The sequence below is a fragment of the Pseudoalteromonas sp. SR44-8 genome (genome assembly GCF_014163635.1).
Taxonomy (GTDB): Bacteria; Pseudomonadota; Gammaproteobacteria; order Enterobacterales; family Alteromonadaceae; genus Pseudoalteromonas; species Pseudoalteromonas rhizosphaerae.
In genome coordinates this window covers 58,931-101,595 of sequence record NZ_JACJDS010000019.1, presented here as the reverse complement: position 1 = coordinate 101,595, position 42,665 = coordinate 58,931, and the positions used below count along the sequence as shown (strand labels likewise).

Annotated in this window: 46 protein-coding genes (1 of these 46 cut by a window edge); 10 read left to right on the top strand and 36 right to left on the bottom strand. The window is 41.0% G+C overall.

All coding sequences use genetic code 11. The annotated features are described in order from the left end of the window. Positions 1 to 736: 736 nt before the first annotated feature. Genes rpsQ through rpsJ form a run of 11 tightly spaced genes read right to left on the bottom strand, consistent with a single transcriptional unit; the run spans position 737 to position 5,703 of the window. The gene (gene rpsQ, locus H5183_RS11515) at positions 737 to 994 is read right to left on the bottom strand and encodes a 30S ribosomal protein S17 (protein WP_016709053.1); all 258 of its coding nucleotides are present in this window, start codon (positions 992 to 994) and stop codon (positions 737 to 739) included. Continuing rightward, positions 994 to 1,185: a 50S ribosomal protein L29 gene (gene rpmC / locus H5183_RS11510; RefSeq protein WP_054552371.1), complete on the bottom strand. Its 192-nt coding sequence runs from the start codon at positions 1,183 to 1,185 to the stop codon at positions 994 to 996. Before rpmC ends, rpsQ begins: the two co-directional genes overlap by 1 nt. Beyond that, a complete protein-coding gene (rplP, locus tag H5183_RS11505) occupies positions 1,185 to 1,598 on the bottom strand; it encodes a 50S ribosomal protein L16 (RefSeq protein WP_002957890.1) in 414 nt (137 codons plus the stop codon). The genes rpmC and rplP overlap by 1 nt, the downstream gene beginning before the upstream one ends. Before the next feature lie 12 nt (positions 1,599 to 1,610). Then, the gene (gene rpsC / locus H5183_RS11500) at positions 1,611 to 2,312 is read right to left on the bottom strand and encodes a 30S ribosomal protein S3 (RefSeq protein WP_054206128.1); all 702 of its coding nucleotides are present in this window, start codon (positions 2,310 to 2,312) and stop codon (positions 1,611 to 1,613) included. A gap of 11 nt (positions 2,313 to 2,323) precedes the next feature. Next, the gene (rplV, locus tag H5183_RS11495; protein ID WP_004588690.1) at positions 2,324 to 2,656 is read right to left on the bottom strand and encodes a 50S ribosomal protein L22; all 333 of its coding nucleotides are present in this window, start codon (positions 2,654 to 2,656) and stop codon (positions 2,324 to 2,326) included. Between the two features lie 14 nt (positions 2,657 to 2,670). Continuing rightward, complete coding sequence (gene rpsS / locus H5183_RS11490) at positions 2,671 to 2,949, bottom strand: 30S ribosomal protein S19 (RefSeq protein WP_010561269.1); 279 nt, start codon at positions 2,947 to 2,949, stop codon at positions 2,671 to 2,673. Positions 2,950 to 2,964: 15 nt separating this feature from the next. Then, on the bottom strand, positions 2,965 to 3,789 hold the full coding sequence (gene rplB / locus H5183_RS11485; RefSeq protein ID WP_007376192.1) for a 50S ribosomal protein L2: 825 nt from the start codon (positions 3,787 to 3,789) through the stop codon (positions 2,965 to 2,967). Between the two features lie 17 nt (positions 3,790 to 3,806). Further along, entirely contained in the window at positions 3,807 to 4,109 is a 303-nt protein-coding gene (gene rplW / locus H5183_RS11480; protein ID WP_054206127.1) for a 50S ribosomal protein L23, read from the bottom strand. Then, positions 4,106 to 4,711 (bottom strand): 50S ribosomal protein L4, encoded by a 606-nt coding sequence (rplD, locus tag H5183_RS11475; RefSeq protein ID WP_054206126.1) that lies wholly within the window; start codon positions 4,709 to 4,711, stop codon positions 4,106 to 4,108. The genes rplW and rplD overlap by 4 nt, the downstream gene beginning before the upstream one ends. 17 nt (positions 4,712 to 4,728) lie before the next feature. Next, a complete protein-coding gene (gene rplC, locus H5183_RS11470; protein ID WP_054206125.1) occupies positions 4,729 to 5,364 on the bottom strand; it encodes a 50S ribosomal protein L3 in 636 nt (211 codons plus the stop codon). Between the two features lie 27 nt (positions 5,365 to 5,391). Continuing rightward, positions 5,392 to 5,703: a 30S ribosomal protein S10 gene (gene rpsJ, locus H5183_RS11465; RefSeq protein WP_002957900.1), complete on the bottom strand. Its 312-nt coding sequence runs from the start codon at positions 5,701 to 5,703 to the stop codon at positions 5,392 to 5,394. Positions 5,704 to 6,122: 419 nt separating this feature from the next. Between rpsJ and plsB the strand changes: the two genes are divergently transcribed. Then, complete coding sequence (gene plsB / locus H5183_RS11460) at positions 6,123 to 8,567, top strand: glycerol-3-phosphate 1-O-acyltransferase PlsB (protein WP_182731740.1); 2,445 nt, start codon at positions 6,123 to 6,125, stop codon at positions 8,565 to 8,567. Positions 8,568 to 8,581: 14 nt separating this feature from the next. Here plsB and tesB read toward each other — a convergent pair whose 3' ends face one another. After that, positions 8,582 to 9,439 (bottom strand): acyl-CoA thioesterase II, encoded by an 858-nt coding sequence (tesB, locus tag H5183_RS11455; RefSeq protein WP_145237887.1) that lies wholly within the window; start codon positions 9,437 to 9,439, stop codon positions 8,582 to 8,584. Between the two features lie 76 nt (positions 9,440 to 9,515). Between tesB and H5183_RS11450 the strand changes: the two genes are divergently transcribed. Together H5183_RS11450 and H5183_RS11445 are read left to right on the top strand one after the other, a co-directional pair. Next, complete coding sequence (locus tag H5183_RS11450) at positions 9,516 to 9,974, top strand: EVE domain-containing protein (protein ID WP_182731739.1); 459 nt, start codon at positions 9,516 to 9,518, stop codon at positions 9,972 to 9,974. Positions 9,975 to 10,061: 87 nt separating this feature from the next. Continuing rightward, entirely contained in the window at positions 10,062 to 11,093 is a 1,032-nt protein-coding gene (locus tag H5183_RS11445; protein ID WP_182731738.1) for a cytosolic protein, read from the top strand. Between the two features lie 62 nt (positions 11,094 to 11,155). Here H5183_RS11445 and H5183_RS21800 read toward each other — a convergent pair whose 3' ends face one another. Next, a complete protein-coding gene (locus tag H5183_RS21800) occupies positions 11,156 to 11,365 on the bottom strand; it encodes a PLDc N-terminal domain-containing protein (RefSeq protein WP_145237876.1) in 210 nt (69 codons plus the stop codon). Next, positions 11,365 to 12,432, bottom strand: a complete 1,068-nt coding sequence (locus H5183_RS11440) for a potassium channel family protein (protein ID WP_145237873.1) — start codon at positions 12,430 to 12,432, stop codon at positions 11,365 to 11,367. The genes H5183_RS21800 and H5183_RS11440 overlap by 1 nt, the downstream gene beginning before the upstream one ends. 168 nt (positions 12,433 to 12,600) lie before the next feature. On the opposite strand from H5183_RS11440, the gene H5183_RS11435 reads away from it, so the two are divergent. Both H5183_RS11435 and H5183_RS11430 read left to right on the top strand, forming a co-directional pair. Continuing rightward, the gene (locus H5183_RS11435) at positions 12,601 to 13,551 is read left to right on the top strand and encodes a chemotaxis protein CheV (RefSeq protein WP_145237870.1); all 951 of its coding nucleotides are present in this window, start codon (positions 12,601 to 12,603) and stop codon (positions 13,549 to 13,551) included. Between the two features lie 165 nt (positions 13,552 to 13,716). Further along, positions 13,717 to 15,030, top strand: a complete 1,314-nt coding sequence (locus tag H5183_RS11430; RefSeq protein WP_182731737.1) for a short-chain fatty acid transporter — start codon at positions 13,717 to 13,719, stop codon at positions 15,028 to 15,030. 51 nt (positions 15,031 to 15,081) lie between these two features. On the opposite strand, the gene H5183_RS11425 is transcribed toward H5183_RS11430, so the two are convergent. Further along, a complete protein-coding gene (locus tag H5183_RS11425) occupies positions 15,082 to 16,098 on the bottom strand; it encodes a metalloprotease (protein WP_145237859.1) in 1,017 nt (338 codons plus the stop codon). 144 nt (positions 16,099 to 16,242) lie between these two features. Here H5183_RS11425 and H5183_RS11420 point away from each other — a divergent pair, with 144 nt between their 5' ends. Continuing rightward, positions 16,243 to 17,463: an EAL domain-containing protein gene (locus H5183_RS11420; RefSeq protein WP_182731736.1), complete on the top strand. Its 1,221-nt coding sequence runs from the start codon at positions 16,243 to 16,245 to the stop codon at positions 17,461 to 17,463. Here the strand turns inward: H5183_RS11420 and H5183_RS11415 are convergent. Next, positions 17,460 to 18,536 (bottom strand): CNNM domain-containing protein, encoded by a 1,077-nt coding sequence (locus tag H5183_RS11415; protein WP_145237853.1) that lies wholly within the window; start codon positions 18,534 to 18,536, stop codon positions 17,460 to 17,462. The two genes, H5183_RS11420 and H5183_RS11415, sit on opposite strands and share 4 nt — an antisense overlap. Positions 18,537 to 18,707: 171 nt before the next feature. On the opposite strand from H5183_RS11415, the gene H5183_RS11410 reads away from it, so the two are divergent. Then, positions 18,708 to 21,203, top strand: coding sequence for a S9 family peptidase (locus H5183_RS11410; RefSeq protein WP_182731735.1), 2,496 nt, complete (start codon positions 18,708 to 18,710; stop codon positions 21,201 to 21,203). 154 nt (positions 21,204 to 21,357) lie between these two features. Next, positions 21,358 to 22,065 carry a response regulator transcription factor gene (locus H5183_RS11405; RefSeq protein WP_182731734.1) on the top strand — a complete coding sequence of 236 codons (708 nt, stop codon included), beginning with the start codon at positions 21,358 to 21,360 and terminating at the stop codon, positions 22,063 to 22,065. 13 nt (positions 22,066 to 22,078) lie between these two features. Here H5183_RS11405 and H5183_RS11400 read toward each other — a convergent pair whose 3' ends face one another. The 3 genes from H5183_RS11400 to dinF form a co-directional block, all read right to left on the bottom strand. After that, positions 22,079 to 23,593 (bottom strand): YifB family Mg chelatase-like AAA ATPase, encoded by a 1,515-nt coding sequence (locus H5183_RS11400; RefSeq protein WP_182731733.1) that lies wholly within the window; start codon positions 23,591 to 23,593, stop codon positions 22,079 to 22,081. A gap of 33 nt (positions 23,594 to 23,626) precedes the next feature. Next, positions 23,627 to 24,241, bottom strand: coding sequence for a trimeric intracellular cation channel family protein (locus H5183_RS11395; protein ID WP_145237840.1), 615 nt, complete (start codon positions 24,239 to 24,241; stop codon positions 23,627 to 23,629). Between the two features lie 116 nt (positions 24,242 to 24,357). Further along, complete coding sequence (gene dinF, locus H5183_RS11390) at positions 24,358 to 25,692, bottom strand: MATE family efflux transporter DinF (protein WP_182731732.1); 1,335 nt, start codon at positions 25,690 to 25,692, stop codon at positions 24,358 to 24,360. Here dinF and H5183_RS11385 point away from each other — a divergent pair. Beyond that, on the top strand, positions 25,669 to 26,700 hold the full coding sequence (locus tag H5183_RS11385) for a polysaccharide deacetylase family protein (RefSeq protein ID WP_145237834.1): 1,032 nt from the start codon (positions 25,669 to 25,671) through the stop codon (positions 26,698 to 26,700). The genes dinF and H5183_RS11385 overlap by 24 nt on opposite strands. 64 nt (positions 26,701 to 26,764) lie before the next feature. Here the strand turns inward: H5183_RS11385 and H5183_RS11380 are convergent, their stop codons facing one another. The 13 genes from H5183_RS11380 to H5183_RS11320 form a co-directional block, all read right to left on the bottom strand. Continuing rightward, positions 26,765 to 27,796: a chemotaxis response regulator protein-glutamate methylesterase gene (locus tag H5183_RS11380; protein WP_182731731.1), complete on the bottom strand. Its 1,032-nt coding sequence runs from the start codon at positions 27,794 to 27,796 to the stop codon at positions 26,765 to 26,767. Positions 27,797 to 27,806: 10 nt separating this feature from the next. Next, positions 27,807 to 28,424, bottom strand: coding sequence for a chemoreceptor glutamine deamidase CheD (cheD, locus tag H5183_RS11375; protein ID WP_149980431.1), 618 nt, complete (start codon positions 28,422 to 28,424; stop codon positions 27,807 to 27,809). Beyond that, positions 28,417 to 29,238 (bottom strand): protein-glutamate O-methyltransferase CheR, encoded by an 822-nt coding sequence (locus H5183_RS11370; protein ID WP_145237825.1) that lies wholly within the window; start codon positions 29,236 to 29,238, stop codon positions 28,417 to 28,419. The genes cheD and H5183_RS11370 overlap by 8 nt, the downstream gene beginning before the upstream one ends. Positions 29,239 to 29,359: 121 nt before the next feature. After that, positions 29,360 to 32,047 carry a methyl-accepting chemotaxis protein gene (locus tag H5183_RS11365; protein ID WP_182731730.1) on the bottom strand — a complete coding sequence of 896 codons (2,688 nt, stop codon included), beginning with the start codon at positions 32,045 to 32,047 and terminating at the stop codon, positions 29,360 to 29,362. A 47-nt stretch (positions 32,048 to 32,094) separates the two neighbouring features. Next, entirely contained in the window at positions 32,095 to 32,580 is a 486-nt protein-coding gene (locus H5183_RS11360) for a chemotaxis protein CheW (RefSeq protein ID WP_145237819.1), read from the bottom strand. Further along, positions 32,577 to 34,667 (bottom strand): chemotaxis protein CheA, encoded by a 2,091-nt coding sequence (locus H5183_RS11355; RefSeq protein ID WP_182731729.1) that lies wholly within the window; start codon positions 34,665 to 34,667, stop codon positions 32,577 to 32,579. Before H5183_RS11355 ends, H5183_RS11360 begins: the two co-directional genes overlap by 4 nt. 15 nt (positions 34,668 to 34,682) lie before the next feature. Further along, the gene (locus tag H5183_RS11350; RefSeq protein ID WP_145237813.1) at positions 34,683 to 35,045 is read right to left on the bottom strand and encodes a response regulator; all 363 of its coding nucleotides are present in this window, start codon (positions 35,043 to 35,045) and stop codon (positions 34,683 to 34,685) included. 9 nt (positions 35,046 to 35,054) lie between these two features. Next, entirely contained in the window at positions 35,055 to 35,327 is a 273-nt protein-coding gene (locus H5183_RS11345) for a lipid asymmetry maintenance protein MlaB (RefSeq protein ID WP_145238313.1), read from the bottom strand. Between the two features lie 170 nt (positions 35,328 to 35,497). Continuing rightward, positions 35,498 to 36,121: an SCO family protein gene (locus tag H5183_RS11340; protein ID WP_182731728.1), complete on the bottom strand. Its 624-nt coding sequence runs from the start codon at positions 36,119 to 36,121 to the stop codon at positions 35,498 to 35,500. Then, entirely contained in the window at positions 36,118 to 37,026 is a 909-nt protein-coding gene (gene cyoE, locus H5183_RS11335; protein ID WP_179959138.1) for a heme o synthase, read from the bottom strand. The genes H5183_RS11340 and cyoE overlap by 4 nt, the downstream gene beginning before the upstream one ends. A gap of 8 nt (positions 37,027 to 37,034) precedes the next feature. Then, the gene (locus H5183_RS11330) at positions 37,035 to 38,024 is read right to left on the bottom strand and encodes a heme A synthase (RefSeq protein WP_145237805.1); all 990 of its coding nucleotides are present in this window, start codon (positions 38,022 to 38,024) and stop codon (positions 37,035 to 37,037) included. 17 nt (positions 38,025 to 38,041) lie between these two features. Beyond that, the gene (locus H5183_RS11325; protein WP_182731727.1) at positions 38,042 to 38,536 is read right to left on the bottom strand and encodes a transmembrane cytochrome oxidase associated protein; all 495 of its coding nucleotides are present in this window, start codon (positions 38,534 to 38,536) and stop codon (positions 38,042 to 38,044) included. Next, positions 38,533 to 39,273, bottom strand: coding sequence for an SURF1 family protein (locus tag H5183_RS11320; protein WP_182731726.1), 741 nt, complete (start codon positions 39,271 to 39,273; stop codon positions 38,533 to 38,535). Before H5183_RS11320 ends, H5183_RS11325 begins: the two co-directional genes overlap by 4 nt. A gap of 12 nt (positions 39,274 to 39,285) precedes the next feature. Between H5183_RS11320 and H5183_RS21955 the strand changes: the two genes are divergently transcribed. Then, positions 39,286 to 39,600 (top strand): DUF2909 family protein, encoded by a 315-nt coding sequence (locus H5183_RS21955; RefSeq protein ID WP_145237795.1) that lies wholly within the window; start codon positions 39,286 to 39,288, stop codon positions 39,598 to 39,600. Here the strand turns inward: H5183_RS21955 and H5183_RS11310 are convergent. The 4 genes in view from H5183_RS11310 to coxB are tightly spaced (at most 35 nt apart) and all read right to left on the bottom strand, a layout consistent with a single transcriptional unit that may run on beyond the window. Beyond that, on the bottom strand, positions 39,500 to 40,375 hold the full coding sequence (locus tag H5183_RS11310; protein ID WP_182718544.1) for a cytochrome c oxidase subunit 3: 876 nt from the start codon (positions 40,373 to 40,375) through the stop codon (positions 39,500 to 39,502). The genes H5183_RS21955 and H5183_RS11310 overlap by 101 nt on opposite strands. Before the next feature lie 35 nt (positions 40,376 to 40,410). Further along, a complete protein-coding gene (locus H5183_RS11305; RefSeq protein ID WP_149980422.1) occupies positions 40,411 to 40,938 on the bottom strand; it encodes a cytochrome c oxidase assembly protein in 528 nt (175 codons plus the stop codon). Then, on the bottom strand, positions 40,938 to 42,536 hold the full coding sequence (ctaD, locus tag H5183_RS11300) for a cytochrome c oxidase subunit I (RefSeq protein WP_145237784.1): 1,599 nt from the start codon (positions 42,534 to 42,536) through the stop codon (positions 40,938 to 40,940). The genes H5183_RS11305 and ctaD overlap by 1 nt, the downstream gene beginning before the upstream one ends. Continuing rightward, positions 42,536 to 42,665: the 3' portion of a cytochrome c oxidase subunit II gene (coxB, locus tag H5183_RS11295; protein ID WP_145237781.1), read on the bottom strand. It continues 1,013 nt past the right edge of the window; the window shows 130 of its 1,143 coding nt (coding positions 1,014-1,143); the start codon falls outside the window, past its right edge; the stop codon is at positions 42,536 to 42,538. The genes ctaD and coxB overlap by 1 nt, the downstream gene beginning before the upstream one ends.

Genomic DNA, 42,665 nt, shown 5'->3' with positions numbered 1-42,665 from the left:
CGGTCAGCGGTCAGCGCAGAAAAACATCAGCCTTTGCAGTTGCAAAGGCTGTTTTGCTCTCTAATTTTATAACCCAATTTATGCAGTAAGAATATAATTAATGCTCTTTTGTTTGTCATTGTTGGGCATCTTTTTTGTTGCTCAACCCATGCTAACGCAGCAGTTGCAAATTCACTGTTATTTGCAATTGAGTGATCCACCGCTTCTGCAAGCTTCACAATTTGCAAAATAGATTGTCTATATTCGGTAAGGCCTAGGCTTAAAAGGTAATTTTGAATCGGACACATAGCATTTAATCAGAGTGAAAAAATACAGCATAAAAGCTGGAGCTAGGTTAAGGTCAAGTAGTTTTTATGAGGGAAATTTATCGACGTGCTTTTTCTATGGTATGAATTTTTATACCTGCATATTCTTATACCAATCGTGTTAAGTTACTGACCATTTATAGCGACAGATAAATACAGTGATAACAAGGCGTAAATTTTGACATGCAGTTGTTCTACTTGAAAAAATTATAACGCAGTTAGCGCTTTATTTAGCTCGCTAGAATGGTTAAATATTTAAGTCGATTGGTATTACTGTTCTCTTCTTCCCGGCCCTCAATAGACTCAACCCAAGCTACGGTGGGAAAATTTACTCCGCGCTGACGGCTGAAAGCTTACCGCTAAAAGCTGCTCCAAACGCAAAAAGCCCCAGCTAATGCCGGGGCTTTTTATAAAACAGACTTAATTAAAAATTAAGCTTGTTTTGGACTAGAAATAACGTCTACTAATGTCCAAGACTTAGTCTTAGAGATTGGAGCGCATTCACGGATAGTAACAACGTCACCCGCTTTTGCTGTGTTATTTTCGTCATGTACGTGTAATTTAGTCGTACGTTTGATGAATTTCCCATAGATTGGGTGCTTCACGTAACGTGCGATAGCGATAGTGAAAGATTTTTCCATCTTGTCGCTGATTACAGTGCCTTGAAGAGTACGAATTTTATCACTCATTATTGACCTGCCTTCTGGTTAATAACTGTTTTTACACGCGCGATATCGCGACGTACTGTTCTTAGCGTGTGAGTTTGAGCTAACTGACCAGTGCTTGCTTGCATGCGCAGGTTAAACTGCTCACGAAGAAGACCTAGAAGTTCAGCATTAAGCTCTTCTACGCTTTTATCTTTTAGTTCGCTTGCTTTCATCACATTACCGTCCGAGTTACGAAAGTTGTTTTGAATGGCAGTTTACGAGCAGCAAGGTCGAATGCTTCACGAGCAAGCTCTTCAGAAACACCTTCCATTTCGTAAAGTACTTTACCAGGCTGAATTTCAGCAACCCAATATTCAACAGAACCTTTACCTTTACCCATACGAACTTCAAGAGGCTTTTCTGTGATCGGTTTGTCAGGGAAGACACGGATCCAGATTTTACCTTGACGTTTCACGTGACGTGTCATGGCACGACGAGCTGCTTCGATTTGACGAGCAGTCATGCGGCCACGGCCAGTAGCTTTCAAACCGAAAGTACCGAAGCTTACTTTGTTACCGTTTTGCGCTAAACCACGGTTGCGGCCTTTGTGCATTTTACGGAATTTTGTACGTTTTGGCTGTAACATTACTCGCTACCTCTACTTAGCACTTTTTTTGGCTTTCTTTGGTGCGCGTTTAGCTGGCTTCTCTTGCTCTTGTACTAGTGGTAAACCACCAATAACTTCGCCTTTGAAGATCCAAACTTTAACACCAATGATACCATAAGTGGTTAAGGCTTCAGAAGTTGCGTAGTCGATATCAGCACGAAGAGTATGTAGAGGTACACGACCTTCACGATACCATTCTGAACGTGCGATTTCTGCGCCGCCAAGACGACCGCTAACTTCAACTTTGATCCCTTTAGAACCGATGCGCATTGCATTTTGTACCGAACGCTTCATAGCGCGACGGAACATAACACGACGCTCTAGTTGAGAGGCAATGCCGTCTGCTACTAGTTGTGCATCTAGTTCTGGTTTACGTACTTCAGAAATATTGATCTGAGCAGGTACACCAGCAATCTTAGTTACCGCTTGACGTAATTTTTCTACGTCTTCGCCTTTTTTACCGATAACAACACCCGGACGAGCCGTGTGAATTGTTACGCGGATTGATTTTGCTGGACGCTCAATAACGATTTTAGACACAGAAGCCGCTTTCAATTCCTTAGTAAGGAATGTACGTACTTTGTGATCGCCAAAAAGCTGTGCAGAGAAATCTTTTGAACTCGCGTACCAGGTAGAAACCCAAGGTTTAGATATACCTAGGCGAATACCAGTAGGATGAACTTTTTGTCCCATTACTTATACTCCTAGCTATCTGAAACCACAACAGTGATGTGGCTTGTACGCTTAAGGATGCGGTCTGCGCGTCCTTTAGCACGTGGCATAATACGTTTCATTGTTGGACCATCGTCCACAAAGATCGTTGTTACACGTAGCTCATCAATGTCAGCACCTTCGTTATGCTCTGCGTTAGCAATAGCAGACTCAAGTACTTTCTTAACTAATACAGCCGCTTTCTTAGGGCTGTACGCCAGGATTTCTAGTGCGCGATCGACAGGTAACCCGCGGATCTGATCTGCAACTAGACGTGCTTTTTGCGCCGAACCAGAGGCGAATTTATGTTTAGCTAATGCTTGCATTTATCATTCCCCTCTTAACGTTTCTTCGCTTTCTTATCCGCAGCGTGGCCACGGTAAGTGCGAGTTGGTGCAAATTCACCTAGTTTGTGACCGATCATTTCGTCAGAAACGAAAACTGGTACATGCTGGCGACCATTATGGACAGCAATGGTCAATCCGATCATGTTAGGTATGATCATTGAACGACGGCTCCAAGTTTTAATTGGCTTCTTGTCACCGCTTTCCAAAGCTTTCTCTACCTTCTTCAGCAAGTGTAGGTCTATAAAAGGACCCTTCTTGAGAGAGCGTGGCATGGCTATTCCTCAATATTACTTAGTACGACGACGTACTATAAATTTATCCGTACGCTTGTTCTTACGCGTCTTAGCACCTTTAGTCGGCTTACCCCATGGAGACACAGGATGACGACCACCAGATGTACGACCTTCACCACCACCGTGTGGGTGATCAACCGGGTTCATGGCAACACCACGAACTGTCGGACGAATACCACGCCAGCGATTTGCACCTGCTTTACCAAGTGAACGAAGCATATGCTCAGCATTGCCTACTTCACCTAGCGTCGCACGACAATCTGATTCAACTTTACGAACTTCGCCTGAACGAAGACGTAATGTTACATACTGACCATCACGAGCAAGGATTTGAACGTATGCACCAGCAGAACGTGCGATTTGAGCACCTTTACCTGGTTTTAATTCTACGTTGTGAACAGTCGAACCTACAGGCATATTGCGCATAGGTAATGCATTACCAGGCTTGATTGGTGCATCAACACCAGACTGGATTGCATCACCAGCTTTTAAGCCTTTTGGTGCGATAATGTAACGACGCTCACCGTCTGCATATAATACAAGTGCGATGTTTGCGCTACGATTTGGATCATATTCTAAACGCTCAACAGTGGCTGGAATGCCATCTTTAGTTCGTTTAAAATCGATTAAACGGTAATGCTGCTTATGACCACCACCGATATGACGAACCGTAATACGACCATTGTTATTACGACCACCTGATTTAGAGTTTTTCTCTAATAGTGGTGCGTATGGCTTGCCCTTATGTAGATCTGGGTTTACCACTTTAACTAGGTGACGACGACCCGCAGAAGTTGGCTTACACTTTTGAAGTGCCATAATTCTAACTCCCCTTATTACTCGGCGCCGCCGACAAAGTCTAGTTCGCTGCCTTCTTTAAGAGTAACGTAAGCTTTTTTCCAGTCGCTACGACGACCGAAACGTGCGCCAGTACGTTTTGTTTTACCCTTAACATTAAGTGTGCGAACACCAGTTACTTCCACTTCAAAAAGCTTCTCTACAGCTGCTTTAACTTCAGCTTTAGTTGCGTCATTTACTACTTTGAAAACGATAGTGTTGTTTTCTTCAGCAGCAATAGTGCTTTTTTCAGAGATATGTGGAGCAAGGATCACTTTTAAAAGACGTTCTTCACGAATCATGCTAGCGTCTCCTCAAGTTGCTTAACAGCAGCTGCTGTAATAAGTACCTTATCGAAAGCGATTAAGCTTACAGGGTCGATACCAGCTACATCACGCGTGTCAACCTTGTACAGGTTACGTGCCGATAAAAATAGATTCTCATCTACTTCTTCAGTTACGATTAGAACATCTTTAAGCTCAAGTTCTTTAAGCTTAGCAACTAGTTCTTTAGTTTTTGGTGCTGCTAGAGCAAAACTTTCAACAACGATTAAACGCTCTTGACGAACTAATTCAGATAAAATGCTTTTGATCGCACCGCGGTACATTTTACGGTTTACTTTTTGGCTGTGGTCTTGTGGTTTAGCTGCGAAGCTAACGCCACCTGAACGCCAAATTGGACTACGGATTGTACCAGCACGTGCACGGCCAGTACCTTTTTGAGCCCATGGTTTTTTACCACCACCGCTTACTTCAGAACGTGTCTTCTGAGCACGAGTACCTTGACGAGCACCTGCTGCGTATGCAACAACTACTTGATGTACTAATGCTTCGTTAAACTCACGTCCAAAAGTAGCTTCAGAAACTTCAAGACCGCCAGAAGCGTCTTTAATTGCTAATTCCATCACTAAATCTCCAGGACTTATGCTTTAACAGCAGGTTTAACGATAACGTCACCGCCGATAGCGCCAGGTACTGCACCTTTAACTAAAAGCAAGTTACGCTCAGCGTCAACGCGTACTAGTTCTAAGTTTTGAGTCGTTACACGCTCAGCACCCATATGACCGGCCATTTTCTTACCTTTAAACACCTTACCAGGTGATTGGTTTTGACCGATTGAACCAGGAGCACGGTGAGATAGAGAGTTACCATGTGTAGCGTCTTGCATGCTGAAATTCCAGCGCTTAACACCACCTTGGAAACCTTTACCTTTAGAAGTACCGGTTACGTCAACTTTGTTGATTTCGTTGAATAATTCAACAGTAAGCTCAGCGCCTACTTCAAAATCGCCTTCACCACCATTTAGGCGGAATTCCCACAGACCGCGACCCGCTTCAACACCAGCTTTAGCGAAGTGACCCGCTGTTGCTTTGTTTACACGGCTTGCTTTTTTAGTGCCTGCGGTTACTTGAAGCGCGTTATAACCGTCTGTTGCGTCAGATTTGATCTGAGCAATGCGGTTAGGTGTCGCTTCAATAACTGTCACAGGGATAGATACACCATCTTCAGTGAAGATACGTGTCATACCCACTTTACGACCGACTAGACCTAATGCCATTTTCCTAAAACCTCTCTAATCTTTCGATTAACCCAGGCTGATTTGAACATCAACACCAGCAGCAAGATCTAAACGCATAAGTGCGTCAACAGTCTTGTCAGTTGGTTCTACGATGTCGATCAGACGTTTATGGGTGCGGATCTCGTACTGATCACGCGCATCTTTATTAACGTGCGGTGATGTAAGTACAGTAAAACGTTCAAAGCGTGTAGGTAGTGGAATTGGACCACGTACTTGTGCGCCAGTGCGTTTCGCAGTTTCCACGATTTCCGCCGTTGATTGGTCAATCAAACGGTGGTCAAAAGCTTTTAGGCGAATACGAATGCGTTGATTTGACATTCTTAAACCTCAATATAAAGAGCATTTAAAAGAGCATAAAAAAACGACCGAAACAATCTTAAAAACATAAGATGCCGGTTGTTGATTTATATCTACGTTGAGTTCCAAATCGGAACTCCTGTTTTATTAGCTTGAAATCCAAGCTTAATGTTCCTTCCAAGTTCCCGGGGGAATTTTGAAAGCCTGCGTATTATAGTGATATTGGTGATAAATGCAACAACTATTTCAAACTACCAGAATGAGGATTATTTATACTGTAAAAAAGGGTTGTCACTATGTCGTCATTACTGGGAATTTACTATAGTTAGGAAGCCATGCAATCGTACTTGGCACTAATGATAATGGTCAGTCCAGTTTTTAATTGTTATTATTCATCCTTATTTTGCTTTTATCTCTTAATCCTTAACCTTGGTGAGTTGATGCGTATTTTTAATTATTGCTTGAATTTTGTGTCTATGGTGATGAATCGCCTATTTGTGAAAAGCAAAGTACTGCCAGAGAACCCAATTGAACAATACGGTCTTAATCCCGCCTACCCTACTTTTTATATAGTTAAACTTAATGCTCGCTCAGATTTAGCGGCTCTTGACCGAGTTTGTAAAAAGTACAACCTGCCCAGACCAACTGAACAACAGCTGTTGGGTAATGCAGAGTTAGACCGCTTTATTGGCCTACAAAATCCACCACCACTGTTTGGCAGCCAAGCGAAGCCAACTGACGCGCTAAACCAGGGTAAACAAATAATTGCTCAACTATTTACCAGTGGCGAAAAAAACGTGCAAGTCATTCCGGTCACTATTTTATGGGGTCGTAATCCAGGTAAAGAAAAACCAGGTTTAGGTACGCTGGTTTCGCACTCACTTACACCTAGCTGGTTTCGTAAGTTTTTTGTATTACTGTTTTCAGGGCGTGATAACTTTATACGCTTTAGTCAACCGTTGGATTTATCGTTATTAGTAAATGAAAAAGCCGATGTTGATGAGTTACCTCATAAATTACTTCGCGTCGCTAGGGTGCATTTTCGTCGTCAAAAATTGGCGGCAACGGGCCCTAAAATGCCCTCACGCGAGCAACTATTTAATTCATTGTTAGCATCACCGACTATAAAAAAAGCAATTAACGATGAAGCAAAAAGCAAAAAAATCAGCCATGAGCAAGCACGGCAAAATGCGTTAAAGCTATTAGATGAGATTGCTGCTAACTACAGTGATGCCACCATACGTGTTGCAGATCGTGTATTAACCTGGCTATGGAACAAGCTCTATAACGGCATTGATATAAAATACACCGAACAAATCCATGATCTAACCAATAAAGGTCATGAAATTATTTATATGCCGTGTCATCGCAGCCACATGGATTACTTATTACTTACCTACTCGATTTATCATCTTGGTTTAGTACCACCACATATTGCTGCTGGTATTAACTTAAACTTCTTCCCAGCAGGCGGCATATTCCGCCGCAGTGGCGCATTTTTTATTCGCCGCTCATTTGCTGGCAACAAGCTTTACTCTGCTGTATTTAAAGAGTATTTAAGTCAGTTGTTTATCAAAGGTTACTCAGTTAAGTTTTATACTGAGGGCGGACGTAGCCGTACCGGGCGTTTACTACCACCAAAAACAGGTATGTTGGCGATGACACTACAAGCTATGTTACGTGGTATTGATCGCCCTATTTCGATTGTGCCGGTGTACATTGGTTATGAACACGTCATGGAAATAAATACTTATCTGAAAGAACTCGCAGGTGATGATAAAAAAGGCGAGTCGATTTTCGGTATTTTCAAAGCCATTAAAAATCTCAAAAACTATGGCCGCGGCTATTTGAATTTTGGCGATCCGATTTCGGTTAATCAATATTTAAATGAGCATCAACCTGATTGGCGTGAATCTATTCACCCAACTGATGTTCAAAAACCACAATGGCTTGGTCCGCAAGTGGCGACTTTAGCGGATAAAGTGATGGTTAATATTAATAGTGCCGCCGCGCTTAACGCAGTTAATTTACTGGCAATGATCTTACTGGTAAATGATAAGCAAGCATTGAGCAAGCCTAAATTGTTAGCACAACTAGACTTTTACTTACATTTACAACGTAGCGCTAGTTACAGTGAAAAAATCACCACCCCAGATGAAACTTCATCACAGTTACTCGAACATGCTTTAAAGCTGAATAAATTTGACGTTATAAGCGATGAGTTTGGCGAGATTATCGCGATTAACGATAAAGAGAAAATCCTCTTTAACTACTACCGTAATAATATTCTCCATGTGTTTGCCGTACCAAGCTTACTGGCACTGCATATATTTAAAAGCCATAAAACGACAGTATCGCAGTGCCAAAAATTGGTTAACTGTTTTTACCCGATGTTTGCTAAAGAATGGTTTTTACACGAACTTGATGAAAATTATATCACCCGCATACTGGCCAGCTTTGTAGATCAAGATTTAATAGAAATAGATGGTGATAACATAAAAATCACCAACAGTAATGATTGCTTAGCCAAGCTGGAAATTCTAGGTCGTGCGCTTAGCTTAACCCTGCAACGCTACGCCATTGTGATTGGCTTTATTCAAACCAGTAAAGAAATTGAACGCGAAGAGCTTGAACGCGAAAGCCAAGTATTAGCGCAGCGCTTAGGTACCTTGCATGGTATTAAGACCCCTGAGTTTTTTGACAAAAAAGTATTGGTAGGCTTTATTAGCAACTTGCGCGAACAAAGTTTAATTAGCGAAACCGAGAATGGCTTACAGGGCAGTACTGAACTTTGTGAAGTGTATATTCACCTTAAAGCCTTGCTGCCAGCGCGAGTCTGGCAGTCAATTAGTGATATTGTGCAAGGACAATGTAAGCAAAAATAACTGCAAGCGGCATATTAACGCTGACGCATTACACCTTCTTGGATCGTTGAGGCAACTAAATTGCCTTGACGGTCAAAGAACTGACCACGCACCAACCCCCGCCCTGAGCTCGCACTTGGGCTATCAATGGTATATAAAATCCAATCATCCATTCGAAACGGACGATGAAACCACATCGCATGGTCAATTGTTGCTACTTGCATGTTTGGCTGCATAAACGAGACACCATGGGGCTGTAGAGCCGTTGGTAAAAACTCAAAGTCAGACGCATATGCCAATAAATAGTTATGAATACGTTGATCATCTGGCATCTCGCCATTGGCTTTGAACCAAATATGTTTAACCGGCTCCATTACCTCTGGCTTAAATGGGTTATGAAAGGTGACCGGACGCATTTCAATCGGCATTTCGCGAATAAACTTATTGCGGATCACCTCAGGTATATGAGATGCGTGCTCTTGATAAAACTCCAGTGATGAGCGCAGCTCCTCAGGAGCAGGTACATCCGGCATAGTAGCTTGATGCGACAAGCCATCTTCAGCACCTTGAAATGATGCCGTCATATAAAAAATAGGTTTTCCATATTGAATAGCACTAACTCGGCGAGTACTAAAGCTTTTACCATCACGGATCGTTTCAACATCGTACACAATTGGCTTTGCAGCATCACCAGGGCGTAAAAAATAAGAATGCAGTGAATGAACAATACGGCCTTCCGGTAAGGTTTCTTTAGCTGCAGACAGTGCTTGGCCCATGACTTGACCACCAAATACCGCACGAAAACCCAAATCTTGGCTTTGCCCTCGATACAAGCCCTGCTCTATTTCTTCTAACGTTAATAACGACAATAAATCATCTAAAACTTGGCTCATAGTTGCTCCTCAATCCCATTTAGATTTTAATGATACTATAGACAAGTATGATGTAAATATTTCAAGGATCCTAGTTATGGCGTATTGGTTATTTAAAACTGAACCCGATGCATTTTCAATCGACGATTTAAAAAGCGCCCCTGCACAAACCACTGCATGGGAAGGTGTGCGCAACTACCAAGCCCGTAATTTTATGCGCGATGGCGTAAAGCTCGGCGATTTAGTAATGATTTACCATTCTAGCTGTAAACACGTCGGCGTTGCAGGTATCGCAATAGTGACTGCTGAAGCCTACCCAGATCCTTGCCAGTTTGATTTAAGCAGTGATTATTACGATCCTAAATCAACCTGTGATAAACCGAGATGGGTTGTGGTTGATGTAACCTATCAGCAGCATTTAAATAAATTAGTCAGCTTAAAAGCGATTAAAGAAAACGACGCCATCACCGAAATAGCTCTAAAAAAAGGTGGTCGATTATCGGTAATGCCAGTGACTAAAGCGGATTGGCAAGCAATTATAAAAATGGCAGAGTAACAACAATAATTTGCTGCTAATACATCACGTTTTCCTTCTTTTTCCAAATTTGCTAAAATAGGTGGCTTGTTTTAGTTAGGGGGTTAGATGAAATTACTGTATTGGTTAGATGAGTGGTTAACTCTACCTCAAGATGAACAGCAAACCAGATTACCTATCTCTGGAGGCGATTTACTTGGCGATGTTTTTGTTAAGTATCACTTTATTGATATAAATAAGCCTTTATTGTTCACCTTTTCTCCTGCAGGTACTAATTACCAAGAGCATGATCTCAATGATGATTTTAGCCCTTGGGGATTTCAACTAGCGCAAAAACAACATGTGAATGTTATTTCTTTTCAGCACTTAGGAATAAGTAATTGGTTTAGACACCGTAATTTACTGTTTTTCCTCGAGCAACTCGCTCCCTTGCTAACACCCTTTACCCAGCGATTAGGCTACGGCTTAAGCCGAGGTGGCTTTGCTGTGGGTGCATTTGCTAATTTACTAAAGCTAGATAAGGTACTGTTATTTCACCCTGTTAGCACCAAAAATAAAGCACTTGCTCCTTGGGATGACCGCTCAAGTACGGATATAGCACAACAATTCGATTGGGAGCAAGATTACCACGATCTCGATTTAGGCAATGCTAAAGGCTATATAATTTACGACCCGACCAATCGTATTGACCGTGGCCATGCTAAGCGCTATTCGCAACTAACCCACTTACGCGTGTTTGGTATGGGTCATAGTACCCATGCCACCTACCTAAATAAATTTGGCTTTTATAAACAAGTGGCCGTCGACTTTATTAGCCATCAACAAGTCGATATTGCGCAATTTCGCCTACAAACCAAAACCCTGCGCTTTAAAGAAGACTATTATAGAAGGCTCAACAAGGCGAATGCTAAATCGGCACACCGCCAAGTATTATTAAGTAAAGCACACAACATACTGATTGATGAAAAAGCATCGCATGTGCAAGAGCATCAAGCCAAAATTGATATTCAACCATTGATTGATGTCGCGCTAAAGCACCAAGATGAACACCCTAAGGATGCTATTCAGCTGCTGGAAGTTGCTCAGCAACTTGCCCCTGATGATCCTTTAGTGGAGCACAAACTAAAACAGTTAAAATAAAAAACCGTGCTTGTTTAATCAAGCACGGTTGGCAAATTTATATGTAAACTGACAACTCAATTTTAACCTTTCTTTTTCTTGGTAGTTTTCTTTTTGTGCCCGTGCTTGGGCACTATCGCAAAGTACATTATCAGTGCGAGCCATGAAAAGAAAATGATGCCGATTAACCAGCCATTTTTTTCGTGGCCTTGCGTACGTTTACTATTGAGCACAATCACTACTGGGAGTATATATGCGCTCAAAAGTAGAATTAAAAACGCCACTTCATTCATTACTTAGCAAGCCCCTGCCAATCAACTTCGCTGCTTAAAACACGATCAACCGCAATGTAATGTAAAATATCACCACTGTTAACCGGATAATCCAGTGGTGGATTTAAATCCATATTTTGCGCACTCAGGTTGTGAGCAACACCAAGTAAAATAGCATCATGGTCGTGTTTAAAATGATGAAATAATTTACCAAATTCCATTACCGCTAAATCAGCAGGAATAGCTAAACTAAACTGGGTATCACCATGCAAAGTAGATAATAATTCCTCTTGTACACGACTTGAGCCAGGGTCTTGCATTGAACGTACTAGAATTTCGGCTGACTTAGCCGTTGAACATTCCACGTTGTAACAATGTTCTAGTAGCATTTCGACTTTACTCTCATCGTTAAAGTGCGCACTAATATGGCAGTCATCTTTCACTAATTTACTAATGCGCAGGGCGGTCGTAAAAGTTTCGTCGTCGTCTTGCCCGTCAATAATAATTTTATCTGCCAGTTTAATTGCGACCCTTTCCAGCTCGCTTAAATCTGTAAAACTAGTTAAGCGCACAAAATCAACATGGGCATTAGCTAAAAACGGATGCTCCATTGACTCTGTGACCGCAAGCAAAATTCGTCGATCCAAACGCTTTTGGTCAGCGAGAATATAATCAATCATTTTTTTAGTACGAATTTGATGCCAGCCAAAAATAATAATGTGATTGTGAAAATGTGCAAAACTTTTATCACCCGTCATAGCGCGCCTAATTAAATAAGTAACTGTTTGCCCTGTTTTACCTAACAGGACACCAAATAAAGCTAAACCAAATGGAATTTGCAGTATCGCCACAATCCATCTACCCAGATCTGTAGTTGCACTAAAATCACCATATCCTACCGTTGAGGTAGTAACGATATAGTAATAAACAAAAGTGCTAATTGGCCTCAGTGCGGCTTCTTCAGCGAAGATTAACAACAACCAGATCAAGACCATATGTAATAATGTCGCAATAGCGACAGCTTGCCAACTAACCTGATCAATATGGTTTCTGACTAGTAAAAATAATCGTTTAAATATAAAAGGCATGCCCACACTTGGTTATTCAGCTATCAATTATCGATAAGTTACTGTAATGCTTAAATGAAGGCAATGGTTGAAATACTTTTGAGGATCAAGATTATTATCTAGACTGCTTTTTTAAAGTAGAACAGTGTAAGCTATACTTGAATTATTAATTATAAAGTCGAGCGTGTTATGTCAGGTGTATTAGCTTCTGTTGATCAACGAACTCAACTCGTTGGTGAAAATCGCTTAGAGTTATTATTGTTTTATTTGCACAGTCGCCACTTGTTTGCTCTTAATGTCTTTAAAGTTAAAGAAGTAGTGAAACTGCCGCATCTTAGTATCATTCCACATGCCCATCCTAAAATATCAGGCGTGGCCAATATTCGTGGTGAATCAATCCCTGTTATTGATTTACGCCAAGCGATTTGCATGTCTGCGGCTAAGAACACTGAAGATAGTAACTTAGTGATCACTGAATACAATCGCACAGTACAAGGGTTTCTAATTGGTAAGGTTGATCAAATCGTTAATATGACATGGTCAGATATAATGCCACCGCCTTCCTCTATCGGTAAAAATCATTATCTAACTGCGCTCACTAAAATTCAACGTGATGGCCAAGAGCAGTTAGTAGAGATCATTGATGTAGAAAAAGTACTAGCAGAAATTGTTGAGTACGAAGTACAAATTTCTGATGAGGTGCTTGATCAAAGTATCGTAAACGAATTTGTTGGCCGAAAAATACTCCATGCTGACGACTCACCTACAGCACGAAAACAAGTGAGCGATACATTAACGCAGTTGGGTATTGAGATTATCCCAGCCAGTAATGGTCTTGAAGCACTCAATATGCTTAAAGCCTGGGCTGATAAAGGCATGGACGTAGAAAAAGAGTTACTGATGGTGATCACCGATGCAGAAATGCCAGCAATGGATGGTTATCGCTTAACGCACGAGATCCGTAACGATAACCGCTTAAAAAATCTGCATGTGGTACTTAACACATCCCTCAGTGGCAGCTTTAACCAAGCCATGGTCGAGAAAGTGGGTTGCAATGCGTTTTTATCTAAATTTCAACCAGACTTACTCGTAGAAGAAGTACAAACACGTTTAAAAGCGGTCCTCGCACCACAGAAATAGCACTGTATCTAAGCGTGGCTTATGCCACGCTAGTGCTTGAATTAACGTTTGTTATAATGACGAAGAAATACGCGATTTAACACCACGACTACAACTCTATTTGCCAATTAAACACTTTCGTGATTAATTGGCAATATGTAGCAATAATCAAAACACACAATCATTATGCTAAATCATGTTGCCAAACCGTTCACTAAATTAGTGGAACGTTACCTACCCGATCCATTTATTTTTGTTATTTTACTCACACTACTTACCTTTATAATTGCGTGTGTAGTGACACCTTCAAACCCACAACAAGTGCTGAGCGCGTGGGGCAGTGGTTTTTGGAACTTACTGAGTTTTGCCATGCAGATGCTGTTGGTATTACTCACCGGATATATGCTGGCAAGTACACCGATGATGAGCCGACTGCTCACGCAATTAGCAAAACTTGCCAATACTGCGCCAAAAGCTATTTTATTAGTGACTTTTGTATCATTACTTGCCAGTTGGATTAACTGGGGATTTGGCTTAGTTATTGGCGCTTTATTTGCCAAAGCCATTGCCCGCCACACACTAGTTGATTATCGCTTACTGGTTGCCAGTGCGTATTCTGGCTTTATTGTTTGGCATGGTGGCTTGGCAGGCTCAATTCCTTTAACTATCGCAACGTCAGGGCATTTTTCACAGCAAAGCATTGGTGTGATAAACACCAGCGAAACACTTTTTTCAGGATTTAATATAGCCATAGTTATTGGCTTATTTATCATTATGCCACTGGTTAATCGTTATATGTTACCCAGCGCCAAAGACAGCATTTATGTTGATAAAACGCTATTAGCAGAACCGATACCTAAGCCCAACAATGTTACTCGCCCTGCCGATAAAATTGAACACAGTAAGTTATTAGGACTAGGCATTGGAGTGCTTGGGCTAGTTTATTTAGCTAATTATTTTGTGTTTAGTGGCGGCTCACTTAATTTAAACAGTGTGATTGCACTGTTTTTATTTTCTGCGATTTTACTGCATCAAACGCCGTATAATTTACTTAATAGCCTGCAGCAAGCAGTCCCCAGCGGCGCAGGGATTATTATCCAGTTTCCATTTTATGCTGGGATCATGGCAATCATGGTACAAACAGGTTTGGCGCAGCAAATATCACAAGGATTTATCGCCATCGCCAGTGCACAATCACTGCCGTTTTGGAGCTTTTTAAGCGCGGGATTAGTCAATATATTTGTGCCATCTGGCAGTGGACAATGGGCGGTACAAGCACCGATAGTGATACCCGCAGCACAAGCTCTGGGTGCAGATATGCCACGCGTGGCTATGGCGGTAGCTTGGGGTGATGCGTGGACTAACCTGATTCAACCATTTTGGGCCTTGCCAGTGCTAGCAATTGCCGGCCTAAAAGCCAAAGACATTATGGGCTTTTGTTTAGTGCAGCTAATTATAACCGGCGTGTTTATATCCTTGGTGTTGAGTTTTTATCCGTAACGCTTGCTGCAAAAATATAGCGTGAGTAACACCTCACGCTATTTAAATTTGTTAACTCGACAATATCTTCATCGGCAGGCTTAAAATTGCATTTTCAGAGTCAGCAAAATGCATCATCACAGCCACATGGCCTGCAACTACTAAAGCGTACATCACGGCCGAAAAACCTTGCCCATATTTATCTAGTGGCAGTAAATGTGAATAGTGGCGGCCGCGCCATTCAAAGGCTATTTCCAGTGCACCGATAAATAAGAAAAACACTAATAGCATTAAGCCAAAGGTGTAGCTTAGCCATAAGCCAAATAACACGCCTAAAATACAAATACTCAATCCAACCCATGAACGCATTGAGAAGCTAATACTTTTTAATACATGCCCGCCATCAAGCGGCAAGATAGGTAACAAGTTAAATAAATTCAATAATGCGCTGAGTACTGCGACCCCGGCGAATATTTCCATCTCGGTGGCGTAATAAAGCACCACCCCCATTACGGAGGTGATCAAACCAAATGCGGGCCCCATTAAAGAAATCACCACATCTTGCCAGCGGGTGGTAATTTTATCGTCGCTCACCGCAAGACCACCGACGAACGGGATCAAGTAAATGCCTTTGGTTTTAATCCCAAAATATTGCATTGCTCTGACATGGCCGTATTCGTGGATCACTAAACAGGCAATCAGCATCAAGGCAAATTCAAAGGTGAACAGCCACGCATAACCAGCCACTGAGGCGCCAGCTAACGCCACTTTAACAACTTTGGCACTTTTAAAGATCTTAAAACCAAGCGCAAATAATCCAAGCAGCCCCTGCTTAGGTTTGGTTTTTTCAATTGGTGGCAAGGTGAGCTGTTGTACAAATTGATTATTAATATGAAGTGATAAACTTTGTTCAACTACAGCACTGGTGTCTAAGCCAATTACTTGATCGTCAAGTTTAAATTCAAAATAATTTTCGCGCGGATTATCAAACCCAATCGCTTGTTGTTGCTGAAAAATTTTTACAATTTGTTGCCCTGCGAGCACTAAACTAAATTGTTGATCAGCAAGGGTCAGCTGTATTTGCATGATGTCACTTTAAACCTTAAAAATTATATCGTTAGTATACCCATTTTTTTAACGAGATTATGGAATATATTTGCAACTATAAAGCTGACACCTTCGCTATTCTCGACTACTTTTAGTTAACAAGTAAATTTTATTTCAGGGAAGAAAATGACAAAATTAGCACGCAGCATTCTGGTCGTTGATGATTCAAAAGCTATTTTAGTAGTGATGCAGGCTATCTTAAATGAGCTTAATGTGCCCAATGTAACTACGTGCTTGAATGCTCAAGACGCTCTTAATAAAGTAAAAACGAATCTATATACTTTTGACGCCGTGTTTACTGACCTGAATATGCCAGACATGGATGGCATGGAGCTTATTCGCAACCTTGGCGATATCCAATATCCAGGCGCAATTGTCATTATTTCGGAAATGAATTCAAAAATCATTGATTTGGCGGCTGATTTAGCCCGAAAAAATAATGTACATTTAATTGGTAACATCGCCAAACCAGTGCAACTCAACCAAGTTTATACACTGCTACAAAAACTAGAGTATTTAGCTTGTCATACTGAAAAACCCACAGAACCAATTTCTGAAACGCAATTGCTGCATGCAATAAGTCATAATGAGATAACGCCGTTTTATCAACCAAAAGTAAACCGTAATAGTAATAAAGTTGAAAGCATAGAAGTATTAGCCAGAATAGTGACCGCGGAACAAGGCGCAGTACTTTTACCGGAGCGATTTATTTGTGTCGCTGAAGATCTAGATTTAATTAACCTAATCACATTTCAGTTGTTTGAAAAGGCAACAGGCGATTTCTCAGAAATAAAAACTCGTTTAGGCTACAAACTTAAACTGGCTTTTAATTTGTCTCCCTGCCAGCTAGAAGATTTAAGCTGCCCAGATAAGCTGGCTTTAATTTTACATCTTAATCAATTGACCCCAAGTGAAATTATTTTAGAGATCACAGAACAGCATGCTTTATCCAGTTCAGCACAGCTAGAAACTCTAAACCGTTTGCGAATGCGTGGTTTTGGTATTTCTCTTGATGATTTTGGCACTGGGTTTACCAATGTACAACAATTAAAAACACTGCCTTTTACTGAGGTGAAAATAGATCGTACCTTGATCAGTAATATTGAAAGTGATTTATTTTCTCAGGTCATTGTTAGTAGCTTAGTGAATATAGCTATTCAAGATGACTTAACAATTGTCGCTGAAGGCATTGAGCGCGTTGAGGAGCTTGAATACTTGGAGCGTTTTAAAGAGCACATTTTAATGCAGGGCTTTTTGATCAGTCGCCCAAAAGGCAAAACTGAATTTATTCGCTGGGCGCAATCATGGCTACATATGGTTTCATTAAATAGTCATAGCCGACGTTAATTTTTTCGTTTCGCCATGGTATTCTCAGCGCTTAACAATTTATTGCTACTTTCCAAGCGCTGACGCCACATTTGCTTAGCAACTGCTTGCATATTAGCTGATTGATCATGCTCGTCTACAATTTCAAAGCCCATTAACGCTTCAATCATATCTTCGAGCGTCACAATCCCCTGCACATCACCATATTCATCTACCACTAAGCAAATATGAGTGCGCTCAGCTAACAAAGTATGTAATAAAGTAGGTACATATAAGGTCTCTGGCACAGTATAAATAGGTTTTATCAACTTGCTGATTTTATAGTTCTCGCCCAATCGATGATACGCCAACATAATATCGTTTTTATGTACAAAACCGATAATATCATCACCATTTTTATCATATACCAACACTCGAGAAAACGATGCTGAACCATGCTCAGCTAAATACTGATTTACAGTTAAATCTTTATGCACTTTAAACAAGACGGTACGCGGGGTAAGTAATGAATCTAATTTAGCGTGGCGAAAATGCAATAAACTACGGATGATTTCAGACTCTTCCTGATGCAAAGCACCTGATTGCGACCCCATATCAGCCATAGCTTCAATTTCTTGACGAATATAATACTCTTCGTTGTAATTACGGCCCAATATACCGGTGAGTTTTTCAGCAAGCCACACAAAAGGCTTTAGTGCGATGACTAAATACTGTAATGCTTGGGTCACCATAGGTGCAAGCGTTCGCCAATGCTTTGCGCCCAGAGTTTTTGGAATAATTTCTGACAGCACCAATACTAACAATGTCATTATCGCCGAAGCAATTCCCACCGCCGCATCAGAAAAAACCACCGCGGCTTGTGCCCCTACACCGGCAGCACCTGCAGTATGGGCAACCGTATTTAAGGTTAAAATAGCAGCTAAAGGCTGATCTACATTGGTTTTTAATTGCTCAAAACGTTTGGCTAGCTTAGGCTTTTTTTTACGCAATACTGCGACATAGCTTGGCGTAATACTCAATAGTACGGCTTCCATAATCGAACATAAAAAAGAAATCGTAATCGCCGCAACCATGTAAACGATTAATAATGTCACTGTTACCCCTTAGCCAGTCAGTCAATTATACCCCCTTAGGTATACACCTTACCAAGTGTAGCCCCTAACCTCAAACCTTACGCTGCTGAGCAATGAAATCCATCGCAGAGCACTTTTTGGCACCACAACCACATGCTATATTAAATTAAATTCCCTACATCAGGCTCAATAATGAATTTTAGTTCACTATGGCGCGGTAAAGCACCTCGCCTAACAACCACATTCGCGGTGTTAACTTTAAGCACATTAAGTAGCGCTTTAGTCGCTGCACCATTAGATAAAGCAGATATTAAGTTTATTGGCCCAATTGCAGCCGACATGCAGCTAAAGCCATATCAAACTGAGCATCAAGATGCGATTATTAACGCACTATTACCTAGCATTCAACAACCAACAACAAGTATTACGGTATTTGGCGAAAAATTAAAGTGGCAAACCTTAGACAAAGTAAATGCGTTAACTCTTGGTGGTCTACAAGCATTAAAGTTTACCGCTCATGCAGAGCGCTTTAGCCAAGGCACATTGACACTTAAAGGTATCGAAAAAGCGCAGTTGTTTATCGATGGTGAAAAACAATCAGTCACAAAAGAAAGCTATGAACTTGCATTACCGCAAGGCGATCACCAAATAGTGATTATTGCTGAACAAGTTGCTAATTGGCACGATGTTGACGTTGATTTCAACCCTAAAGCAGCAATTGATAGATTAACTTTTAGCAATAAAGAGCAACACGGTTTATCTGCTAAACAACTGTTTGATGCCACAACGGTTAGTTCACTATCTTTAGCACCTGATGCCAAACACTATTTAGTGGCAAAACGTCATTATCAGGATAGCACTGGCAATCAAGCAAATGTGATCACAGAGCTAAAAAATTATGATAATCAAACAGTTTACCGTTTTGAGTCGGGTCAACCGAGTAACATTATTTGGAGCCCCGATAATAATTATTTAGTCTATCTATTAGATGGAAAGTTAAAGCAATTAAATCGAAAAACCCTTAATCTTAAAGTGATTGCCAGCAACCTAGAGGGCGCGGGTGACTTTGCATATTACGATAACAACAGCTTAATCTTCAGCTGGTCCAAATCACCAGCAGCTGATAACAGCCTAACTAAACACTACCAAGGTTTACAAGATCGTTGGTCATATGCCCGCACAACCTCGCAAGCTTACTTATTAGATATAAGTACAGGCCTGAGTAAAACAATAAGCCAAGGACCACTTAGTCACAGTATTGAAGATTTTAATAGCAAACGTGGTACGGTATTACTGAGTCGTGGTGTGCAAGTAATGCAAGCGTCGACTCACCCCACCACTGAGTTAGTGGAATTGAATATTGCCAATGCGAGCAACACAGTTATTGGTCAGTTTGCTACGTTTAATCAAGCTAAATACACAGGTGATGACATTTATGTCACTGCGGGTCCTGATTTTAAAGATGGTTTAGGCAGAAACCTACCTGAGAATATGCTTGCTAACAACTATGATGGACAGCTTTACCTATTAACTGATCATGGTAAAAATGCAGCACCATTAAGTCGTGAATTTGATCCTGCCATTGGTCAACTTGAAGTGCTCGCTAATGGCGATGCCCTCATTAAAGTCACTGAGCAAGATACGATTGCTTTGTACTTGTACGATAAAAGCAAACAACGCTTTAGCAAACTCAAAACAGGTTTTGATGTAGTTGAACAATTCAGTTTTTCAAACAACCGCAGCCCAGCTATTTTAGTTAGCGGCTCTAATGCATCATCTCCACAGCAATTAAAACAGTTAAGTATTAATAAAAACACCGCAACCACATTGTGGGATTCTAAACCACAAGCGTATGCAAATACCGATATAGCCAGCTTAGATGAATTTAACTTCATCAATACCGCAGGTGTTGAAATTAAAGGTCGTGTTTACTTTCCAAGCAATCTTGATAAGAACAAACACTACCCAGCATTAGTATATTACTATGGCGGTACATCACCGGTTACTCGTGGTTTTACTGGGCGTTATCCTTTCAATTTATGGGCAGAGCATGGCTATGTGGTTTATGTAGTGCAACCGACCGGTGCAACTGGATTTGGCCAACAGTTCTCTGCTAAGCATGTGAATGCGTGGGGTCAATATACTGCTGACGATATTATGCAAGGTACCCAAGCACTATTAAAACAGTATCCATTTATTGATAAAAATCGTTTAGGTAATTTAGGCGCATCATACGGTGGCTTTATGACTATGTTACTGACCACTAAAACAGACATGTTTAGTGCCTCAATCGCACACGCGGGGATTTCTAATATTACCTCGTATTGGGGTCACGGTTGGTGGGGCTATTTATATTCTGGCGAAGCCTCTAAAAACAGCTATCCTTGGAATAATAGTGAACTATACAGCCAACATAGTCCGGTTTTCCATGCAGACAAAGTAACCACACCGCTACTGCTATTACATGGTGATGCTGATACCAATGTACCTGTAGGCGAAAGTCACACTATGTATACTGCGCTGAAACTACTAGGCAAAGATGTTGACCTTATTGAATATAAAGGGGCAGACCATCAAATTTTTGCTCGCGATCAACGCTTTGATTGGTGGGATACTATGCTTGCCTACTTCGATAAGCATTTAAAAGAGCAACCACAGTGGTGGCAGTACTTATACCCTGAAAAGTAGCTTTTATTCTGTTCAACAGGTAAACCTAGTATGTTTACCTGTTGATAATAATTAAATAATCACCTAAATAGTGCATAAATACTAAAAATCGCCCTTCTCACCTTTTACGAATGAGTGATAACATAGAGGCATCATTAAAGGTAATTAAGATACTATGACTATTCATGTTTTATTGGTTGAAGATGACGAACTATTAGTAAAACGTATATTCAATCATTTTGCAGAGACTGAATTTTGCATTGAAAATGATGCGACTGGCGCTGATGCCTTAGCAATAGTGCAATCTCGCGCTAATAATCATGATGCCATATCATTAGCAATTATTGACATAGTATTACCTAAACGTGATGGCTTACATTTAGCAAAAGAACTCAACACCCTCACAGACATTGGTGTGATCATGCTTTCAAGCAGAGATTCTCAAGCCGATCGTATTGCCGGACTTGCCCAAGGCGCTGATGACTATATTTGTAAACCAGTTGATTTATTAGAGCTTGAACTACGTATAAGAGCACTTTATAAGCGCTTGAAAAGCAATAATAACAGTAGCGATGAAAGCGAAGAATTCATTGAATATGCTGACTTCAAACTGCATCCAGACAACCGCACTTTAATCACTGCTAATGGCATTGAATCTAGGCTCACTGAAGCGGAACATAAAGTGTTAATTTGTTTGATCTCAAACGCAGGAAAAGCCACGTCTCGTGAAAAAATATCAGAAGAAATTGGCCAGCCAGATTGGAGTCCAAATGACAGAACTGTTGATGTTTTAATTGGCCGCTTACGTAAAAAACTGAGCGATGAAAAAGACCAAAAACGCATCGTTACGGTACGCGGTAAAGGCTACATGCTGTCAATTTAATGCAATCTAACCACTAATACTGGGTCAATTGTGATAACAAACGTTCAAATGCACGATAATTGAGTGCCTCTTTTAGTTCATCTAAACTAATATTATCTTGCCCTTTTAGATCACTAATTGTTCGCGCTACTTTGATCACTCGATGATAAGAGCGTGGCGATAATGATAGCTTTTCACTGGCTTTAGCTAAAAACTGTAACTCCGGCGCTGCAAGCGCACAATGCACACTCATTTCTTTATTATTAAGTCGCGCATTGACTTTACCTTGGCGACGCAATTGCAGATTATATGCCGCCTCGACCCGCGTGCGCACAGTCGCACTACTTTGTTCTTCTTGAGTGCTTTGCAATTGCGCACTGCTTAAACGTGGTAGCTCTATTTGTAAATCAATACGGTCAATAAATGGTCCTGATACCCGCGATAAATAACGCATAACTTGATCCGGAGTTGCGCGCTTATCATTATGACAACCCGTAGGACTTGGATTAAGAGCCGCAATTAATTGAAACTGTGCAGGAAACTCCATTTGCCTTGCCGCTCTTGAAATCGTTACAGTGCCTGTCTCCATTGGCTCGCGTAATGAGTCAAGCACCTTACGTTCAAACTCAGGTAGTTCGTCAAGAAATAATACGCCATTATGTGCCAGTGAAATCTCCCCTGGTTTTGGGTTTGAAGAGCCTCCGACTAGCGCCACAGCGGAGCATGTGTGATGAGGATTACGAAATGGTCGCTTGCGCCAGTTAGTTAGATCGACACTTTGACCAATAATTGAATACAACGCTGCAGTGGAAAGTGCCTCATCATCGGACATGCCCGGCATAATAGTCGGCATACGTTGCGCGAGCATTGACTTACCCGTACCAGGTGGCCCCAAAAAAAGTAAATTATGGCCACCCGCCGCAGCGATTTCTAACACTCTTTTTGCGCCGGGCTGGCCTTTTACATCACTTAAATCAATTAAGAACTCAACACCGCTATGTTGCTGTTCTGGGTAGCTAATATTAAGAGGTAAAGGCTGCTGATTAAGTAAATCACTCCATACTTCTTGGATAGAAGAGACCGCTTTGCGCTCAACGCCATTTACTAAACTCGCTAAACTGTCATTTACTAAAGGTAAAAAACAACAACGCCCTTGTGCTTTAGCAGCTAAAACTGATGGGAGTATTGCATTCACGCCACGCACTTCGCCATTCAGTGCCAGCTCACCATAAAATTCATAGCGTTCAATATCAGTGCAAACAATTTGCTCTGAAGCGATGAGAATACCAACCGCAATCGCTAAATCAAAACGCCCCCCCTCTTTGGGTAAATCAGCAGGTGCTAAATTGACTGTAATGCGTTGGTCTGGAAAACCAAATTTAGAGTTTTCTAATGCGCTGCGTACACGATCTTTGGCTTCTTTTACTGAGGCTTCGGGCAAACCTACAATATGAAATGCTGGTAAACCATTACCTAGATGCACCTCAACGATCACTTCAGGTGCTTGAATACCCACTTGGGCACGAGAATAAATTCGAGCTAATGACATCCTTTGTCCCTGTAACGTTCTGTTCTTTACAGTCTAGTCAGGATATTTAAAAATATGTAGTGTTAGTTGCCATTTCATTGCTGCAAGGCGTAACAGCAAGGTAGTTAACATCGCTAACACCATCGCTATCTCTGTCTCAATGTTCAATACAATTGCTTGGGTATAAACAATACCACCAGCAATACAAGTAATTGCATATAGCTCACCTTTTAATAGCATAGGAATATTGCCTGCCAACACATCTCGCGTTACCCCGCCAAAGCAACCGGTGATCACCCCCATAATAATTGCGGTTGTAGCTGGCATCCCCGCGAGCAATGCTTTTTGCGCCCCCATTACAGCAAAGAACGCTAAACCAAACGCATCTGCAACTTGTAAATGATATAAAGGAATTGATTTTTGCTTATTGATCAATCGCGTGGTAACAAAGACAGATGCAAATATCGCGATAAAATAACTTTGGTCGTGTAACCAAAATACCGGAACATCTAAAATCAAATCTCGAATTGTGCCACCACCTATCGCGGTGACCGTCGCCAGTACCACGACTCCAAAGCCATCCATTTTTTTATCATAGGCAATTAAAGTGCCTGACATGGCAAATACGGCGATGCCAATTAAATCAAACCAATGATAAAGTTCAGTCATATATCCAAGCCATCCCAAGATGCGAATCGAAGTTAAAATAAACAGTGCTTAACGACGCCGTTTTAGCACAATAAATCCAAAGTTATAAGTGAACTTTAGATTTATTGCTATTTCTATTAATTCAGTAACTGCTGCGCTGTTTGCAACTGCTTATAACGTACGACCAATGTAATGCCACGCAGTAGCATAAAGCAGGTCATTGCTAACCAAAGCGCATGATTTTGCCAAGCATTAAACACCCAAAACACGCCAAAGAATCCAACTAATGCTGAAATTAGCATGGTATTTCGCATATCTTGAGCTCTGGTTAGGCCAACAAAAATACCATCAAACAAAAAGCAACTCATTGCCGCTAATGGCATAAAAATCAACCATGGTAAGTATTCATTGGCGGCTTTGATCACTTCAGGAATATCTGTTAATAAGGTAATAATTTGCGAACCAAACAATGCAAAAAACACGCTATAACAAAAAGCAAATAGCATTCCCCAAAATACGCTTATTTTTACCCATAAGTTTATACGCCGTACGCTATGTTGACCTTTTGCTTGGCCAACTTTTGCTTCACTTGCATAGGCAATACCATCAAGAGCAAAGCTCACTAGCATTAAAAAGTTCAGTAATACAGCATTTACCGCAAGCGTTACCTCGCCAATGCGTGCACCATAGAAGGTCATAAAGCTAAAACACAGTTGTAAAATTAAGGAGCGAATAAAAATATCACGGTTAAGACTTAATAACGCCCACATTTTATCTCGGCTAAACCACCCACCTAAAAATAGCGGCACAGTCATTTTTTTCGCCAACCTAAAAACCAAGAATAATGCAAATAATAGCGCGGTATAATCGGCAATCAACGATGCCCAAGCAGCTCCGGCGACTTGCCAATCTAAGTACACAACAAAATAAATATCTAAAACAATGTTGGTGATATTAGTAACTAGTAATAAATAAAAAGGCCCTTTACCGTAATGAATCCCTAACATCCAAGCTAATAATACCAAGTTACATAATGCCGCTGGTGCACTAAAAATACGAATTTCAAAATAACTATAAGCTTGTGCGAGCACCTGCGCACTGGAACCAGAAAGGTAAGCTATGGCATTTTTAATAAGTGGCGATAAAGCAATTAAAGAAAATGCCACGATAAGCGCTAATACTAAACTGCGCTTTAATAATCCGGCTAATTGAGGATAATCTTTCTTGCCATAAGCTTGCGCAACCAGCCCTGTGGTACTCATGCGTAAAAAGCCCGCCAACCAAAATAGCAATGAAATTACCGTGGCGCCCAAGGCAATTCCGGCAAGAAAATGAGCACTACCAAGATGCCCTATTACTGCAGTATCAACTATTCCTAACAGTGGCACGGTTATATTTGATAATATCATTGGACCAGCTAACAACAGCAAGCTTTTATGGTGTGCTTTATGACGATTAAGAAATTTTTTCACAGTCTGCTATCGATCCTCTTTTGTCTATCTTTACCTGCTCACAGCGCAGTTATTTTACAGTATCACCATGTCAGTGAGACCCTGCCAGCAGTCACCAGTGTCAGTGCAGAAACCTTCACTGAGCATTTAAACTATCTAAAACAGCATGACTTTAACGTAGTGCCACTGAATGAATTACTATCTGCTTTACAACAAGGCCAAAGTTTACCAGATAAAACCGTCGCTATTACCTTTGATGATGGTTACAACAATAATTATGAACAAGCAGCGCCGATATTAGAAAAGTTTGCTTACCCCTATACGATTTTCGTTAATCCAAAATTGATTGATGAAGGTAAAGGCTATGTAATGGGCTGGAATAAACTCAGAGAACTTGCCAAAAAAGGTGCTCTGATCAGCAATCACAGCGCACAACATGATTACCTACATCGTAAATTAGCCGATGAAACACCCCAACAATGGCAGGCGCGTATTAAGCAAGATATTTTGTCATCACAACAACGGATCAAAGAAGAAATTGGCCATGACTATAAATACTTAGCATATCCATATGGCGAGTTTAATAACCAATTACAAAGTTTAGTGAAAGAGTTGGGCTTTATTGGTATTGGCCAACACTCTGGTGCCATCAACAAAGACTCTGATTTTAGCCGTTTACCACGCTTTCCGGCTTCTGGGTTTTATAGCAAGCTTGATACGCTAGTGACCAAACTAAACTCTCGCGCATTTTCAATCCAAGAGCTTACTTATATTGATAGCGTGACCAGCCAAAACCCACCTCAGATCAGCATTAAATTTAATATGGGAGACTTTCATAAAAGTCAGCTAGCTTGTTATGTATCGGGCATCGGTCAGGCAAAACTAAACTGGTCAGCAGCTGATACTGTGACCATAAATTCACCGAAAAATTTAGCTCAAGGGCGATCACGATTTAACTGCACAGCACCATCAATTGCTCATAAGAATAGCTATTATTGGTTTTCACAACCGTGGGTAATTGTGCAGTAAAAATATAATCCCTTGATAATTATCAACCTGAGCCCGGGATAATCAGCTCAAGTTTATAAGGTGACTACTTTTTCATTGCTTGGTTTAGTAGATGCTGCGTCACTTTATCAAGCGAGACCACCGCTAAAGCTGCTCCGATCTCTACAGCGGCTTTAGGCATGCCCCATACCACTGACGATAGTTCATCTTGCGCTACGGTATAAGCACCATGCTGTTTTAGCGCCAGTAAACCTTGCGCACCATCGCTCCCCATACCCGTTAATAAAGCTGCGATGGTATTTTTAGGGCACACTTTAACCAGCGAGTTAAACAATACATCAACCGCAGGACGATGACGGTTAACCGGCTCGCTCTCATCAAGCTGACAATATAAGCTGCCTCCTTGCTGTATAACGCTTAAGTGTTGACCACCCGGGGCGATAAACGCCCAGCCAGCTTTTAACTTATCGCCTTGCTGCGCCTCTTTGACATTGATAGTACATGTCCTATCCATGCGCAAAGCAAATGAACTACTAAACACAGGTGGAATATGCTGCGTGATAACGATCGGAGGGCAGTTTTCTGGCATTCTTATTAGCACCTCTTTAATCGCCTCTGTTCCTCCTGTTGAAGCTCCAATCGCCAAAACCTTATTGATACTAAACTGTGCATTACTTAACGTTTCGATAGGTTGTACTTGGCTTAATTTAAAAGGCCGTACTCTTGCCGACGCTGCCGTACGGACCTTTTGTTGCACTAATTTAGCATACTGGCTTAATTGCTCAGATACATTGACTGTCGGCTTAGCTATAAAATCAACTGCCCCTAATTCTAGCGCCTCCAAAGTCATCGGTGAACCTTTTTGGGTGAGCGTTGATATCATTACCACAGGCATAGGCCGTAGACGCATTAGGTTTTTCAAAAAACTAATGCCATCCATTTTCGGCATTTCAATATCTAAAGTCAGCACATCGGGATTAAGTTGCTTAATCATTTCTCGTGCTTGATAAGGGTCTTCTGCACACCCTACGACCTGAATATCATCAGCCTGGTGCAGTACCTCCGTCAATACTCGTCGAATCAATGGCGAGTCATCAATCACTAACACCTTGACCATTTTTTACCCCTTAAAATAACTCAATATCGGTTTTAGAATCTTGTTCTTCGATATCATGTAAATAACGGACTTCGCGTTTTTCAATCACATCAGTGTGCATGTCGCGCAATTTTTTAACCTGCGCTTTGCCTGTTTGAGGGTTAAAATTGACCTTACGCGGCCAAGGCCCCCCCACATCATGAGACACTAATTCTAGCCCTTCTTCTTGCACATAAGAGTAAGCAAAGCGAATATTACCAAGGCCAATATCTGTCATCGAGCGAATAATTTTACCGCCGCCAAACAGTTTTATTTTTAGATTTTGCCTAGAGGCGCCATTTTTAAGTACTTCATTAATTAAAAACTCCATCGCCCAGTTACCATAACGACAATTTAAGTTATGCGCACTAGTTGGCTCTACGCCTTTTTCAATCGGTAACATAAAGTGATTCATGCCACCCACACCAAGCTTGTCATCATAAATGCAAGCAGCAATACATGAACCTAGCACAGTGGAAATCACCTCATCGTTTTTTGACACGTAAAACTCACCGGGCAATACTTTAGCAATAACTTGCCGCTGACCTGAGTCCCAAAACCGCTTAATATGCTCAAACCCATGTAATACTGGCTTAAAATGACTATCCATAAATCACCTTCTGATACATAGTTTTACCTAAGTTTTTAAACTCACTATGCTCCTTTCCCATGGTTTCAGAATGACCTAATAATAGGTACCCATGTTCAGCTAAAATATGACAATAACGGTGGAATAACTGATCTTTTGTTTCTTTATCAAAATAAATCACCACATTACGACAAAAGATCACGTCAAAAGGCCCTTTCATTGGCCAGTCTTGTAATAAATTCAACCGCTTAAAATGAATTTTTTGCTGTAATTCAGGTTTAACTTTGAATAACTCACCATCTTTAGTTTTTAAAAACCAGCGCTGTAATTGATGTTGTTCAAGTCCATTCACATTAGCCGCAGTGTAGGTACCTGATTGTGCTTTAGCTAATACATTTGAATCCAAATCAGTGGCTAAAATTTTCACATCCCAATCGGCTGGAAATAACCCATGTAAGGTCATAGCTAAAGAATAGGGTTCTTCCCCAGTTGAACAACCTGCAGACCATATCCGAACTCGCCGAGTGCTTTTATTTGTCACTAATAACTTGGGTATTACATGGGATTGCAAATAATCAAAATGATGTGATTCACGAAAAAAAGAAGTCAGATTAGTTGTTATTGCATTGATAAAATCACTAAATTCTTGCTCTTTATGTGCCTCTAAATAAGCTAAATACTGTTTAAAATTTGTCAGCTGCAATGTTCTGAGCCGACGAGCAAGACGTGAATAGACCATTTCTCGTTTATGATCACCTAATACAATGCCACACGCGTCATAAACTATTGCAGCTATTTGCTTGAAATCATGGTCGGTTAGTAAAAACTCTTTCATTACAATTACTCGCAATAGGCGTGACTGAGCTGCGATTGAATATTAACAAAATTGCTAAAAGTTAAGACTCTGGATTTTTCAAAGTACAGAGGCTTAACTAGTAATGCGATTGCAAAAAACGTTAAAATTCCTCCCATTCATCAGCTGAATTAGCAAAGTTATTACCTCGCGCTTTACTACGGATATTATTACTACGTGGTGGCGCGGTAGTAGGAGTTACTGATGCAGTATTAATTACAGCGTCTTGCTGACTTATAGTAAAAAAGTTCAGTAACCGGGTCATATCATTCGCTTGCTCTGACATTGACTCGCTGGCCGCTGATGCTTGCTCAACTAAGGCCGCATTTTGCTGGGTCATTTCATCCATTTGCGAAATAGCTTTGTTGACTTGCTCAATACCTGAACTTTGCTCTTCGGATGCTGCTGCAATATCAGATATCATTTCAGTTACTTTTTGCACTGCAATAACAATTTCTTTTAAAGTGGCTCCTGATTCATTAACTAATAAAGTGCCATCTTCAACCTTACCAACGCTATCTCTGATCAACTCTTTAATTTCTTTTGCAGCACCCGCTGAACGCTGCGCTAAATTACGCACTTCCCCAGCAACAACAGCAAAGCCACGGCCTTGCTCACCAGCTCTTGCAGCTTCAACAGCGGCATTAAGAGCTAATAAATTAGTTTGAAAGGCAATCTCGTCAATCACACTAATAATATCGGCAATTTTTTTACTCGACTCATTAATTGCCGACATGCTGATCACCGCGCGATTAACAACTTCGCCACCTTGCTGCGCTTTATCGCGCGTTTCTTCAGCTAATTCATTAACCACTTTTGCATTATCAGCATTTTGACGTACTGTACTGGTCATTTCCTCCATGCTTGATGCTGTTTCTTCAAGCGATGATGCCTGCTCTTCAGTACGCTGGCTTAGATCAGCGTTGCCTTGAGATATTTCCTCAGCTCCACTTGCCACTAAGGTTGCCGAGGTATTAATACGATTAATGACTTCCGTTAATTTATCAGCCGTGGTATTGGCATCACGCTTAAGCTTTTCAAACGAGCCCTGATACTCTTGCTCTATGCGTTGTGATAAGTCACCATTGGCCATCGCATCAAGCATATTACCAGTACCGGTGACAGCATCATCAACAATACCAATTAAACCATTTAGGCCTTTAGCTAAGCGTAAAAAGAAACCGCCTTTACCTTGCTCTGTAACACGGGCTTCAAGATTACCTTTACCTGCCGAGCTAACTAAATCAGCCATCTCTTTTTCCATTGCCACTTCAGCTGTTCGATCTTCCCATTCCACCACAGTGCCGATTCGTTCATTTTCTGAGTTAAAAATAGGGTTAGCAACTAAACCAAAAGTGCGCCCGCCAACCAGTATCTCTGCACTGTAAGTATCGGTTAGCTTGCTTAACAGATTGCGTTGATGCGCTGGATTTTTATGAAATACATCAATGTTTTGCCCTAATAACTGGCTACTATCAAAATTAGGTAAATCGCGACGTAAATCTTGCTCAGCGTTGCGCATCATATTTTGCACCGCTTCATTCATATAAATAATATCGTTTTTCGTATTTGCAATCATGGTATTTGTTGCAACTCGATCCAGAGCTTGACGCACCCTAAGATTTTCTTCAGCAGCACGTTTTTCAGCAGTCGCTTTTTTAATACTTTCGGTTAAATCTTGCCACTCAATTATAGTTCCTAATCGTTTGCCTTCTTTATTAAACCAAGGGGTCGCAATAATATTAAAAATTAATGATGCAATTTCTAGTTTTGATTCAATAGAGTCGGTCAAGTTTGTATACAACTGAGCCTGCTGTGCTGTATTTTCAAAAAATGCCGTAATACTTGAGCCCACTATACTATTGACGGAAAAATCACCTAGTACACTCTGTAGCTCACCTTGTCTGGCTTGGAGCATTTGTTTTAATTGATTATTAGCAAACACTATCTGTAAATCATTGTCTGCCATCATCACACTCGCCTGGCAGATCGTTAATGCGCTCGATAGATCAGCATCCCTTTTAGATTCTTTTTCTAATTCTTTTTGAGCTGTGATGTCTGTCGCATATTTAACCACCTTATAAGGTTTGCCACTGAGATCAAATATTGGATTATAAGATGCTTGGATCCATACCTCACTGCCATCTTTAGCAATACGTAAATACTCACCGGAGTCAAATTCACCACGACCTAATTTTTGCCAAAACAGTTGGTATTGCTCACTTTTAGCAACCTCAGGCTCAATAAATATACGATGATGCCGCCCGACTATTTCCTCTAACTGATAACCAAATGTCTGCAAAAAGTTGTCATTCGCGGTCAACACGCTGCCATCTAAATCAAACTCAATCACCGCTTGAGATTTGCTAATAGCAGCAATTTGCCCCGCAGCTTCAACAGCGACCATCTTTTGCGCCGAAATATCACTGGCAAATTTCACAACTTTTATAACATTTCCATGCTCATCCTTAACGGGATTATAAGTTGCTTGGATCCACACTTCTTTGCCACTTTTACTGATCCGCTTAAACTCATCAGCAATAAACTCTCCGTCTTTCAAGCTTTGCCAAAAGCTTTTATATTCACTGCTCTGAGCTTCTTTTTTAGATACAAATATTGAATGATGCTGGCCCTGAATTTCTTCTAAGGGGTAACCCATTACATCTAAAAAGTTATTATTCGCCGTAATAATTATGCCGCTAGGTTCAAACTCAATCACCGCAAGTGACTTATTTAATGCCGTAACGATTAAATCATTATTTGATTTTTTAGAATTACTAAACCACCCCATGCCCATCACCTTCTTGTTGATCACCATTTGCTATATTTAGTATTTGGCTAAATATCCATTGTTTTTTGCAGGTCCAATAACGCGACCATCTTCTCACCGACATTCACTAACCCTGCGATAAATTCAGCATTCTCTGAGCCGCTAAAGTTAGGCACCGTCTTCGCATCTTGCTCTACAATACTGTAAACATCAGATACGGCATCGACTACCATTCCCATAATCTTGCTATTTTGCTCAAAAATTACTTTCACTACGATCACCACTGTTAAAGGTCCATAGTCAATCGTCGCTAAGCCAAACCGTAATCTAAGATCTAAAATAGGTACTATGGTGCCACGTAGATTAATCACCCCTTTTACATAATCTGGGGCATTCGGGATCTCGGTGATCTCCTCCCAACTGCGAATTTCTTGAACAGTTAAAATATCAACACCGTATTCTTCATCAGCCATAATAAAGGTTAAAAACTGCTTAACTCCTTGGGCCTGTTCAAGCATTATTTTGTTATCTAATTCGCTGTGCGCAGAGATCATGAAGCCTCCAAGTTGGCTTGCGATTCAATAATCAATTCTTGGCTACCGGGTTTTCTTAATCCTGATAATTTAATTAAGCCGCTGATATCGACAATCAACGAAACCCGACCATCCCCTAATATAGTGGCACCTGACACGCCATCTACTTTTTGGTAATTAGCTTCTAAACTTTTAATCACTACTTGTTGCTGTGACAATAAATCGTCAACTAACAAACCAATTTTTTGGTTATCGCTTTCAACCACCACTAACAAGGTTTTATCAAGCGTTTCTATCGCACCTTGATGATTAAAAATACTGTATAAACGCAAGATAGGAATGTATTCATCACGCAGTCTAAGTACATCTAGGTCTTTACCCACTCGGCTGACTTTGCTGATATCTATTTGTAATGATTCAACAATAGATATTAATGGAATAATATAGGTGTGCTTTGCAACCCTCACTAACTGACCATCTAAAATAGCCAGAGTAAGTGGCAAGCGAATAGTAAAGGTAGACCCAACACCTGCAGCAGATGACACTTCAACCGAGCCATTGAGTGATTGGATATTACGCCTGACCACATCCATACCAACACCACGTCCGGATATATCACTTACCTCATCTGCGGTTGAAAAACCGGGCATAAAAATGAGCTCATTAATTTCATCATCATCCAACTCATCAGCTTCGCTTACGAGCCCATTAGCAAACGCTTTTTGTTTAATCTTTACAGTATTAAGGCCTTGTCCGTCATCCATGATCTCTATAACAATATTGCCACCTTGGTGAAATGCATTAAGTGTGACTGTACCGACTGGGTCTTTACCTGCAGCAAGGCGCTGATCAACCGTTTCTAGCCCATGATCCAGCGAATTTCGTACTAAGTGCACCATAGGATCTGATATTTTTTCCATTACAGTTTTATCAAGCTCGGTCTGTTCACCTAACAGTTTTAGCTCAACTTGCTTATTTAGCTTTTGCGAAATATCTCGTACTAAACGCGGAAAACGACTAAATACAAAGCTGATTGGCAGCATTCGGATACGCATTACATTTTCTTGTAAATCACGAGTATTATGAGCCAATTGCGCTAAACCTTCCTGCAAAGAGGCGATAGTCGCTTCGGTGATCTCTTGTTGACCAATTTGGCTCAACATGGCTTGAGTGATAACCAGCTCTCCAACCATATTGATCAATGAATCAACTTTATCTATGCCTACTCTGATTGAAGTAGATTCTGCAGCTGGAGTGCTTGCTTTGACCGCAGTGCCTTTTTTTATTGGTTTAACCGCAGCAACATTGACAACTGCAGGGGCTGAAGTTGAATTACGGTTTTCCTCAATTACATCAGGTGTTGTAATTTGCGCATCATCATCATCAGCAAATAACCCTCCGCACAACGCGATGGTAATATCAGCATCATCTTCAACCCACTCAAATATTTCTCGAATCGCACTCTCATCTTTTGCTGTGTTTAAAAAGAATCGCCAAGATAAAAAACAATCATCGGGACTTAAATCAGCAATGTCAGGGATCTCATTATTGAAAGCTTGAGTCTCTAAATCGCCCAATTCAGCCAACTCACTGATCATATACAGTGGCTCATTGCCTGTTTTAAATAAATGATGATGTGGTTTAAAATCAATCTGATAGGTGTTTAGCGCAAGTTGAGCGGGGCTAGCAGTGACTTCCAGTTTATTTTTTTCGCCTTGATCTACCCCTAAAATCTGTTCAAACTTAATTCTCAGTGCAATAGCTTCGTCTAAATTAGGTTCTTGCTCTGCTTGTAAGCCACGAAGTAACTCCCGCAAGCAATCAACAGATTTAAGTAATAGGTTAACATGCTCTGCGGTAAGCTCTCGTTTCCCCTCACGAATTTGATCTAACAGGGTTTCTAGCACATGAGTAAAGTCAGACACAGAGTTAAAACCAAATGTACCACTGCCGCCTTTGATAGAATGCGCAGCACGAAAAATGGTATTGATTGTTTCTAAATCTTCTTCGCCAGGTACCAAGTTTAATAACTCAGCTTCCATCGCATCTAAGCCTTCAAAACTTTCCTCAAAGAAGACTTCAAAAAATTGAGTTAAATCTATACTCATACCCCATCCCCTAGATTAGCGAATTACTTTTTTTAAAACCGCTAATAACTGTTCAGGATTAAAAGGTTTAACTATCCAGCCTGTTGCACCAGCAGCTTTCCCTTCTACTTTTTTGTCCATTCCTGATTCTGTTGTTAGCATTAGCAATGGCGTAAATTTATAGTTTGGTAAGGTGCGTAACTCCCTGATCAAAGTAATACCATCCATCACTGGCATGTTGACATCGGAAATCACAGCATCAAAACCTTGTTGTTTTGCGATGCTAAGTGCTTCACTTCCGTCCTTTGCCTCAGTGACATCAAAACCCGCCTTTTTCAGTGTAAAACTCACCATTTGACGCATCGATGCCGAATCATCCACGGCTAAAATTCTTTTCATATGAACTCCTTAATCTGCATTTTCTAGTATTAGATATTCACTCAGGCCTAAGCGATTAATGGCATTTTTTAAAGGCTCACTTTGCCCAACCCAAATAATTTTGTGATGTACGCACAGCAAGTGCTTTTGCAGAGCACACAATAGTTGAATCGAGGCAGTATCTACGCGTACAACTTCACTAATGTCTAAACAAACATCATCATTGCGGTGTAATTCTTGTAATAAATCTTGGTGTAAGTTTTCAACTTGGGTGATTGCTAGTTCAGCGGGAAGCTTCATCATATTGTTCGCACTTTCCATGTTTAACCAATTCATAACAAAAGCTTAGACTGAGTTAGTAAAAATGCCATAAATGCGTTGAAAAAAGAGTGAAATTATTTACAGGGGGGATAAAAGAAAAACAAAAAAGGAGCTAAACGCTCCTCGAAAATAATTAAAATATACTTATTCTATTAATAATGATCCGCAATCTGTTTAAACTCAGTTATTAATAATTTAGCATTAATTAATGGCACACTGCCCTGTTTAAATTCAGGTTTAAATATGGCCCTTACCGCCCCTTGAGGATCAACCATCGCAATTGAAGCACTATGGTCAACGGCATATTCTTGCTCATCACTATTACTAATTGCGTAAATCAAACCTAACTCTCTAACTAGTGGAAATAGATCTTTATGTTCCCCTGAGACCGCTAAAAAATCAGGATTAAAATAATCAATGTAGGCTTTGCGTTTAGCGACTGTATCGCGTTTTGGATCGACCGCTAAAAACCAAATTTGCAATGGGTATTCATCTTTCAACGCTTTATAAACGCCATTGAGTTTAGCTAATGTCAGAGGGCAAATATCTGGGCAACTGGTATAACCTAAAAACACTAAATTCCATTGACCTTGCAATGTTTGCTTAGTTACTGGCTGAGCATTTTGATCTTGTAAAGTAAAATCACTCAAAGGTTTGGCTTGTTCATATACCAAAGCTTCAACGTCAGGCATAGCGCTGTCACTACAAGCTGTTAACAGCAATAAACTTAACGCCAACCACACTCTCGCCCCACACTTAACTGCTAAGCTATTCATATAACGAACCATTTATCTATAAATAAGGCGACAAAGAGTATCATTAAATGAATAATTGAAAAACGGAATAAATCCATTGCTGTATCGTCATTCCCCGCTATTTTTAGTTTTACCGCTTTATAGATAAAAATCCCATTAAGTAATGTCGCAGCAATTAAATAAATGAGCCCCGACATACCAATTAAATAAGGCAATACACATACCAAAGCCAATAAAATAGAGTATGCAACTACACAGGTTTTACAAAAATCAATGCCATGAGTGACTGGCAACATGGGGATCTTAGCGCGTTCGTAATCACTTTTGCGAGCAATTGCCAACGCCCAAAAATGCGGCGGAGTCCAAGTAAATATGATCATCACCAATAACCAAGGAGCAGCTGCCATGTGCCCGGTTTCTGATACCCACCCTAACAACGGCGGCATGGCCCCTGCGAGTCCTCCTATAACAATATTTTGTGGCGTTGCACGCTTTAAAAAGGAGGTATAAATAAACGCATAACCAACTAACGCAAATAAGGTTAATACAGCGGTTAAAGTATTAGCCCAGATCATCAACATAATGAAACCACTCACCCCAATAACAGCGGCAAAACTTAAAGCATGCAGTTTAGATAACCGCCCCTTAGCAACTGGCCGATGGCGTGTACGTGCCATTTTACTATCTATTTCGCTATCAACTACATGATTGATCACCGCAGCTGCAGCGGATAACAAGCCAATCCCCAGTAAACTAATAAACTGTACGCCAATACCACGACCAACATCGGGTGCCAGCGCTAAACCAACCCATGCTGTTAATACCAACATCGCGACTACTTTAAATTTACTGATCGCTAAATAATCATTTATTAAGCCGCTAATTTGGCTAGGTGCTAACTTTGTTATTGCTATTAAAGGTGTCATAACTGCCCCTATGTACGTGCTTTTAAGTAAAAACATAAACGAACGACTGTTAACAATAGTATGGCAGCCATTAAATTATGTGCCAGCGCAACGCCGAGCGGGAAATGCCAGTGCACAACCGCCAAGCCCAAACAAATTTGACACAGCAACGCGACCAATACGGAGACTGTACAATGCTTTATTTTTCTCGACACAGCACGGCTATAAATGCGCCACATGATCAGCGCTAATACTACACAGGTAACTAACGCCCACATTCGATGTAATAAATGGATCGACATCCTAGCCTGCTGTGAAAGTACACCATATTCATAAGTACTTTGCTCTAATGGCAACTGAAATACGCTACTCAATGAAAACGGCTGTCCGTAACTACACAATGGCAAGCCATTGCAGTGCGGCGCCGCATAATTAGCAGCAAGCCAACCGCCTAGCGCTATTTGCAATACCAATACCACTAATGCGACTAGACTAAGTTTAAAGTAACGCCGAGCTGGGGCGTCGCCGCCAAAAATTGGTTTTGCCGTTAGCCGTAAATACAATAATGTAACCAATGATAAAATACTAAATCCACCTAATAAGTGCCCCAATACAATCAGCGGCTGTAAATTCATGGTGACGGTCCACATCCCTAAAGCCGCTTGGAACACCACCAGTATTAGTAATAGTAAGGGTAATTTAATTGGCGTGGTTGGATATTGACGTTTTAATAAAGCCAATATAAATAACGCTAAAATAAGTAAACCTAACGTGCCGGCAAAATAGCGATGGATCATTTCTTTCCACGCTTTAGCGGTTTCGAACATCATATCTGGGTAGGTTTGCTCTACATGGGCTAAATCAGCCTCATGCTTGGGTACCGTCAAAAAGCCATAGCAACCGGGCCAATCCGGACAACCCAATCCGGCATCACTCAAGCGCGTATAAGCCCCTAAGCCAACAACTAAGATCGATAACATAAAAGTGGCTAATACCAAATGTTTATAGTTTTTATACATAATTGGCACTCCTTAAATTAGCTAGAACGCGAATAGTTAAGTAATTTTTTTAAATCTTTTAACAGTCCTTTTTGAGTCAAACGGTTTTGCTGTGGCTCACTATGGTAAGGATACTGCAAGACCACTAAGCCCATATGATCAATTAGATATAAACTAGCTGGTTGCAGTACATCAACCTCAGGTAACTGACGCCATGGCAGCTCTTTTTGCTGTGTCTGGCCAAGGATGGCGACATCGACTTTACCTTGATTTTTACCAAGAGCGATGTAGAGGTTCTCTAGTGCTTGTAACTGCTGTGCACAAGCTTGTTGGCATTGTGCTGGGTGATTTAAAGCAATAGTCCATTGTTTATGCTCCGTTTTTTCCCAATATTGTAGTTTTATTTCCTGTGTTAAAAATTCCCCTTTATTACTCGATGCACTAGGTATCCACTCAAGCTTTAACGCCAAATACGCCAGTATTAAAGGCACTAAACAACAGCCAATAAATATTAATAACGGATTGTTTTTCATTGTAATTCCTTCTTTTTAAAAGCAAATACAGCAATAACAAGGCAGGCAATCGCAATCAATAACCATTGCACTGCGTAGGCTTGATGTTTTTCGGGGCTCATTACCACAGCTTGATAATGCGGCGCAGCAATCTCATCCGCGATACCTTGCCGATAACCAATAAAGTCAATCATGTCGCGACCTGTTTGCTGTGAAAACAATGCTAAATCGATAATTTGTACGCGCTTGGGCCATGCTGTATCCGTCTTGTGTTGTGCATCTTGCAAAGTAAAGCCACTGAGCTTTCCTTGCTTTAATTGCACGGTCATTGCCAAAGGAGTCGATGGTAGGTTTATACTAGGGAGTTGCTGGCGAGTAGGTGGTGCTTTAACCCAACCCAAATTCACCAACAGAGTTTGCTTACTTTGCTGTAAACGCAGCAAGGTAAGTACATCGTAGCCAACCTGACCTTGGTAAACTTGATTATCTAACAACCAATATTGCTGCGTATCTAGCACTCCAGAGATACTTATCTGCAAGCCCGTTTTATTCCAATCACTAGGCAGTTGCTGCATTTGCTGCCAGCTCATTACTCCCTGACTTTGCAGGGCTGCTATTTGTGTTAATTGCTCAGTTTTACTTTCAGCTCGCTGTAATTGCCAATACCCTAGGCGTAAACACACCAATACCACAATGGTTACCACGCAAATGGTAATAATTGAGCTAAGCTTTTGTTTACGCCATAAAATTAACTGCATAAAGGTGACCCAGTGATTATTAAAATTATTATCGTACTGTTGCTACTATTTATACTTTTTAACTTGTTCCGTGCCTTATTTATTATGGTATCGGGTAAAACAGATGGACGGCCTATGTCTCACTATTTAGGCCGTCGTGTGCTGTTTTCTGTTATCGTCTTAGTGGTTGTTATTGCAGCCCTTAAACTAGGTTTCATCCACAGTAACTCATCACCAATTGATAAAGTTACAGCACATATACAAACACAAATAAACACAACCACACCACATCAACAAAATGCCAATACCAAGCTGCGGCTTGAAACGCAAAATGTTTATCTGGGCTAAAGTGGCCCTTTAAAATGCGGATCAGCATGACTAATAATAAAATAGTTCCTAAGGTCACATGCATGCCATGAAAGCCGGTTAGTAAAAAGAAAGTATTGCCATATACGCCAGCATCTAAGGTCAGTCCTAAATCCTGATAAGCATGCATATACTCTACGACTTGCAGCCCTAAAAAACAGACCCCTAATACGATTGTCAGTGCCATAAATACTTTTAATGGCCCACGCTTATTGTTCTCCATGCCTACATGAGCAAAATGTAAGGTAACCGACGAGGTTAGTAATATTAATGTGTTGATCAGCGGCAATCCCTGCCAACCCATAGCCTGTGTCGTACTACCACCGGGTGTAGTAACTAATGGCCAGATTGCTTCAAAAGTAGGCCACAGTACCTCATTGGTCATGGCATTATTTCCGGCGCCGCCAAGCCAAGGCACAGAGATCATCCGGGCATAAAAAAGGGCACCGAAAAAAGCCATAAAAAACATTACTTCAGAGAAAATAAACCAGCTCATACCTTGACGAAACGAGCGATCCATTTGCGCTGAATATAAGCCTTGATCAGACTCTTCAATGACATTTTTAAACCAGCGAAATAGCATAAACAGCAACACACCAATTCCTGCGTAAAGCACATAATGGCCAGCACCACCGCCGCTGCTTGCTTGCATTACGGTAAGACCTGCACCAACAGCAATAAAAAACATCGCAAATGCGCCAACTATTGGCCACGGACTTTGCGCGGGAACATAATATTTTTCGTAATTTTTATCCATTTTGTTTGCTCCTAATTAGCTATTAGCTTGGCAACCTAATTACTAGCCACTATCTGCCCGCTAATATCAAACACGGTATAAGACAAAGTTAACTCTTCAACATCTTCAGGTAATTGCGTATCAACATAAAAAAGCAGTTTAAATTCCACTTCTTCACCTGCTTTCAAAGGTTGTTGATCGAAACAAAAGCAAGCCATTTTATGCAAATACTTAGCTGCTTTGCCTGGAGACACCGACGGTACCGCTTGCATAACTTTATCTTCATTACTGGTATTTTTTGCTCTAAACAGCACTTCGCGCATAGCTCCGGGCTTTACTACCACACTATACTCATGTGATTGCACCTCAAATGGCGCTCCACTTTGCGCATGAGTTGTGAAGCTTACGTCGATTTCTCGTGCCTCATTAACACTCGTACTTTGCTTTGCTTGCTCTAACGAAGGCTTACCATTAAGGCCTGTTACATCACAAAAAACGTCGTACAACGGCACCAAAGCAAACGCAAAAGCGAACATGCCAAGACATATTAAAACTAAGCGCTTAAGCAGTGGTGCATGACTCATTACTTAATCTCCGGTGGCGTTTCAAAAGTATGATAAGGCGCAGGCGATGCCACCTCCCATTCCAAACCCTCAGCACCATCCCACACTTTGGCGGGCACTTTATCGCCGCCTCGTGCACACTTAAATACTACAACCACAAATAACAATTGTGATAAACCAAAAGCAAAGCCACCAATACTAATAATCGCGTTAAAGTCTGCAAATTGCAGTGCGTAGTCAGGAATCCGGCGCGGCATACCGGCCAAACCAACAAAGTGCATAGGGAAAAACAATACATTCACGCTCACTAAAGACAACCAAAAATGCCATTTAGCCAAGGTGATATTGAACATATTTCCCGTCCATTTTGGCAGCCAATAATACGCCCCGGCCATAATTGAAAATATCGCCCCAGTCACTAACACATAATGAAAATGCGCCACCACAAAATAAGTATCATGGTATTGAAAATCAGCAGGAGTAATCGCCAGCATCAACCCAGAGAAACCACCTAAAGTGAATAACACAATAAACGCAATACTAAATAACATAGGCACTTCAAAACTAATCGAACCACGCCACATGGTGGCTACCCAGTTAAATACTTTGACCCCAGTTGGCACCGATATCAGCATAGTTGCATACATAAAAAATAATTCGCCAGCGACAGGCATACCTGTGGTAAACATATGATGCGCCCAAACTATAAAGCTAAGTAAAGCAATCGAAGATGTGGCATATACCATAGAGGCATAACCAAATAATTTTTTACGTGAAAAGGTCGGCACTATAGTCGAGATAATGCCAAAGGCTGGCAGAATCATAATGTACACTTCAGGGTGACCAAAAAACCAAAATATGTGCTGGAACATCACCGGATCACCGCCCCCAGCAGCATCAAAAAAGCTGGTTGCAAAATACTTATCAGTCAATACCATAGTCACAGCACCGGCCAATACCGGCATCACAGCAATCAATAAAAAAGCGGTGATAAGCCATGTCCACACAAACAGCGGCAGCTTCATCCAAGTCATACCTGGCGCACGTAAATTAACGATAGTTACAATCACATTGATTGCGCCCATAATTGAGCTAATACCCATGATGTGAATAGCAAAAACAAATAATGCGGTATTATCGTTACTGTAAGTTGTTGACAGTGGTGCATAAAAAGTCCAGCCAAATGCCGGGCCACCACCTGGCATAAACAGGGATGCCAGTAAAATAATAAAAGCAAAAGGTAAAATCCAAAAGCTCCAATTATTCATCCGTGGTAATGCCATATCTGGTGCGCCAATCATGAGTGGTACCATCCAGTTAGCCAATCCTGTAAAGGCCGGCATAACGGCACCAAATACCATGATCAAGCCATGTACTGTGGTCATTTGATTGAAAAAGTGAGGCTCTACCAACTGTAAGCCAGGTTGAAATAACTCTGCGCGGATCACCATCGCCATGGCGCCACCAATTAAAAACATCGTCAACGAAAAAATTAAATATAAGCTACCGATATCTTTATGGTTAGTAGTATAAAGCCAGCGTTTAAAACCTTTCGCAGGATGATGATGTCCATCATGGTGTGCAGCTTGATCATGTTGTTGCTCTGTTACGCTACTCATTATTTAGCCTCCGAAGTTGCATCAATCGCGGCTTGTATCTGACTCGGTTGAATTACATCCCCAGTGTCATTGCCCCATGCATTACGCTTATAGGTGATCACAGCTGCTAGCTGCTTGATTGATAACTGC

What these genes read in the sequence shown, in the direction of transcription:
- rpsQ (WP_016709053.1), bottom strand. Translation starts at nt 994, where the DNA reads ATGAGTGATAAAATTCGTACTCTTCAAGGCACTGTAATCAGCGACAAG.
- rpmC (WP_054552371.1), bottom strand. Translation starts at nt 1,185, where the DNA reads ATGAAAGCAAGCGAACTAAAAGATAAAAGCGTAGAAGAGCTTAATGCT.
- rplP (WP_002957890.1), bottom strand. Translation starts at nt 1,598, where the DNA reads ATGTTACAGCCAAAACGTACAAAATTCCGTAAAATGCACAAAGGCCGC.
- rpsC (WP_054206128.1), bottom strand. Translation starts at nt 2,312, where the DNA reads ATGGGACAAAAAGTTCATCCTACTGGTATTCGCCTAGGTATATCTAAA.
- rplV (WP_004588690.1), bottom strand. Translation starts at nt 2,656, where the DNA reads ATGCAAGCATTAGCTAAACATAAATTCGCCTCTGGTTCGGCGCAAAAA.
- rpsS (WP_010561269.1), bottom strand. Translation starts at nt 2,949, where the DNA reads ATGCCACGCTCTCTCAAGAAGGGTCCTTTTATAGACCTACACTTGCTG.
- rplB (WP_007376192.1), bottom strand. Translation starts at nt 3,789, where the DNA reads ATGGCACTTCAAAAGTGTAAGCCAACTTCTGCGGGTCGTCGTCACCTA.
- rplW (WP_054206127.1), bottom strand. Translation starts at nt 4,109, where the DNA reads ATGATTCGTGAAGAACGTCTTTTAAAAGTGATCCTTGCTCCACATATC.
- rplD (WP_054206126.1), bottom strand. Translation starts at nt 4,711, where the DNA reads ATGGAATTAGCAATTAAAGACGCTTCTGGCGGTCTTGAAGTTTCTGAA.
- rplC (WP_054206125.1), bottom strand. Translation starts at nt 5,364, where the DNA reads ATGGCATTAGGTCTAGTCGGTCGTAAAGTGGGTATGACACGTATCTTC.
- rpsJ (WP_002957900.1), bottom strand. Translation starts at nt 5,703, where the DNA reads ATGTCAAATCAACGCATTCGTATTCGCCTAAAAGCTTTTGACCACCGT.
- plsB (WP_182731740.1), top strand. Translation starts at nt 6,123, where the DNA reads ATGCGTATTTTTAATTATTGCTTGAATTTTGTGTCTATGGTGATGAAT.
- tesB (WP_145237887.1), bottom strand. Translation starts at nt 9,439, where the DNA reads ATGAGCCAAGTTTTAGATGATTTATTGTCGTTATTAACGTTAGAAGAA.
- H5183_RS11450 (WP_182731739.1), top strand. Translation starts at nt 9,516, where the DNA reads ATGGCGTATTGGTTATTTAAAACTGAACCCGATGCATTTTCAATCGAC.
- H5183_RS11445 (WP_182731738.1), top strand. Translation starts at nt 10,062, where the DNA reads ATGAAATTACTGTATTGGTTAGATGAGTGGTTAACTCTACCTCAAGAT.
- H5183_RS21800 (WP_145237876.1), bottom strand. Translation starts at nt 11,365, where the DNA reads ATGAATGAAGTGGCGTTTTTAATTCTACTTTTGAGCGCATATATACTC.
- H5183_RS11440 (WP_145237873.1), bottom strand. Translation starts at nt 12,432, where the DNA reads ATGCCTTTTATATTTAAACGATTATTTTTACTAGTCAGAAACCATATT.
- H5183_RS11435 (WP_145237870.1), top strand. Translation starts at nt 12,601, where the DNA reads ATGTCAGGTGTATTAGCTTCTGTTGATCAACGAACTCAACTCGTTGGT.
- H5183_RS11430 (WP_182731737.1), top strand. Translation starts at nt 13,717, where the DNA reads ATGCTAAATCATGTTGCCAAACCGTTCACTAAATTAGTGGAACGTTAC.
- H5183_RS11420 (WP_182731736.1), top strand. Translation starts at nt 16,243, where the DNA reads ATGACAAAATTAGCACGCAGCATTCTGGTCGTTGATGATTCAAAAGCT.
- H5183_RS11410 (WP_182731735.1), top strand. Translation starts at nt 18,708, where the DNA reads ATGAATTTTAGTTCACTATGGCGCGGTAAAGCACCTCGCCTAACAACC.
- H5183_RS11405 (WP_182731734.1), top strand. Translation starts at nt 21,358, where the DNA reads ATGACTATTCATGTTTTATTGGTTGAAGATGACGAACTATTAGTAAAA.
- H5183_RS11400 (WP_182731733.1), bottom strand. Translation starts at nt 23,593, where the DNA reads ATGTCATTAGCTCGAATTTATTCTCGTGCCCAAGTGGGTATTCAAGCA.
- H5183_RS11395 (WP_145237840.1), bottom strand. Translation starts at nt 24,241, where the DNA reads ATGACTGAACTTTATCATTGGTTTGATTTAATTGGCATCGCCGTATTT.
- H5183_RS11385 (WP_145237834.1), top strand. Translation starts at nt 25,669, where the DNA reads ATGACGATTAAGAAATTTTTTCACAGTCTGCTATCGATCCTCTTTTGT.
- H5183_RS11380 (WP_182731731.1), bottom strand. Translation starts at nt 27,796, where the DNA reads ATGGTCAAGGTGTTAGTGATTGATGACTCGCCATTGATTCGACGAGTA.
- cheD (WP_149980431.1), bottom strand. Translation starts at nt 28,424, where the DNA reads ATGGATAGTCATTTTAAGCCAGTATTACATGGGTTTGAGCATATTAAG.
- H5183_RS11370 (WP_145237825.1), bottom strand. Translation starts at nt 29,238, where the DNA reads ATGAAAGAGTTTTTACTAACCGACCATGATTTCAAGCAAATAGCTGCA.
- H5183_RS11365 (WP_182731730.1), bottom strand. Translation starts at nt 32,047, where the DNA reads ATGGGGTGGTTTAGTAATTCTAAAAAATCAAATAATGATTTAATCGTT.
- H5183_RS11360 (WP_145237819.1), bottom strand. Translation starts at nt 32,580, where the DNA reads ATGATCTCTGCGCACAGCGAATTAGATAACAAAATAATGCTTGAACAG.
- H5183_RS11355 (WP_182731729.1), bottom strand. Translation starts at nt 34,667, where the DNA reads ATGAGTATAGATTTAACTCAATTTTTTGAAGTCTTCTTTGAGGAAAGT.
- H5183_RS11350 (WP_145237813.1), bottom strand. Translation starts at nt 35,045, where the DNA reads ATGAAAAGAATTTTAGCCGTGGATGATTCGGCATCGATGCGTCAAATG.
- H5183_RS11345 (WP_145238313.1), bottom strand. Translation starts at nt 35,327, where the DNA reads ATGATGAAGCTTCCCGCTGAACTAGCAATCACCCAAGTTGAAAACTTA.
- H5183_RS11340 (WP_182731728.1), bottom strand. Translation starts at nt 36,121, where the DNA reads ATGAATAGCTTAGCAGTTAAGTGTGGGGCGAGAGTGTGGTTGGCGTTA.
- cyoE (WP_179959138.1), bottom strand. Translation starts at nt 37,026, where the DNA reads ATGACACCTTTAATAGCAATAACAAAGTTAGCACCTAGCCAAATTAGC.
- H5183_RS11330 (WP_145237805.1), bottom strand. Translation starts at nt 38,024, where the DNA reads ATGTATAAAAACTATAAACATTTGGTATTAGCCACTTTTATGTTATCG.
- H5183_RS11325 (WP_182731727.1), bottom strand. Translation starts at nt 38,536, where the DNA reads ATGAAAAACAATCCGTTATTAATATTTATTGGCTGTTGTTTAGTGCCT.
- H5183_RS11320 (WP_182731726.1), bottom strand. Translation starts at nt 39,273, where the DNA reads ATGCAGTTAATTTTATGGCGTAAACAAAAGCTTAGCTCAATTATTACC.
- H5183_RS11310 (WP_182718544.1), bottom strand. Translation starts at nt 40,375, where the DNA reads ATGGATAAAAATTACGAAAAATATTATGTTCCCGCGCAAAGTCCGTGG.
- H5183_RS11305 (WP_149980422.1), bottom strand. Translation starts at nt 40,938, where the DNA reads ATGAGTCATGCACCACTGCTTAAGCGCTTAGTTTTAATATGTCTTGGC.
- ctaD (WP_145237784.1), bottom strand. Translation starts at nt 42,536, where the DNA reads ATGAGTAGCGTAACAGAGCAACAACATGATCAAGCTGCACACCATGAT.